Origin of the sequence: Corynebacterium sp. KPL2895, assembly GCF_040225815.1 — a bacterium.
Classification (GTDB): Bacteria; Actinomycetota; Actinomycetes; order Mycobacteriales; family Mycobacteriaceae; genus Corynebacterium; species Corynebacterium rhinophilum.
This window is the reverse complement of record NZ_JBEHFY010000022.1, coordinates 1-42,729: the sequence shown is the minus strand read 5'-3', so window position 1 is coordinate 42,729 and position 42,729 is coordinate 1. Positions and strand designations below refer to the sequence as shown.

Sequence of the window (42,729 nt, the reverse complement as noted above, 5' to 3'; positions counted from 1 at the left end):
TCATCATCAGCATCAAGTAAAAACACGCAACCAGGCGGACAAAACACCAGCTAAGCGGGGGTTCCCTGACCCCCACGCACCACCGTCAACCGAGGCGATCCCGCAGAAATCCCGCATCCCAACGCAGAATCAATCACGCCCGCAACACGCTCCTGAGACCCGTCCAAAACATGCGCGTATGTCTGCATCAACGTCGTCGGTGTATGCCCCAAAACCCGCGCCGCGTCCTGGACCGGCACACCACCAGTCAGCAATGACGACGCGAACCGATGCCGCAAAGCATGAAAATGCACCCGCTCCGCGCCTACAGCCTTCCCCGCACGGGACACCTTCTGCGCCGCCACATTCGCATGCACCGGCCCGCCGCCACCATTGACGAACAGAAACCCATCCTCACGCCCGCCAATAACTCGTTTAAGCACCGGGACGAGCTCGCTCGCAATTGGTACATCGCGCCGGGAATGCGACGATTTCAACTCCACCCGCCGCCGGGGGACCGACTTCGATAGTTGCTTCCTGACCCGAATGACACCCGCCTCCAGGTCCACCTCCTCGACCAATAGGCCACACAGCTCAGAGATACGCATACCGGTCAAAGCTGCCGTCCTCAGCATGTCCGCCATGGACCTATCTGGCCGGTAGGCCCACCGGCGTGGCGGCACACCCTTACGCGGTACCGACACATACTCGACGCCACCCTGCTCCACAGCATCAATAACGCGCTGAATCTCACCCAAAGTGGGAATCGCGTCGGGCTCCACCGCGGTTTCCTTTTTCGGCACCCGCACAGGATTTTTCCCCACCAGGTCATTATCCACCCCGTAGGTGAACGCGGACCGTAGCCAACTCAAGATGATTCGCACTGACTGCTCTGAAATTCCTTTATCGTCCGGGGCGAGCCAATGCCGGCACGTGCGAAGTTGATTGGCCCACTCATTGACATCGGCGGAAGTGACTTGGCGAGCTGGCCACTGGCCAAGCGGGCCTAAGAGGCGGTCGCGTACATTCCGATACTGGACAAGACTCGCTTCGCGCAGCGGGCGGTCATTCATCCACCGGTTGAACATTTCTTTGACGGTAATGTCCTGGTCTACCTCGGGGAGGTACTTGTGGAGGCGTTTGTCGCGCTCCATTTCCTGAACGTATGCTTTGGCTTCTTTTTGCCGGGTGAAGCTTTTGGAGTGCTCTTTTCCGGCTGGGTCGCGCCAGCGGGCGATGTAGACGGTTTTTCCTGCTTTGGTAAGTCTTTTCTGGATAGCCATTATGGTATACTTCTTGGTGTCCATGGACTGTGGAGTCCAGGGCATTGTCTTCATAACCCTTGTGCTGGGTTTGCAACGCCCCTGTCTTGTTCAAAATGGTGCACAGCCACTGAACAAGGCAGGGGCGACTTTTTGCGTTTTACAGGTCTTTCACATCAAACGTGTAATTCTCAATGCTGATTTTTTCGACACCTTGGGGGACCTCGAAAGCACCGTATACGCGTTTCTTTTCTCCACTGTGAATGGTCGTGCTCCACATTTCGTGGCCGTCGTCCGCATTCTGGCAGTCCATGGCAGGGCCGGTAGTCTGCGTGAAGCCATCTGCGTCGAGAATGTCCGAGTCGTTGAGCGTTATCCAGTCGCCGCCGGCGTCGGTCACGACATGCTTCGCGTCGACCTCCGCCGTTACCTGCAGGTACTGCTTGCCGTCGAGGTCGTAAGGCTCGTCGCCGTAATCATTGGTGCCGTATTTGCATTCTTCACCGAGGGTGATGTCAGTGACCTTGAGGGTCACGTCGTTGGTGGGGTTGGAGGCGAGCTGGAGCTCGTCGCCGATTTCACGGTCATAGTCCAGGCCGTCGGTGGGCGCCGCGGACGTAGCGTCTGCCGCCTCTGCTTCGGTCGCTGGTGTGGTGCCCGACTCCGGCTCGGTGTCGTTGCTGCACGCCGCCAGGGCGAGGGGGATGGTGAGGATGATGGGGAAGAGCTTCTTCATGCTGCTTGCCTTTCGTAGAGTGTTTGCCAGGTTTTTAGGACTTTGACCGTGACGCCTAGCTCGTTGGCGAGGGTGGCTGGGTGTGGTCCGTAGATTGATTCTGCGGCTGCGTATTCGGTGGGGGATATGAGTAGGCGTGCTGCGAAGCGGTCGGCGCGGTACTCGTGTGCCCCGTGGTGGCCGGGCGGGTCGTTGTAGTGGGCGTGGCCTAGCTCGTGGGCTAGGGCGCTAATTGTTGCGGCGTCGCTCATTCCGAGGCGGACAGTGACGATTTTTCGGTGTGGCTGCCAGGCGGCTTTAGGACCGGCCTTATGCCAGCGGATGCGGTAGCCGCGGGACTCGGCGACCTCGATGAGGGCGTCAAGGGGAGTAGTCAATCGGGTATTCACCTCGTTCTGCGTGGCTGGAATTAGGCCCTTGTGACCTGCTTCTTTTCGGAATTTCCGAAAAATATTTAGTCAATGGGGTCTTCTCCTCGTTCTTCTCGAAGTTTGTCTTCGTCTGGGCTGCTATCTGCGGCGTGAGGTTCATCCCAGTCAAAGTCACGGACGATGCCATCGTCGTCATCGTGCAGTGAACCAGACACGTCGGACACGGGGGCACCCGCACGACGAGCTGCGAGGTCGTCGATGGGTTGGTCGTCGAGTAGGCGTAGGCGTCGTAGGAGTTCGTCTGTGAGTTCCTCGTCGCTGGCGCGGGTTAGTGCGGTGGTGGTGCCTACTTCTTGTAGCCAGCGGGCGCTGACGAATCCGAGGTCTACGAGAGCTACGACGGGAGACTCGTTGTAGGCCTGGGCAATTTTGATGATGAGGTCCGCGCTTAGCTCGTTGGCTTTCAACTGTCTGCCGAGAGTGACAGGGGAGATGTTAGCGAGGTCCGCAGCGCGTCGGTTTGAGTCGTTTCGGGTTACGCGCTTGAACCACTCGGTGTGTGTTTCCTGCATGTCTTAAGCGTATCTAAAAGAACGTCGTATGTCAATATGAAATGGCCTATAGCCTGCATAAACATATAAAAAACGAATTTAGACTTGCGTAATCTGCCATAGTGTGTCAAAATGAAATTACCGAACCGAAACGGTACGGATAATCCAAAAGGAGTCACTATGCCCGCATAGTTAGACCCCACGGTTATCGACCAGCTCCGCAAGCAATACGGATTCACCAACTTCGAACAGGTAGGCAACAAACTGAACCGCACTTCGCACACTGTGCGCAATTGGTACCGAGGGCAGACCCTGCCCAGTGCTCAAGACCTGGTGAAACTGCAATTCCTTACTGGTCGACCGTACGGCACCATGCTCGTCATCAAAGACGAAACAGAACAGGCCGCATAAGAAAAAGCCCGGTGCAGGAACACCGGGCCAGGAAACCATAAAGGAGTATACCACAATGAGTGAATTAATCCCCATTCAAGATAAAGATGGCGCCCAGGCCGTCATGGGCCGCGACCTACACAATTTTCTAGGTATCGGCAAGGACTATACGACGTGGTTTAAAGATATGACCGCGTATGGCTTCGTTGCAGGTCAGGACTTTTCCCCAATTTCGGGGAAAACCTCTGACCAGGGAGGTCGCCCCAAACAAGACCACATCGTTTCGCTGGACATGGCTAAGGAAATCAGCATGATTCAGCGCACCGACAAGGGTAAGCAAGCTCGTCAGTATTTCATTGAGTGCGAACGACGAGCCAAGGAGCCCGCCGAGTTGTCGCCGGAAGAAATCATGGCCCGCGCCATCAAGGTCGCCGACCACACGATTAAGGAACTGGAAGCCAAGACCGCGGACCAGGCCCTCGCCCTGGAAGCGGCTAAGCCAAAAGTCGAGTACTACGACCACTGCGTTTCTATCGAATCGGACGTAATGACCGTAAAAGACTGGGGCGCACACTTCGGGCTGACAGAGCCACAGGCACGTCAGAAACTACTAGACGCGAAGATGATTTACCGCAAAACCCAAACGCGGGAATGGTCATCACGCAAAGGGGATGTGGTTGACCGCAATGAATACCGCGCCTATGCCGCCTACCGGAATCTTTTCGACATTAGGGCGCAGCACAATGCGCCCCGCTACCACAACGGGCAAGTCCGCCAAACGCTGTACGTGCGCGCCGGGTGGGCAATCACCGTAGCGAAGAACGCCGGCATTCAAGTTGACCAGTCCATCTACGACGCACTACCAGGGTCGGTGTAGCGCGATGGGTAAGACAATCCTGTGTGTGGTCGCTGTGGTTATTTTGGTTGGTTTGGCCATCCTGGTCGGTCGCCGGGCCGGTCGACGTCATGACGACGAGCCTTCCAGTAACCAAGGGGTGCCTTTGTCGGAGTTTCCTGAAGTTTCAGAAACGACCATCTTCTTAGACGAGTACGGAGGAACAACCGGAGTGGTGTCCACCAGTAGTACTTCCACTCTTCGACACGATTATCTTGCCCAGAATGGTAGCGGACGCGGAGAGCCCGAGACTGAAGACCTTTCCCAGAGTGGCGAGGCACAAACCACGTCACAAGAATCTCGTCAGGATAGTGCTCAAGGCGTGGTGTCTCTAGTAAATCTCCAGCTTCGAATTTTGGGCATTCATGCAGCAATTGATATTTCTCGCCGCTCTTCATCCAGACAGAAAAACGATGAAGCGTAGAAATCCCATTGTGCTCGACGTGTAAGTCCAGGTGCTCTGATTGTCGCAGATTGATGTGAATTGAGTACGAAGTGTCCTTAATTCTTTCGAGCTTAATCTGCTTTCTTGCTAGCCACACGGTGATTGGTGCGAAACCCAGGCTGGCAGTGGCGACGAAGAGATTCCAATCCATGACTGAATTTTAGCCCGACTAGCAGGCGAGGGGAGTGCGAGCCTCCCCACGGGCACTGGGGACAGTCATGTCCCGAAATATCGACACAGTGACGTATTCCCCAGGGGGTGCAAGTTGGGTCGAAACGCTGTACAGAGAACTGAATAGGGAGTCCATCCCGGCCGTAGAACGGTAGGCCGGGCCGTGTCCCTGTGGGACTATTTGGTGTAGCGAGCATGTGTCTTAGATTGTCGATGACCTGCACCGCCGACAGGCTGAAACCACCTGACCGCCGTAGCTGGCCAAGGGTGAGGCAAATTCCACGTAACAGGGCACGAAAAACACTGAGGCCGTGAAATAGCTACTCCCCGGGTGCGAGTCCCGGGCGCGGCACTCGGGGTGGGTGTCAACGGCGAGTGTGCATTTTCGCCTAAAGCCCGCAGCGAGGGGCAAGCCCCCGCGCCAGTCGCACCTTGCTGGTACGCGTCAGCTGCATTCACCCCGGTTCAAGCACCTCAATGACCCTGGTGTGGATTTGTGAGCGCTTTGCCGCGCTGGGGTTGTTGGGGTGCGAGTCTCTCGCCACACAAGGGTGGCCCCCAGTTTTTGCGTTCCCTTTTTTGGGGTGCGTGGTTCGAGTCCACGCGAGAGAACTTGGGGGCGGTGCAGGCAAGCCCCGCCTAGAGCCTGCGTAAGCAATCCATGATGCGCGCCTGGCCGTCGGCGCGTCGGAGCGCTCCGCCCCCTCCCATCACAAAAAGGGGCCCGTGCACTGCTACTGCACGGGGCCCAAAAATCCACCCACTCTCACATAGGAGGACATCTTGAAGGCTACCAAACAGTCATATTCAGTCCCTGAAGTCGCCAGGATGCTTGGTATTTCGCAATCCACGCTCTATGAGCACGTAAAGCAAGGCGCTGTATCGCACCTGCACCCCATCACCGTGGGTGCGCGCACCGTCTTCCCTAAGCGCGTCATTGATGCGCTTTTCGACCCGAAGAAAATCGCATGAACCGCTTAAAAGACTACGCCCTGGGGTTGGCTTTTGGCCTGCCCGTATTCGCCGGAATCCTGATTGGAGGCCTCGCCCTATGATTTCCGAAACCACACTGGAGGACCTACGCGCCGTAGCTCGTGGGAAACGCATCCATAGTCAATTCAAGCTCAAAAACCTCGAAAATCACGGTTTGGTGACGCTGATCAAGCGCAATTCCAAGCTCGAGGTCGAAGCACTCACCACCGCGGGATATGCCGCCCTCGACGACACGCTAGGAGAGCCACGACGATGACCACCTGGATTGTTGCCCTGAACTCGATTGTTTTCATCAACGTTCTGGGCACGCTTGCGTTGTCCATTGCGGTGAATCAGCGCTTAAAGCGCCTGGAGAAGGAAGCCGCCCGCGGCTACTACCGCGATAGGGACCTGCAGAAGTCCATCAACTCCATCAACAAAACGGTCAAGCTCGAGTCTGGTTGGGGCATCGATGCGACCAGCCTGCGGTCCCTCGAGGCTCACCTGCAGAGGAATGATGATGATTAAAACCGAAAGAGCCCTGATTCTGCAGGAAGAATATGACCATTTCATCCGGTGTGGGATTTCCCGACCATTGGCCCTCATACGCCTCGCCGAGGTGTACCAGGTCAGCCAGCACACCGTGGAACACTCCGTGTCCCCATCGGCGCGGGACAGAGTCCGCAGGCAGGTGCAAGCAGTATGAAACAGCGCATCATCACTAAACCCCCGGCGCCCGGCACTGACGAGTGGGCTCAGACCATTACCGCGTCAAAAGTCCCAGCACTTTTAGGTATTTCTCGCTTTCAATCCCAGTACGCGGCCTGGCACCAACTGGCCGGGAACCTGCCGGTGGACGGCATGGACGAAGACCGCGCCCTCTGGGGCCACCTGAGCGAAGAACCCCTAGCCAAGTACTGGCTGCATAAGCACCCTGGTTGGCAACTTAACAGGCCACACAACGGCACCACAGAGATTGCGTATTCTAATCCGACGCTGCCTTTTCCGAATATGGCCACGATTGACCGGCGTGGAATCAACCGAAAATACGGTTTGAAAGACCCCCGACGATTCCACATCATCGAGTGTAAAACCGCATTCAGCCTCGAGGATTGGGGCACCCCGGACCAGTATGATTCAATCCCCGCGGACTATTTCACCCAAGTCACATTCCAGATGGGTGTCAGCGGTATCCCGTCGGCTTCTGTGGTCGTCGTGTCTGGGGCGATGAAGCCTGAGATTCACGATGTGGAATTTGACGCCGGTATTTTCAACGCGCTGGTCGACCAGCTGCAGGATATTTACCGCAAAATCCGGGCTGGTGAATTCCCTGACCTGGACGCGGACAAAAAGACCTACGACGCGGTACGCGGCCTGCATCCTGACATTGACCGCGACGCCACTGTCCAGGTGCCACGTGACCAGGCTGTTGCGTGGTTGGACGCGTTTCATGCGGAAGACGAAGCGAAAAACCGCGCACAGCTCGCCAAAACCCAACTCGCCAACCTCATGGGTAATGCCCGCCTCGCCATGGTGGGAGACCAAAAACTGGCTGACCGTAGGGCACGGAAAAATTCCGCCCCGTCGGTGCAAATCAACAAGAAAATCGACCTTTCTAAGGAGAAGTAATGAATCAAGAACTCGACACCACCAACCAGCAGACACCGGACGCGGGTATGCCGATGGCACCGGTCAACTCCAACGTGCTGGAGCAACTACGCTCACAGGCTGAGTCCTGGAGCGCGGCAGCACAGATTGCTGAGCAGCTCGCCCGCACTGATTTTGCAGGACCATTCAAGAACAAGCCGGCGGATATGGCGGCCGCAATCCTCAAGGGCGCCACGCTGGGTATCCCGCCGGAGTCCATTGGTAAGTCCATCTACGTGGTACACGGAACCCCCGCCCTCTACGGCAAAACGGCTTTAGCTATTGCTCTGAGCCACGGATACGAAACCGAAACCATAGAGGACAGTGCTAAGGCTGTCACGGTGCGCATGACCAGCCCTAAGGGCCAGTCGATGGAGGTGCGCTACACCATCGAGCGCGCAACCCAAGAAGGCCTCGTCAAAGGCAACAAAGTGCAGTACGAAACCCGCCCGTCGAAGATGCTGTATTGGAAGTGTATCGGTGAGCTCACGGACCGTATGATTCCGCACCTGACCGGTGGCATGCCGGTGAAAGAGGATTGGGAGCAGTCGCCGACCCATAAGGTCACGGCAACGCACCTGGACCGCCCAAGCCGTGGCGCTAGTGGCCTGAAAGCTGCGCTTGGTATGGGCGAAACCGGCCGTCAGGAAGAACCACAGCAGACCGACGGGCCAGCGCCGGTTGATGATGAGTTCCTGGCCGATATTCAATCCACCGTCGAGAGTTTCACCACCACTGACGACATCACCGCTTTCGCCGACGGGCTCAAAGCCGAAGGTGATGTACCCGACGAAGTGAAAGACATCATCATGTCCCGCTACAACGAGCTAAAGGAACAGTAATGGAGCTTGAATTCATTGATGAACTGCCACCCGTCCAGAACCGCGCCACCCTTGATGAGCAGCGCGTAGACGAGCTCATTGACAGTCTTCTGGCTAATCCTGGTCAGTGGGCAAAAGTCTCATACGAGTGGCTGTACCCCGATGCCGTGAACCGCAAGAAAGAAACGCTGCAGAGTCGGAACAGGAACTTCGCGTCGAGGGTAAGCAAAGGGCAGATACTGCCTTTTAATGAGTACCCCATCGAAGCAGCAACTCGTCAGGGGCAGTTGTACATGCGCATGACCGTGACGAAGAAGTATTTGGAAGGAATGGACCTTTAATGATTGATGTCATCACCCTCACTGGAGGGCTACCTAGGGACGCGGAACTACGATTCACGCCACAGGGTACTGCGGTCGCGAATTTTACGTTGGCGAATTCGGATAATCGCTATGACGAGAATCAGAATCAGTGGGTTAAGGCTCGCAGCATGTACCTGGACGTGACGATGTGGAATGAGTCCGGCAATCGGCAGAATCCTACCCCGTGGGCGGAACTGGCCGCTGAGCTGAAAAAGGGAGACCAGGTTGCTGTGACTGGGAAGCTGGTAACGAGGTCGTGGGAGACTAAGGACGGCGAAAAGCGCAGCAAGATTGAGTTCCAGGCGCTGCGTTTCTACCGCATGCCCACCGCCCAGCAAGGCCAAGCACAGCAGTCCCAGCCCCAGCAGCAGAGTGGGCAGGGCGCCAACTCGGGTGCGTGGTCAACACAGCCGGCACAAGCAGGCCAGCAAGACCAAGCCCCGCCATTCTGATGGCCTATATCTCGATTAAAGCCGCTGACCTGCCCGACTATAAGGGCAGGAGAGTGGTGCTTTCCCCACGGCTTTCGACCCGGAAAAGATAGCTGACCGTATCACTTTCGCTGCTCGTGTCGGTGATGTGGTGCATGGCGCCACCAGAGACGGCCGCTTCGCTATGAATGCGTCGTCGACTGTGCTGGTCGACCCGACTGCCTAAGCCCCCGCATGGACCTCAATAGTCCACGTGGGGTCTTTTACATAAGGACCTTGTTTATGCTTGTTTATTTTATCGAAAAAATGTCCGAATTGGCCTACACGCCAGACGGTGGCCTTGCGGACCCTGAGCATCCGATTTACGCCCTGATTTGGGTGCTGAAGCAGGTGGCCATGTGACCACTCACCAACAGCGCCAAGACATGCGCGCCTACCTCGAATCCCAAGACATTTACTGCGCCCAACCAGATTTCCTAGACGCGCTTATACGCCTATTTGAATCCATAGAAAAGGAGGTGGAAAACGATGCCGAAAGATAGTCGCTTGTACGCGAATATTACGCATGATTTTTTCGAGTCGCCGAAAATTATGGTGCTGTCGCCGGAAGCGAAATTGGGGCTTTTGGAGATGATTTTGTGGTCGTGTCGGATGCAGACCGATGGGGTCATTGACCGCCGTGTAGCAAGTGCTAAGCATTTGCTAGACGTGTGCCAGGAGTTGCTAGACAACGACCCCGATGCGCCCTCGCTTGTGGAGCTCGAAAATGGTGATTTTTTCATACACGACTTCGCTAAACACCAGACAACGCGGGCTGAAATTGAAGAAATTAGGGAGAAAAGAAGGGCCGCTGGGCGTGCTGGCGGGCTGGCTAAAAGTAGGGCACACGCTGCGAAAAGTAGCAAACGTCTAGCAAGTGCTAAAGCAAGTGCTAAAGCAAGTGCTAAGCAAACGCCTAGCAAACCTCTAGCAAAACCCCTAGCAAAATTTAGCAAGAATAAGAATAAGAAGGGGGAGGGGGAACAGGCCGAAAATACCGCTAACGCGGCTGCCGAAAACGCCCCATCGACCCCCCAGAATTTGGACGAGTTGGCGGCGGCTCACGCCGCACGCACTCGATGCCCGAAGCATGCTCACATCCCGCCGGGGGAGTGGGTCGATGAAGATTGCCGCGAATGCCAGAAACTCCGCGAGGGCACCGAAGCCGAAGAGCACCAGGAGCGTAAGGACGCTTTGCAGGCGCGCCGGGAATGCGACCTCTGTGACGCCAACGGCATGCGCTACAAGGACGGGAAAGCCTGGCGCTGTGACCACAAGCCTGAAACAGGCCCAAAAACCGGCCCAGCAGCCATACAGAGCGGCAAACAAGCCACCCATGGGCAATCACCCCAAAACAGTACTCAAACCCGCCAGAAACGAAATGAGCCACCATTTTGAAAAAACGACTCAAACACATCGCTAGAGCCGCGATTTACGTCATCGGGGCTTCTCAATTTGGCTGGGTCCTGTACGTCGCTCACCACCCAGCCGTAATTGCCATAGCCCTGGGCTTTCTCGCTATCTACATTGGCCTGCTGGCCACGGACTTCGAAGCCCTCGAGGAGCACGAGAACAAGCAATGAACCCCATCACCATCACCTGGAAGGACTAACCCATGGCTCGACCATTCCCGTTCGATGACACGAACGACCCAGACGAAGAAGAATTAGAAAACAATTTCGACAGCCAAGAACGCTGGTACGAACAACTACACGACCTACGAAAGGACGACCAACTATGGGACAACTAAACCTCACCCGCCAAGAAATCATCGACGCGCAGCTCGCCCGCCAATGGGCGGAGTGGAACAAGTCCTGTGAAGTCAGCTCGCCCGAAATTCAGGCCGCAGCTAACTTCATCCTCGCCCACACCACCCCTCCGACCATGGCCGACGTCGAATGGGACGATGAGCTGCACTACCTCGCGGAAGCAGAGCACCCCAACTGGGGCAAGGTGGTCATGCTTTACGAATTTGACGAATTTATCAGCTTCATGCAGACATCGGACGGGCCAAAAGTCGCCCTAGGCGATGTTAAGGAACGCTTCACCCCGACTGGCCGTCGCTACGTACTCCAGGAGGGAGAATAATGACCCCGAAAGAAACCGCAACCCTCATTGCCTTCTTCAAGCTTCTAGGTCGCAAAGCGAAGATTTTAGAATCTAAGAAGAAATACAATCTCGTAACTGCCACCGCGTACGACTACCAAGGCCGATACACAATATCCGGCACAGTATTCAAAGAAAACCCCGCCTTCATCGACGTAGCTATCTACGATTTCAAGAACGATGCCAAGCGTGACTACATCCTAGATGTCAGCAGAATCACCCCGGAATTGGCCGCGAAATTCACCAGGGAAGCAATCGACGCCTACGAGCAAGAACTGGCGGAATGAGAAAACCGCGTCATCACAAGTGTGAGCGGACGCGGTGTGTACACCACAAGCCTACAACACCAGGAGAAAAGAATGCCCTACCCCACATTGCCACCGTATGACCAACACATCATCATCAGCGCGATGCGCCACTGCCGCGAAAGACCATCCTATTTCCTCCGCCACACCACCAAGTGGGTAATGGAGCACTGGGACGAACTCGATGGGCACACCCGAGACCAACTAATCCGGGGCGCCCGCCTAGACCTCCGCCTACGCGAGGAAGCAACACCGGAAGAAAAAGGCCAGCTCGCCCGCGAAGAACCAGAGTGGGAAGCATATCTGGACTTCATCGAAAGGAGAAAGTATGAGTAACCAAGACCAAGTAGCGCAGGCCATCGTTATGTGCGCATTCAGGGGATTCAGCGCCGGCGATATAGCCGAGCACCTAGAGGCTCACGGCCTACTCGCACCAGACCTACCCACGTTGCGCCACGATTACGACAGTATCGAAGCGCCAGTGCGCTACTCCCTCATAAACATAGGGTATGACTCCGAGCGGTATGACGACGATAGCGCTCTCGTCGGGGTCTGGGCCGGGGACGTCAAATTCTCACTCGGCGGATATAACGAGGCGTCGGCCTACATGAGCACTGAGCAGGCCCGCCAGTTCGCCCTCGCACTACTCGCAGCAGCCAAATACCAGGAGGAAAAATGATGACGCACGTTGAACGTGCCATCTGGGTGCTCGAAGAGGCCCGCCGCCACGGAGAAGTCCGCATCGCCCCACACGATGCAGTAGAGGCTATCGTCCAGGCTGGCTTGCTCGCCCCCGACCTGCCAGAACCCACTTTTTCTTTCAGCGACGGCACAAAAGCGTGGTTCATCGAAGACGGAGAAGAGGGCTACTGCATCGGTGCAACCTATATTTTCAATGACGAAATCCTGCTACGCACCGCCGCAGGCAGAGTCAAAGGAGCACCCGCCAAAATGCGGAAAATAGGCCTCGCCCTACTCGCCGCCACCAACCACGCAGAGGAGGAAGCATGCCCCCGATGACACCCGAAGAAGCGAAGCGCTGGATCGAAGAAGGCCTATACACGGGCCGCGTACCGCAGTTCCACGCCCGCCGCGCCCTACAAACCATTGCTGACATGGACACCGAAACAATCACCACACAGGCGCACCCGCGGGGAAGCTGGAACGGTGACGCGAAAGACCCACACTATTTCGACGTAGCCCCCGGCACCCTGATGCGCCGCCACGTCACAGAATGGAACAAAGCATGACCACTCTCGCAGACATGACCCCACAAGAACGAGCACAATGCCGAGGAATGTGGTGCGGCTACAATCGCCACGTCAAAGGCGGTAAACCATCAGACTTCGTCATCATGGTCGAAGACGTAAACGAAGTAGGCCTCGTATCGTGCATAAATCCAGGAGCGCCGAAACCCAAAGCCTGGGCACCCGAACCGTGGATGCTCACCCCACGCGATGACCTACCCCGCGCCTGGACAGCCGACGGCCAGCCGCCAGCAGGCGACTGGGAATACGCCGAATACCTCGACGAATACGACGGCATGACCGATGTTTTCTACTTCGGCGGAGACCCCACCCACCGCCGATGGGAAAGCGACTGGGAAGAAATATAACCCCCAACCACCATCATCATCACCACCGGGCCCCGCACACCACGGGGCCCTTACTTATACCCAAGGAGTCTCATGAAAAAGCCACGCCACAACCGCCACAACCTCCACACACCACGACCAGCCCGCGCACTAATCAAAAAATACCGCCACGAAAAACAACAACGCCCCACATTCCGATGGAGATAACATGCCCGAATTCCAATGCTTCGTCCCCGGCACACCCCGCCCACAAGGCTCCAAACGCCACGTCGGCGGTGGCCGCATGGTCGAATCCTCCAAATACGTCAAAGCCTGGCGCACAAAAGTCAGCCAAACCGCACAACACGCCCACCACGGCAAACCACCACTCACCGGCCCCCACCGCCTCGACCTCGTACTCATAATGCCCGCCCGCAAAAAAGAAAAAGACCCAGGCGGCTGGCACACCGTAAAACCTGACCTTGATAAGTTAATCCGCGCCATAGATGACGCAATCACCACAGCCGGTATAATCACCGACGACTCCACAATCTCAGCAATCACAGCCCTCAAACGACGCGCCAAAAAAGACGAGCCACCCGGCGCACACATCACCATCACACCTCTAGGCACCCCAACCCCCGTAGGGAAACAGTGACCGTAGACCAACAAGACCTCGCCAACGCCGCCAAAAAACTCCAAGTCCTCTACGGAGAACTCGACCACGCCAAGTACGAAAGACCACCCGCCCCTGAAGTTTCCACCCAGGGCGCGAACCAACAAAAAGGCCCAAGCGAACCTTTTCCCATCTGGACCATTTCTGATGACGCGCATTTCACCGCATTACTCAACGAATACTGTGACGACGCCGCCCGGTATGTCCCGCTCGCCGGCGACATCTACACCCACGGCTTCCGCCGCAACGGCCGGCGCATGTGCCAATGGATAGCCTGGAACGCTGGCCCCATCAGCCAACTCGACGTCGCACCCCTCATGCTCGACGAACTCCGCCACCAGGCCCGCGAACTCAACCACCGCCTACGCCGCACACGACCACTCGCACCCGTAACCCTGCAGTCCGAGCCCCGTCGCGGTGCTGAGCATATTGCCCGGCAACTCCGCGCCCGCGGCCAAAACGTCACCGCCGACACCATCAGAGGATGGGCACGGCGCGGCCACATCACCACCACCACAATGCCCAACGGGCGGAACGGCTACCTACTCACCGAAGCACTCACCCACACATGGAAGGAATAGACAATGAGCGCTAAAACCACATTGGATGACATTTACGAAATCCTGGACTTCATCCCACTTCCAGGAGTGTGTTGGCTGGAATACGAAGAAAAGGACGGGAGAATTGCTCGAAGCGAAATGCCGGGCCTTGTAAAAGTTAAGCATCAAGGAGTGGAAAAAGTTCACAGTGACGATGACGGAACGATATTGTCTATCGAGCAATTCCCAGGTGATGACGAAATAGAGTTTCACGCTGCTGACATGATGGACGGCGAAATAGTGAGAGCGGCAACGTTCAAAAACTTCCGAGGCGCTCAAGCCATGCGACACTCATTCCGGGACGCGTAGCCTGTACAGCGCCCACATATCGTGTATAATGACCCACAGCGATACTTGTAACCCTCAACACGCGTTGGGGGTTCTTGTCGTTTTATGAGTCTTGTAGCCACCTCAACACCAATCATGTACACCCGCGAGATAGTACGAGCGACATTGGGGCGCAGGCCGCTGGTTCACGACCAGGACAAGACACAACAAGCAGGGAGGTGCGCTGTGGGGATTATCGTCGTCACTGGCCCGCCTGCAGCGGGAAAAACCACATACATCCGCGAGCACAAGCAGAATGGTGACGTCATCATCGACTATGACGAAATCGCCAACACGCTTGCAGGATACGATGCGGATAATCATGAGCACGAGTCGCACATCAAAGCCATTACCAAGGCGGCGCGGCAGGCGGCAATAGATAAAGCCATCGACAAGCACGACGGCAGCTTTACGGTGTGGATTATCCATTCCACGCCAAGTGCGGCACAGATAAAGCGGTACAAGGCTGCCGGGGCGGACATTATGACCATCGACCCCGGCAAAGACACAGTCATGCGGCGCTGCAAGCAACAGCGCCCGGAATACATGCTGAAAATTGCGGCGGACTGGTACGCCAAGCAGTCAAAAGCGGCGAAAACCACCACACAGCGCGGCTACGGGCAAGCACATCAGAGGCAGCGGCGGATATTACTCGCGCAACTCGTCGACGGTACGCCGTGCCCAGAATGCGGGCGACCGATGTTTAAGACGGCGGCGAAGAACTTTGACGGTGCCGCGCTGGAAGCTGACCATGGTCCTGGTGCTGCACTCAAGTATGCGGAAAACAAGCAGGCCACCAAGGCGACGCGGTTGCTGCATCGTGCGTGTAATCGTTCTGGTGGGGCGTGGGATAAGCCCCGGCCGGTGAAGACGGAGGAGTCCGCGTCGGCTGGTGACGGGTTTGTTTGGGCTTGATAATGATTGGGGCCGCCCTAAAATCATAAGTGGGTAGTCCCATTGACTCTCCCTATTGTCCCTGCTCAGTCAAGCTTTCTCTCTCCGCACTTTATTTTCGTAATTTTTGGGGCCTGTGTGGCCGTCTGACGGGCTGTTATGGAGGTTTTAGGTAGTGAGTCTTGATGATGTAGAGAAGGCGTTAGCAGGCGATAGGGCGCTTAATGAGTTTGACGCTCGTGCTGTTCAGATTGTGTCGCAGTTGATTGTTCGTGTGCGTCAGGCTCGGTTGATTATTGCTGATGAGGGTCCTGTTGCGGCGAAGGAGTCGGGGGAGCCGATTGAGCATCCGGCTGTGAAGGTGGAGCGTATGGCGTCGGCTGAGATTCGTGGCTGGGTGAAAGACCGGCCGGACTTGTTCGGTGCGCGTTCGCACGGTGAGTCGCGTGAGCCGAAGCCTAAGGCGAACAAATTTGGCGGATTCAAGGTTGTAGGCCAGTAGGAAGGGGGTGTCTGGTGGGTAAACCGGAGTGGCTTATTGGTCGCCAGACGCCGACGCATCAGAATATTCCTGCTGGCGATAGTGAGTTTGCGGATAAGGCTTGTGAGTTCGTTCGCTGGGCGGGTCTGGATTTGTACCCGTGGCAGGAGGACTTGCTGCGCGATAGTCTTTTGCAGAATGGTGAGGGCATGTGGTCCTCGCGTGAGGTCGTCGTATCCTTGGCTCGTCAGAACGGCAAGGGCGAGGTGCTTGTCGCCTTGGAGCTCGTAGCCATCTACCTGTGTGATGCGCATTCCATCATGCATTCGGCGCACTTTTTGGATACGGCGATGGACGCCCGTGACCGTCTTTGGGATGTCATTGAGGACAATCCCGCCCTGATGGATTGGTGGGAAGACGAGTATCCGGGTGTGTCTCCGAAGCCGATTCTGGGCAATGGCAAAGACGCGATTAAATTCCCTAATAAGGCGAAGATTTATTACCGTACGCGCACGAAGAAGACTGGCCGTGGTTTGTCGTTTGATTGGCTGATTTTTGACGAGTGTTTTGACCTGCCTAATGAGGTCTACGCCGCGATGAATAATACGACTAAGGCGCGGCCTAATGCTCAGAAGGTTTTTATTTCGTCGCCGGTGAATATTCATGAGCATTTTCATGGTGCGATTTTTTCCGCGAAGCGCTGGTCCGCGCTCGATGGTGCTGACGGCATTCTTTTCAAGGAGTGGTGCCGCGAGGAAGATGACGATCCATTTGAGGAATCGACGTGGGCTAAGGCTAATCCGTCGCTGGTGAATGAGCCGCGGCCTGGTGTGCAGCTGGACGAGGTGCGCTCTGAGGCTAATTCGGCGCGTAGCTCGGAAGCCCTGTTGGAGCCGTTTCTTGTCGAGACTTTGGGCCAAGGCTATTGGGTGCCGCGTGATGGTGACCTCGTTGATGATTTTGTGCCGGTGATTGATTACGAGGCGTGGTCAGCGGCGTCTGCCATGATGCCGCCATCGTTGGGGGAGTCCTGCCTAGCGGTGGACGTGACGCCGGACGGTGAAGCCGTCGGTGTGGTGTCTGCCGCCCAGTGGGGAGACAAGGTTTTCTTGTCGCTTGCCCCTTATGAGGATTTCGACCGTGGCCTTGTCGTGGACAAGGTGGGTAGCACCGTGGAGTTGAATGACCCTGCTGCGGTGGTGCTGGACCCGTCGGGGCAGTGCTCCACGCTGGTCGACCCCTTGCGCGGTATTGGTGTCGCGCCGGAGACGTTAAGTGGCGCCCAGGTGTCGAAAGCCTACGAGCTTTTCCTACGCATGTGGGCTGAGAAACGTATTGCGCATGACGGGTCACAGCGGTGGTTGGACGCGCTTGGTGTGGCTCAAGAGCGGTCGAAGAATGGCCGTTTCCGTAGCTTGGACCGTTATTCCGGTGATGTGACCGTGCTTGTCGCCGCCACGTTGGCGGTGTGGGGGCTGCAGGAATACGGGGTTGGTGAGTTCGATGGCGAAGTGAAACGACGCACGCACTATGTCAGCTCGGCGCGGGGCGTGAAGCGTAGTCGTCGAGTTGCTGAAATGAGTTTCTAAGGAGGTGGCCGCTGTGGCTGATTTTAAGACGCGTGAGGTAGGCCATGCGCGGGCCGCTCGTAACCATGCCCTGGCGGAAGACAACTGGGAGTTACGCTTCCCGCATTCTGCTCGTGTGTTTGCGAAGATGGGGCGTGAGGACGCTCAGGTTACGTCGGTGTTGCGTGCGGTGACGTTGCCGATTCGGCGTGCCACGTGGTTTGTGGAGCCGAACGGTGCGCCCGATGACATCGTTGCCGCCGTCTGTGAGGACTTGCGGTTGCGGGCAAAGGGCGAGGACCCGAATAAGCCGTTTGCGCCGCGTACCGGCCGGGTATCGTGGGAAAAGCACCTGGAACAAGCGCTGAAAGCGATGCAATTCGGCCACATGTTCTTTGAGCAGGTCTACGAGCCCGGTGCGGACGGTCGCGAACACCTCGTGAAGCTCGCGCCGCGTTGGCCGGGGACGATTGATGCAATCAACGTCGATGACGACGGCGGGCTGATGTCCATTCGGCAGGCCGCTGCCGCCGGCGCCCGCCGTGGCGACGACGTGCGTGAAATTCCCGTAGACCGACTTGTGGCCTATGTCTTTGATGACGAGGGGTCGCAGTGGACTGGTAAGTCCGTGTTGCGTCCGGCGTATAAGCATTGGAAGTTGCGGGACTCGCTGCTTCGGCTGGAGCTTAACACTTTGGACCGTAACGGCATGGGTGTGCCGGTGTACACCGGGTCTGAAGTAGCGATGGACCCGGACAAGGACTTGGCTGATGGTCAGGGGATTGTTGAGGGTTTTCGTGCGGGTGAGCATGCTGGTGCGTCGATTCCTGCTGGTGCGAAGTTGCAATTGTTGGGCACGTCGGGTCAGTTGGTTTCGCCGCGTGAGGCGATTAATTACCACGACAGCATGATTGCTAAGAGCGTGCTTGCGCACTTCCTGAACTTGGAGGGCAAGGGCGGGTCTTATGCGCTTGCGGAAACACAATCGGATTTGTTTATTCAGTCTTTGCAGACTACCGCGGAGTGGCTGGCCGATATAGCCACACAGCACGTGGTGGAGGACCTCGTTCGCGTGGCGTTTCCGGACCACACTGGTTTGGTTCCGCGGGTGACGTTCGACCCGATTGCTTCGAAGAAGGAAATCAGTGCTGCGGACCTCGCCGGGTTGAAGAACGCTGGTTTGATTCTGGGCGATAAGGACCTGGAGGAAGATTTGCGGCGCCGGTATACGCTGCCGCCGAAGCAGAAATTATCGGACGCTTTGGAGTCGAAGAAGCAGCGGCAGGTCATGGAAGAGCAGATGGGCGTCGCCCTATCCGACGACCCACAATCCGATGACCTTGAGGGCATTGACCGGAAAGCGAAGCTGAACCACCGGTACGAGCAAGCCATGAATGGTATCGACGAGCTGCTTAACGAAATGAAGAATAGGCAGGGGGACTTAGTGTGAGTGAAATTTTGATGTATGGGCCGATTGGCCCGGATTTTTGGGAGCCGGAGAACGCAATTACCGCGAAGTCAGTAATGGCTCAGCTGGCTGACATTTCTGGTGATGTGACCGTGCGGATTAGCTCCGGCGGTGGAGATGTCTACGAAGGCATCGACATCATGACTGCCTTGAAGAATCATGATGGCAAGGTCACGGTGATTGTGGAGTCGCTGGCGGCGTCGGCGGCGTCGTTTATTGCTGTTGGGGGTGCTGACCGCGTGCTCATGCGCCCGTCCTCGGAATTGATGGTGCACCGTGCGTGGACCTTGACCGAGGGCAATGCGGACGACGCACGCAAGACACTGGCCGACCTCGAGCGCCAGGACAACAAGCTGGCCGCTATCTACGCCGCAAAGGCAGGCGGGGAAATCCACGACTGGCTCGACGCCATGAGTTCGGAAACGTGGTACACCGCTGAGGAAGCAGTGGCCGCTGGCCTGGCTGACGCGGTGATTCAGGAGAAGTCGGAAGCGCCGGCGCTTGCGGCGTCGTTGGCGAAGCGGCGGTTTAAGTTTGCGAACCGGGCTGCGGCTCCGCCGCCGCCTGTCACCCGGTCGGAATCGGGGGACGACAACACTACGCCCAGCGATGGGCAGAAAGGGGATACCGTGGGTATTCTGAATCAACTTGCCCAGGAGCTGGGTAAGACGCCGGAGGATGTGCAGGCTGCACTCTCCGGCTTTTTTAATGAGGAAGTCACCGTCACCGCTAAGGTAGACCTGACCTACCCGGAAGACACCACCGTGGTGCCCACCGGTGAAGTTGAGGTTGGGCCGAACGAGGACGTGCCTGCAGGCTTGGTTTTTGCGTTGGGTGATACGCCGGATGGTTGGTCTGGTGAGCTCAATGAAGAGTCCGGTGTGCTGAAGGTAATCGCACCGTCTGATGTGGAACCAGACGATGAGGTTGCGTTCACGGTCACCGCTGAGGGTGATGGTGAGCCGACTGAGTTCACTATTCCGGTGACGGTAAAGGCCGCGGCCGAGTCTGAGGATAACGACACCGCCCCGGAGGAAACGCCGGCGCCTACCGCGTCCGAGGACACGGTCACTCTGGATGCTGAGACCTACAACGAACTCAAGGCTGCTGCCCAGCATGGTTGGAAGGCTATGGAAGAGCAGAAGGAAGCAAGCCTTGTTGCGGAGGTGGACGGCTGGATTAAGGAAGGCCGTATTTCTGCTGCTCGTCGTGGTAAGGCGATTGCTGCGATGAAGCGTGACCCTGAGGCCGCTCGCGACATCTACGGCTCGAACCCTGCCGGAACTATCCCGCGGGCGGAGATTGGCTACGGCAAGGACGTTGAGCCTGATGCGTTCAAGGCTGTCCGTAGCAAGGCTGACCAGCTGGGTGTTTTGACCCGCACGAACTTTCATTAAGGAGTAAATAATTATGTCGAATCCGACTTTTCGTTCTGGCCCGATTAGCTTCAAGGCCGAAGAGGACGTCACTAAGTTCCGCCTGGTGCAGGTGGGTGAGAATGGTGTGAAGCACGCTGTGGCTGCTGGCCCGGTTTTTGGCGCGGTCACTGAAAACGCATCCGCCCCAGTAGAAGAGCAGCCCTCCAACACGTTGGCGTTGGGCGCGCCGGGCATTGTTGCGGTGCACATTGGCCCGGCAACGGTGCCGCTGGAGGTTGCTGGCACGGCTGAGGACATTAAGCAGGGCGCGCCGGTGTATGCCGCCGCCGATGGCAAGGTGTCCGCCACCGGTTCCCTGCTGGTGGGTGTTGCTGCGCGTCCTGGTGCGGGCAAGACCGTCAAGACGACCCTTGTTACCCCGTCGGTGGCTGCGCCTGCGGCCTCGGACGTGTCCGAGGGCTAAGAAAACTACCTGAACTTTTAAGGAGAAATAATAATGGGAGAGCTCATTACGAGTGCCTACGACGGGCCGAAGCTGACCGTGTCCGAAATGCTGGAGGACCCAACTTTTATCCCCCAGCGCGTTGTTGACGGCATGCAGGGGCAGTTCCTGGAGGATCTGTTCTTCCGCCAGGCTGAGAACAACAAGGGTGTGGTCGCATTCCGTGAGGCCGCTGGGCAGTACCTCGCGGATGACGCTGAGGAAATCGCCGAGTTTGGTGAAATCCCCGTGTCCGCCCCGGAGCTTGGGCCGTTGCGTGCCGCATACGGCATCAAGTCTGGTGAGGCAATCCGCATTTCCTACGAGATGCGCAACGAGAACAAGGTTGACCAGGTTAACCGTCACATTCAGGCGCTGGAAAAGACGATGATTCGTCACGGCATCCAGGCCACCCTGGGCGTGTTCAAGTCCGCAAAAGTGCAGGAGCTGCAGGTATCGTCCCAGTGGACCGGCGGCGACCCTGTCAAGGACGTGTTCGACGCGGTCGAGCTTGTGCAGTCCGCACACGAGGACGATGACGTGAACCGTCAGTTTGACTACGAGCCGAACACGATTCTGCTGCACCCGGCTTCCTACACGAAGCTGGTGCGCAACGAGCAGATGCAGAAGTACTACATCGGCAACGCTGCGCTGGACAATCCCATTTTCCTGGACCAGAATGGCGATTCCATTTTTGGTGGTCTGCGTAACACGGAGCTTTTCGGCACTTTGCGTGTGGCGACCTCGCGTCTGATTGAGCCGGGCACCGCCTATGTCTTTGAGGCGCAGGGTGTTGGCTTCAAGTCCGATACGATGCCGCTGACCGCGACGCCGATGTACTCCGAGGGTGGCGACTCCCAGCTGGGCGGTCCAACGATGTCGTGGCGCTCTGACCTTGTACGCAAGCGTGCCATCGCGGTGGATAACCCGAAGGCCATCGTCAAGCTGACCGGTATTGCCTAATGGTCAAGGTCACGCTCGCGAAATACTGGAGCCCGGAGGACGTACTGTTTCCTCCGGGCTCTGTCGTTGAGGTAGATGATGAGACTGCTGGGTGGCTGGATAGCTGCGGTGCTGTGCGTCACGAGGCTGACCACACTGCCAAGAAACCGCCGAAGAGTAAGCCCGCCCCGGTAGAGCAGGAGGATGAAAAGCCTACTGCTGCGCCAAAGGGTGATGATGTGCCGCGCCCGGCTAAGGCCGCGTCAATTGATGATTGGCGGAAGTACGCCGAGGCCCAGGGCATTGTTACTAAGGGCTTGTCGAAGAAAGAACTCATTGGGGCAACCCAATAAAGAAGTGGAGGTTAGCCGTGCTGAACATCGACACCACCTATGTGGCTGACCGCCTACCACGAGAGCTCACCGACGCTGAAACGAAGCGCCTGCACGTACTCATTGATGACGCCGTTGAGCTCATTGATGTGGCTTTCATGCAGGCGGGCCGCGACTTTGATACGGAGCTGGTGACAGTGCCGTGGCTGGAGTCGGCGGCACGTAGGGCGGTGCTTGAAATGGTGTCAGCCGCCACCCTCGTGGGTGGGAACGCTGGCATGCGGTCCATCTCGTCCACGACGGGGCCACAGTCGGATTCGGTCACGTTTGCTGACGTAGATTCCGTCTCGTGGGGTGGGGTGCGGCTAACCGATGACCTTTTGAAGCTGCTTGGCTTGTGGCGTGAGGGTGCACGTGGGCGCTTCCCGCGGCCGCGCCAGTGGCCGGAAAGGTGGTCATAATGATTCGTCCTGACCAAGCCGGTGAACCCATCACTGTAAAAGGTGAGGTGGTGGGCCGTGACCATCGCGGCAGGCCGCAGTACGCACCGGGGCGTGTAATTGAGCATTGCGTCGTGTCCCCCGCGGGGGACCAGGTCGTGCGCGGCGATGGGTTCGTGCATGGGGACATTACGAAATTGCAGGTAATCGCGCCTGCAGGCACGGTCGTGGCCGATGGGGATACGGTCACGATTCGCGGCGAAGATTACACAGTCCAGCAGCGTCAGTCTTTTGATTATTCGGTGGGTCGTCGCCCCGTGGTGGGGTGGCACAAGCCGAAAGTTGTTTTCGTCGTCGAGCGAGGGGAGGTGTCCGGGAATGTCGCTTGATTATCACAAGCTTTTCAAGGAATTGGCGGCTACCCCGCAGGTTCGGGATGCGTCGCGTAAGAAAGCAGAGCAGATAAAGCGGCTTATTGAGGCTCGCTGGCCCGAGGTCAATGAGCTGTCTGCCAACGATAAAGCATTCTTGCGTGGTGGCGGCGACACGGTCAAAGTCACCTTGGCCACCCGAAATACTTTGCGCCCGACGCATATCGTCATGGTGCGTCACCCGGGTGCGGTGGCGAAGCAAGCCAAGGATGGCTTTTTGACCAAGGCGGTGAAAGATGCGTCCTGATTTTGGGATAACCCCTGACCCGCCTGCACTGGTGTACAAGCATGTCGCGAAACTCTTTTCTGAAGAGGATGCGGACATGCTGCACCTGCATTTTCTGCCTGATGGCTATAACTGCCACACCGACGGCATGGCCGTCGTAGTTGGTGGGGACACGGCAGAAGTGGACGGGGTGGCGCACTCGCGTGACCTCGTCAAAATCAGCGTGTACGGGCCTGACCACAAGATGGTACGCCGTCTCGGTCGCAACCTGTACACCGCTTTGACCCAAGGGATGACGGGTATCGGGCTGGGCGTGTCCCGGTCCAGCTCGCGGTTCTTTGGGTCTGGCCCGTCGTATCAACCGACGGGATTTGTATCGACAATGTCTTTGTCGGTCGGTATCGCGAAGATGTTTTTTACCCCGTCGGCGCAGTAATCACACATTTTTTCATTGGCCGCCCTGCACGGGGTGGTCATAAATTCTATTTATGTCCTTTTGAAAGGGGATAGTAATGGCTAAGAATCGTAGCGTCGGACTTGACCTGCGCGTCCTGGAAGACCGCGAAGTGCTCGTCAACTTTTCCGACAACCCAATCATTGACAAGAAGACCGGTGCTTTCGTTGGTGAGTGGGAATCCCTCGGATTGGAGCCCACTGACTCCCAGCACTCCCACACCCGTGAGGTTTCGTCCAACACCACGAATTTGACCGGTGGTCAGCAGGCCACTTCCTACGCTGCTGGCGCTATTAACGCCGCGGTGGACGGTATCGCTGGCTCGCCGGTCATGCGCTACATCGAAAACCCGGGCGCGGTTGTGCAGGACGGCACCACCTACGGCAAGCACTCTGACCAGGTAGCAAAGGCATACGTCGCTTTCGTGCACAAGTTCACCTCTGGCCTGGTGCGCATTTGGGTGTCTCGTGAAAAGGCTGACCTGGTGGTCAACGAGCGTGCGACCGCTAAGGACCCGCAAGCTCGCCCGGTCCAGATTACGTTCAACAACGGTGACGATGAGCGCTACTACGAGGAGCGTTTCTACATCGTCGGAGAGGATGGCTCCGTGGTCCGCGTGGAGGAAAAGGTCTTTAAGGACGTCGCCGACGTCAAGGCTCAGATTGAGGCCGGTACGGCGTTCCACCCGCAGGCTTCTTCCAACGGCCTGACCGCAATGGTCGTGGCGGAAGACAAGTCCGACCACGTCAGCCTGTACGAGTACAAGAACCCGGAGACCGGTGAGGTCGCTGAGGGTTCTGCTGAGGGTGTTCGCCCGAGTGATGAGCCTCGCGGCCCGGGCGCTGGTCCTGGGGAAGAGGAGGCTGGCGGGTTGCCAGACGGTTCTGAGGAAGAGTCCGGCGACACCGACAGCGAACAGCTGTAGTGAGTTGATGGGCCTTGCGTCTTTGTTGTGGTGATTCCGCGCAAGGCCCTACCCAGACTTTCAAGGTCGAGGAATCACCACCCGCTTTTATGGCCCCGTAAAGTGCGGGGCTTTATTCAATTCCATAGGAGGAATCACCATGGCCACGGCAAAGAAAAACACCACCAAGAAGACCACCGATGAGGTTGAGGTCCTCGACCCGGCGCCCGAAGTTAAAGGGACCGTCGAAAATCGTATCTACACCGAAAAGGACGTAGAACTTACCAACGGTGTGCTAGTCGATGTCAGCGTCCTCTTAGACAATGACGACCTGCCCGCGTCTTTTGCTTCATTGGTTGCTGAAGGCAACGTTGGCGGAATGCTTATGGCGAAATTGCCCGAGAAGACTCGTAAGCTCCTGGACTGGGTTGGCGCGACGCAAAAGGACTTGCGTGAGGTAATCGCCCCAATTGTTCGGCGTGCGGATGAACTGCCCGAGTCTGAGAAGTATAAGAAGTAATGTCCGCCCGGCTGATTCTCAACGATGAGCCGGGCAGCTGGGTGGAGTTCACATGCGGTCGCCGGCGCTTTACGGCGCGGCGTGACCCCATGTGGCTCGGCCACGACGACCTACCAGAATTATTGGTCAACCCGCGCCTACTGTGGCGGCTCATGGACGACGACTCGCGGATAAAGTCTATGACCACGGCGATGATCAACGGTGGGCTTGATGACCAACTCGTCGCGTACCTGGAGGCGGTGGGGCTGAGTATTTTCAAGCTGGCACTGGCCACCCACGCCCTCGAAGATGCCGACTTGCTCGAAGTGGACCTTTTGCGTATCGGGGTGGATATTCGTGACTGGCTCGACCCCGAAGGCCCCCTGTCCACGCGCCGGGTCGTGGCTCTGTACCAAGACCTGCTCGACCGGCCGGAAACCCGCGTGGGGGCGAAGCGGTTCGATGTGAAGCCGATTGATAAAGCTGGCCTTGCGGCCGTGCTTTTCCACACCAGCTTCATGGACCAAGGTTTTGAGCATTCATTTATTAAGTCTCCTACTGATTTGGAGCAAGAGGCGGAGCAGGCGCGTATCGCTGCGCAGAAGCGTGAGCGCATGACCCAAGACCGCCGGCGTGTTTTGTCTGATGGTAGTGGCCGGTCGTTTGAGTCTTCGCAGTCGGAGTCGCTGCGGATGCTGGAGGAATTAGAGCCCACGTAGGTGGGGGAAATTGAGGTTTTGAAATGGCTGCTGGATTCGTATCCGTCCCCGTCGTGCCAACTTTTCGTGGGATGTCCAAGGAGTTTTCTGAGCGCCTGGAGAAGCCCGCGAAAAAGTCGGGTGAGGTCGCAGGTAAGGCAATCAGTGACGGGCTTGGCAGCAGCGTTGAAAACCTCGAACGTCAGGTGCGGGCATCGTCGTCGAAGCTGCAGGACCTGGACCGTGCCTACGAGAAGTCCGCGTCGAAGCAGGCTGCGCAGAAAGAAAAGGTGGAGGCCGCGACCCTTAAGCTGCAGGACGCGGAGGAAAAGTACCAGTCTGCGCTGGAAAGCGGCGATAAGGGTCTTTCTGAGCTTGCCAAGGTCAAGGAGGCGAAAGCACGTTTAATTGGTGAGACGGAAAAGCTGGAGCAGGCGGAGATTGATACTCGCGTCGCGGAAGAAAAGCACAAGAACCAGCTTGATGATTTGAATGCAACTTTGGGTAAACTGGGTGATGCTCAAAAAGAGAACGCTAATGGCGCGAAGGAATCGGCCGGCGCTATGCGTGAGGCTGGTGATGCGGCTGGTGATGCGGCGGCTCAGTCTGAGTTGCTGGAGAATTGGCAGCTTAAGGCGGCAGCTGGTTTCACCGCGTTAGCTGGCGGCGCTGTCGTCGCAGGTAAAGCCCTTTTCGATATGGGCTCTCAATTTGATGAAGCATACGACAGTATCCGCGTGGGTACGGGTGCGTCTGGTCAGGCGTTCGATGACCTTAAAGAATCCATGCGCAACGTCGCCACGGAATCTATTGGCGTTGGCTCTGATATGGGTGCTATTGGTGGCACGTTGGCTGACTTGAATACGCGCCTTGGGCTGACCGGGGAGCCGCTGGAAAAGATGACGTCCCAATTCCTGCAGCTACAGAATTTGGGTGTCGATGCGGACATTAATGAAGTGTCTAAGGCGATGAGTGGTTTTGGTGTTGAGGCTAAGGACATGCCGGACGCTCTGGATGAGCTGTTCCAGATTTCCCAGGCCACGGGTTTGACTATTACTGAGCTGTCGAATTCTGCGGTAAAGGCTGGCCCGTCGCTGCGTGGTTTCGGCTTTTCCATGGCTGATTCTGCGGCCTTGGTCGGCCAGATGGATAAGGCCGGTTTGGATGCGGATAAGACGTTACAGTCGATGCAGCGTGCTTTGGCGGGGTTTGCGGCTGAGGGCCGTGACGCGCCGGAAGCATTGAAAGAGACTATTGGGTCTATTGAAGATTTCATTAACGCTGGTGATGAAGCGGCGGCCATTGATATGGCTGCGGGTATTTTCGGCACTCGCGGCGCAGCTCAATTTGTGGATGCAGTGAAAACTGGAACTTTGTCCGTGGAAGATTTCATGGGTGCCACGGGTGCCACGTCGGACACTATCGGCGATTTGGCTGAAGAGACTGCTGATTTTGGCGAAAAGTGGGACCAGTTTAAGAACCAGATTCTGGTTGCTTTGGAACCAGTAGCAACAGAGCTATACAAGAGCCTTGGGCCTGCCTTAGATGTCGTCGCGGAGAAATTCGCATCCTTGGCTAAGTGGATTACCGATAGTCTCATCCCCGCATTTAAAAACTTTGGCGAGTGGGTACAGAAGAACAGCGACTGGCTAACACCTTTGGGCGTTGCTTTGGGCACTTTTGCAGGCTCTATGACTGCCGCAGTCGTTGCGGTGAAAGCCTGGAATGGGGCGATGGGCCTTTACAAAACGGTGACGAAATTAGCTACGGCTGAGACGAAGCTTTTTAACAAGGCTTTGAAGGCGAACGTTATTTTCTTAGTGATTTCTGCGATTGCCGCCCTGGTGGCAGGCCTGACGTGGTTTTTCACGAAGACCGAGACCGGTAAGGAACTCTGGTCCCGATTCATGGACGCACTCAAGTCCGGGTGGGACGCGGTCAAAGACAAAATGTCCGGCTTCTTCGACTGGGCTAAGGGCCTGTGGGATAGCGCAGTTCAGAAATTCGGTGAAGCACGGGAAGCTATGGCGCCCATCATCGAGACAATCCAGGAAATCGCCCAGGTCATCATCGAAAAAGTCATCTCGGCTTTCACCTGGTGGGCCGAGACGGTCTTTAGCGTATTTACTGCGGTGTGGGGCAAGATTTTCGAGTTCTTGGGCTACGTCAAGGATAATTTCTGGCCCGTCATCCAGTCAGTTTTCACCATGCTTGGTGAGCTGCTGTCGAGTGTCTGGAATGGTTTGTCGTGGGCGTGGGAGAATATTATCCAGCCGGTTTTCAACGGCATTTGGCAGCTCGCACAATCCACGATTGGATTCATCGCGGAGCATGTCCTGACGCCGCTGCAGCAGGCGTGGAAGCTGCTGTCTGATGCTATCCAGTGGGCGTGGGAGAACGTGCTGCAGCCTGTGTTCCAGGCTCTCGCGGATTTTGCCACCAACGTGCTGTGGCCTGCGCTTCAGCAGGTGTTTACGTGGATTGGTGACGCCTGGCAGGCCCTGTCGGATGCTTTTTCTGCTGTGTGGGGTTGGATTCGTGACAACGTTTTGCAGCCCATGGTGGGCTTTTTCCAGAACACCCTCTGGCCCGCAATCCAAGATGCGCTTGGTTGGATTGGTGACAAGTGGCAGTGGATGTCGGACACGCTGTCTACTATCGTAAATTGGATTTACGACAACGTAATTATGTTCTACGTCGACGCCCTCAAAACGCTGTGGGACAACGTTCAGCAGGTCATCAACTGGATTGGGGACAAGTGGCAGTGGATGTCCGACCGACTGTCTGACGTGTGGAACTGGATTTACCAGAACGTCATTTTGCGCGCCATCGACGGCTACAAGAACCTCTGGCAGAACTTCCTGGATGTCGTGACGTGGATTAGCGAAAAGTGGGACTGGATGGGAGACCAGCTCCACAAGGGCTGGCTGTGGATTGACCAGAATGTTTTCAGCCCGCTGAAATCCGGCCTGGATACCGTCAAAGATTGGTTTAGGCAGACCGTCGATAATATCGGCCGCATCTGGGACGATATTCGCGACAAAACCCGCAAGCCCGTCGAATTCGTCGTCAACACCGTCTACAACAACGGCATTCGCCGGGCGTGGAACGCTGTTGCCACGCACGTGGGCCTGGACGAGCTGAAAGAAATTAAGTTCGCCTCGGGCGGTATCCTGCCCGGATACACCCCGGGCCGGGACCCGTACAATTTCGTGGACCCGCGAACCGGGATGCGGATTGGACTATCCGGCGGCGAGGCCATCTTGCGGCCGGAAGCCACCCGCGCCCTCGGCAAAGACTGGGTCGACAACGTCAACCGCACCGCCCGCCAAGGTGGTGTGAACGGGGTGCGTAAGCGCCTGGAGCACTCGCACTTCGCGAACGGCGGAATCATCGACCTCGGTAACTTCGCCGGGGGAGGATTCACCAACATTGCGGGCGCCCTATCGCCTGTCCAGGCGGCGCAGGCAAAGTTCGTGTCGAAGTTTTTCCCGGGATTGTTCACATTGACGTCCGCGTCTCGTAGTGAGCCCGGCTCGTATCACGATTTCGGGTCGCAAAAGGCTACGGACTGGCAGGCTGGCGATGGTCAGTATGCGACGCAGATGCCGACGCCGGGGTCGAAAGCTTTGGCGCGGGCTATCTACAAGAACTTCCATAACTCGGCTGAACTTATTCACTACCCACTGGACGGGTGGCAGAACCTGAGCGACGGCGCGGAATACAACTTCGGTGCGGGCACTAACACGCAGCACGGTAACCACGTTCACTGGGCGACGCATTCGCCTATCCGCTTCGACGGTGACGACATCGTCCTCGACGACGTACCTGGTGCAGGCGGGGGCGGCTGGAGCCTAATCAGCGTGGTCAAGGGCCTGTGGGATAAATTCGTCGACAAGATTGGTGATTTCCCCGGGGCCGAGAAATTCGGCGAGTGGGGCAAGCTCCCAGGCGCAATGGCCAAAAAGCTGGTCAGCTCGGCGTGGGAGTTCATCACTGGCAAGGCCGGTGAAAAAGAGGTGGAGTACAACGGTAGCGCCGGTGTGGAGCAGTGGCGCCCAATGGTGGAATCCGTCCTCAAGGCCAAGGGCCAGCCGGTAAGCCTGGCAGATACGGTGCTTCGCCGCATGGACCAGGAGTCCAACGGTAATCCGCATGCGATTAACGATTGGGACTCTAACGCCATGCGAGGCACCCCGTCTAAGGGTTTGATGCAGGTCATTGACCCGACATTTCAGGCGCATAAGGACCCGGGCTATGACGATATTTATGACCCTGAGGCGAACCTTCGTGCGTCGATGAATTACACGATAGCTAGGTATGGCTCTTTGCCTGCTGGCTATAATCAGGCGGGTGGCTACGCCCTCGGTGGTATCGTTGACCTGCCGAAGCTCTATGACCAGGGTGGCTGGCTGCCGCATGGTGGTATGGCGATGAATCAGTCTGGCCGTCCTGAGCCGGTGTTTACGGCGGCTCAGTGGTCGAGTATTTCGGACATGATTCGCGGCGTGGGCGACTTGGTGCCTGCAATTAAGCAGCAAACTGAGGCAATTGCTCGCGCTGTCGATGATGCGCAAGCCTGGATGGCTAAGGCTGGTGACTACAACAGTATTGAGGGGATTAATGCCCGTCAGGGTGTGCGTCGCCTGCTCGACCTTGGCCTGGACCTGCCGGGGTCGGAGGTAATCACGCAGATTCTCGACGCGGAGGATACATTGTGGGATTCTCGTGCTCGTGCTGTTGGGCATGTGCAGAATTTGGCCGATAAGGAAAAGGCCCTGCAGGAGGCCCGTAAGGCCGCTGCAGACCTGGCCGACAAGCCCGCTGGCGTGTCTGAGGGCGACCAGAAGCGGATTGATGATGCGCAAAAGGCACTTGATGATGCTAAGGCTGAGAAGGCTAAGGCTGATTCTGATGATGCCCGCGCTAAGGCCGCTGACAAGGTCACTGAGGCCGAGGGGAAGCTGAAGGAAGTCCGCGAGGAGGTGGATAAGAGCACTGAGGAGAATGCGCAGAAGCACGCCGACGAGGTGACCAAGGCCAATGATGCTGTGGCTAAGGCTGAACAAGAGCTGGTCGCTGCCCGCAAGCAGCAGGCCATGGACTTGGACAACATTGTTTTGGTGTCGCAGTCCCAGGTAAAAGGATTGATTCCGATGGCGGAGCAGTTTGCAGACCAACTCGTGGCTATGGGCGTTCCAGCTGCCGCCGTCGGTGCTGGCCTGGCCCAGGTAACGGGTGGATTGTCTGCTATGGCTGCGTTCGTCGGCCCGGCTGGCATCACCCTCGGTATGGCACTCGACCTACTCAAGGTCGGCATTTCCATCATTAAGGAAATTGTCTCCTTTGTGAAGGAGATAGTCGAGAAGGTCCGGAAGGCTCGCCTCGACGCACTTAAGGCCTTCACCGATGGGTGGGGTGTTGTTGCAGATTATGCGAATCTTGTCCTCGACTTGCAGGGCAGGGTCACGAGCCTGCAGCAGGCGCTGGTGCGTGGCGCTAATGCGCAGCGTGAAGCCGAGTACAACCTTATGTTGGCTCAGCATGACCGCTACATTGCGGAAGCTGAGGGTGCATTAAAGGTGGCTGAGGCCCGCCTGGCTCTGGATGCGGAGATTAAGCGCGGCGCGACCATCGCGCAGCTGAAGCTGATGGGTCTGCATGAAGACTGGGACTCGTACATGGCATACCAGGCGATGAAATCGCAGGGTGCGCTGGAGGAATGGTCTGATGCGGCTATCAGCGCTCTGTACACCTACGAGAAGGCTCGTGCCGAAGCGCTAAAGGGTGAGGTCACCGCCCGCCTGGAGCACATCAAGGCCGAAGCCGCGCTGGCTGCAGCTGCACGCCAAAACCTGCGAAACCAGCAGGATTTGCTAGCGGCGCAGGAGCGACTGATTCGCATGTCCGCGAAAGTCGCCGGTGTAAACCTCGTGGAGGCCACTGGCACTACGCAGGTGGCGAAGCTCATGGCTGAAATGGCGGAGCTTACTCAAGCGATGGATAAAAACACGCTGGGTAGGTGGGGCGCTCGTATGGGCGCTAAAGGCTCACACGCTAACGAGTACCGCGGTCAGGAAGCTAAGCTGGCCGGTCTGCGTGAAGCTTTGGACGCAGTGGTGGAGGAAACCGGGGTCAGTATTGACCGTGGGGACCTTGACCGCACGCTGAAGTTGATGGGTAGGGCTGCCTACCGAGGTGGTAACCCGATGGATGTGCTGCGTGCACGTATGCCACAGCTGGCTAACGCTGAGACCTCCCTGCGTGTTAATGAGGCGTTGAAGCCGGTCTTTGATGCGCGTGACCAACGGCAGGATTTAGAACGACAGATTGAGGATTTAGCGTCTGAGATTGACGTTTATGAAAAATCTGAGCCGCTTGAGCGCACCATCCGGGGGCTTGAGTACACGATTAAGTCACTGGAGCAGTCGGCGAATGCTTTCGCTAAGGGCAATGAGGAATTGCGTGGAGAGTATTTGCGGGCGTCGCAGGCTAATAGTGATGCTGCGGCCGCGGCTGGTGTGGACTGGAAACTGGACAAGCGCTACGCCAATCAGGGTGTGCGTGACCAGATTCGCCGGGAGACGACGATTCACCTGGACGGGGCGAAGATGTACACCGCGGACCAGATTGACCAATTGCTGGCTGAGGTGACGGCTGGCACGAGCGCGGATTACCGTATCGTGCGCTCTGCTAGTGAGGTGGCTACGGCTCGTCGAAAGGAGCGTGTCTAAATGCTGGACGTAACACTGATTACGCCCTTTGGGGATAAATGGCGGCTTACCGGTACTGACCGGGAGTCTGAGGTGCTTGCCCCGTACGGCATGCTGGAGGAGCTGAAAGCCAACGCGTCCAGGTCAGATATTGCGGTGCCCGGTGGTGCCGGTGTGTTGCCGGGGGCGCGTCGTTTTGGGCCGATTCAAGCGGAGCTGGAGTTTTATTTGAAAGCTCGTGAGGGTCGTGACCTGGAGGACGTGTACCGGCGTTTGCGCCAAGGGTGGGCGGCGGCAGATTGGTTGAATCCGTGCGTGCTCAGTATTGAGTCGGATAACCCACTGTCGCCGCTGACGTTTGAGCTCGTCGTCGACGGGGCGTTGCCGGGAGTGCCGGTGGACATGCGGCGGCGTTCCGCTGAGGTTTTGTCGGTGCCGGTTGTGTGCGCGGCCGGGGTTGCGAAATCGTCACTGATGACCGGCACTAATACTGTCACAGTGACGAATCACGGTGATGTTCCAGTATGGCCAATAATCCGCTACGAGGGTGCCGGTGGGGTGGTCACAACCCCATCGTCGGCGACTTTTACGCTTCCGGCCGTGGAGTCGGAAGCGATAGTGGATTTGAACCCGATGAATCTCCGCCTGGACGGTGCTTTCCCCGAAAGTGTCCCGCCCGGCGGTGAGGGCGTGTGGAAGCTACCCGCGGGCGCTCAGCTTGAGTGGACCATTGGTGTCGCTGACCCGTGGAGCTAGGTAAAAGGGGCCTAAAGCATGTGGAGGTGTGGCCCCGCCTCCCCTTATTTTTTAACTGAATTTTTTGTGAGGTGTGAGCATGACCGATTGGGACTCGTGGCAAAAGACCGTCAACCACACAGTGAGGACACAAGGGCGCTGGTATGGCATCGGTGATGCTGATGGCGCGCCGCTTTTTACTTTGCCGATGCCGTCGGAGCATGACACCCCAGAGCAGTGGATGGACGCGGCTGATTTGCAGATGACATTCCCTGCGCGTGACCAGCATGGGCGCCCCAACCGCGTCACAGAACTGCTACTCACGTCGGCGATTGATGATTTCGACCCGTCCGGCCAGCTGCCTACCGCTGAGGGCGATTACATGCTGCTCGCGGCATTCCCCGGCAAGAACGGCACGGTAGTGCGCCGCGGTGGCGCAATTGTGCACGCCGTCGGCAACGACCCCACCAATGACGGCGTGCCAGCAGAAATCACGATTAATGCGCTGAACCTGATGGACGTGTGGCACACGGTACCGGCGGTGTCGTGGCCTGCGGCGTGGTGGAAAGCTGAGCCGTACGAGGCAGAGTCCGACGAGTCTGGCCTGGAGTACAAGAAGCCGCGGTATATGGCGCGGGTGGAGTTGGCGACGCGGCCGATGTTTGTGTGGAAAAACGGGCCTGCCGCTTTCGTCATCCGCCGCCTGGCCCAAGAATCCTTGGACGCGGCGATGCGTACCCAAGCGGACCCCGATGGCACAAAGTGGGTTGATGACCCGTACCACGTGGTTGAGGTGCCGGAGTTGGATACGTCGGCGGAAATCAGCCTGGAGGCCCGCGATGGTTTCTTGTGGGAGACGGTGAGTGGTCAGGCTGAGAACGCTGGCGTGATTTTGGGGGCGTATTTGTGGTGGCCGGGCGATGCGCCGGTGCGGTGCTGGAGCCAGGCCACGTCGGATATGAATCCGCGAGATGTGGACATTACCCCGTCGGAAGGCTCGTCGTCTCGTACTTTGTCGTATCGAAGTTTTGAGCATGCGATGACCGTCATGACGGTAAAGGAGGTGGCGTAAATGCCTATACCGTATTTTGTCGCCGATTCCGCCCAAGTGACTGTGCTGCGGTCGCTCGCGTCAACCGCGTTCGGGAAATACAACCTCACGCTGCCTGAGGGTGTGAACCTGGAGGACGTGTACGAGGTCGCCGCCCCGGGCAATGAGCTCGCCTACGTGTCCTCATTGGGGCCGCGTAAGCGCGTTGGCGGAATGTTCCGCCGGTTCGTGCGCGCTGACGTGGACATCACCGCCAAAGGTGAGGGTGCTACGCCGGCGTCGAACGTGGAGCGTGTCCTGGACGAAGCGGCTCAGCGTACCTCGGGTGATTTTTTCCTCGAGTCGGACATTAGCCTGGCCGGTCTTGGACCATGGCGCCCTTTTCAAGATTTCGTTGTGGGCGATGTCGCGAATGTGGAGATTTGGGGGCGTGTGGTGCAGCTGCGCGTGACCCGGATTGAGCCGAAGCGCACTGAGCATTCGGATACGGATTGGTCTGTGCACGTCGGTGGACAATTGGTGTCTGATGCTGATGCTCGCTTGGCTGAGAATGCGGATATTTATAAGGCCGTGGTGGACGACCGGCGTGACTTGGCGGGGTTGGATGCAAAGATTCAGGCTGAGACAAGTAATCGTAAAGAGGCGATTAGTGCTGAGTCATCAGCGCGTCAGGCTGATGTGGAGTCGGTGCGTGGTGTTTTGACGGGTGGGGGTGAGCAGCAGCGGGATTTGCTCGCGTCGTTGGAGGGGCTTAACAGACAGCTTCGGCGTAATGGTGAGGAACCCGCCCCTGGCCTTATCCCGGCTTATTTGCAGATGAATACGCAATTGTGGAGGGTGCAGCAGGAAACGAATGAGGCCCTGCGGCGCTCTGACGAGGCTCTGAAAAAGGGGCAGGAGGCGAATACGAATCTGATTGAGACGAATCGTCGCCGCCAGCAGGAAATCCAGGCCAACCAATCACGGTTGGAGGACCAGGCGCGACGATTGGATAACGTCGTCGCGGACGTGCAGCGCCGCCAGCCGCAGTTCATTGCTTTTGGTAGCGGCGGGGGCGTGAACATGCTGGGCACTATTGAAATTCGGCGCGGCAATATTTATTTCGAGAAGGTGGGGAATTGGTCTGGGAATGTGGCTATTTTTGCGTGGGTTGATGCGCTGATTCCGTATCCGGTTTCGTCGCAGATTTCTTTGGGGTTGCGGGAGCGTGAGAAAGAGTTTCGCGTGGGTACTTTTGAGTCGGTGAAGGCTGGTTTGGCGATTATTGTCCCTGATTAAGGAGAGTTTTGTATGGCTACTGTGAGTGGAAGTCTTGTTTTTGTGTCGTCTCGTGCGGCGCAGGTTAGTGAGGTGTGGCTGCACGCCCGTGAGGTGCGTACCCATGATTCTGGTGTGGTGACGACGGGGAATGACCGTTTCCCCGTGCAGGACGGGCAGGTGGAGTTTACGGCTCTGCCTGGCCCCGCCGTGCTGGCTTTGATTTCGCAGGGTAGGGCTGTGGATACGATTCCTATCGTGGTCGGGGAGTCTGAGGCTCAGTCTTTGCGGAATGTGGTGCGCGCCGCCCAGGTGGTGGACGAGGCTGCGTCGCGTGAGATTGAGCGTTTGTCGGCTGAGATGATGGAGGCGCTGGACTCTGCGCGGGAGGAGGCTAGTGCCGCCCAGGGTCATGCTGAGACGGCGGAGGGCCACGCGGCTGCGGCTGGGGAGCAGGTGTCGTTGGCTCGGGGGCAGGCTGAGGCTGCGTCCGCGTCGGCTGATACGGCCCGTGAGCAGGCCTCGCAAGCAGAGGGGCATGCGTCTCGGGCGCAGCAGTCTGCCGAGGAATCAGGGCGTTCTGCTGACCGTGCTGAGGGGGCGCGGGGTGAGGCCCGCACGGCGTGGGATGGTGCGAAGGAAGCCCGCGATGCCGCCGAGGGGCACGCCAGCACGGCTGAGGGGCATGCCACTAAGGCCGCATCCTCGGCTAATGACGCTCAGGGTGCCGCCGGGCGCGCCGACACCTCGGCCCAGCAGGTGCGTGAAATTGCAGAATCCACCCGGTGGGATGGCGACCAGGTCACCGTCAACGGCAAGCAGTCCCCGCATCTGACTGGCCCGCGGGGGCCACAGGGCCCACCAGGTAGGGCGGAAAATATTAACCTCGACCAATACGCCAGGCTGGACGATCTGGACGAGCGATTTGCATCCTACAAGCCGAAGACCACCAATATCATCGGGGATAAGGAAAAACCTGGGGTGCCTATCGCCGCCGGTAGCAATGGATTCCTCGCTATTGCAGGCAATATCAGTATGCTGAAAGACTCTAAAATTTTCCTGAATAATCCGAGTAATATTCGGGCGATGAACCCGCCTGAATCCTATAGTGACGTGGCCAACAAATCCTACGTAGACGAGCAGGTGGGTGCGGTGCGTGACCGTGTAGGGGCTTTGGAATCCGGCGGCGGTGGCAGCAGCATCTGGACGGGCACTAAGGCGGAGTATGACCGCATTGGCCGTAAAGACCCGAACACGCTTTATATCGTGAGGTAACCCCATGCCACTAGTGAATCAGTCTGACATTACGGACGTACGCCTAGGCACCGTAGAAGCGGGGGCGCTGCTTTCAGGCGACAAACTCATCTGGAACCGCAGGGCACAATACACCCACAATCGCCCCGGTAGATACACCATCGACGTGCCCACGTGGGCCACATTCATGACCTACATCCTCGTCGGCGCTGGCGCGGGTGGCAGCGTAGGGTCTGATACCAATTACGGTAGCGGCGGCGCGGCCGGTAAGGCCGAGATGGGCGGCGTAGAAATCATCCCCGGCTCCAGCATCACCATCAACGTCCCTGCAGGTGCCAGGGGAGGGACTGCATCCCAATCGCCCGGGAAGGGAAGCCTAGCATCCATTTCGTACAGGAAATCCGTTTCATCACGCACATCGCTCACTGCTCTAGGTGGTAGGGCTCAGGCTGAGGGATTAGCTGGAGAAGCCGCCTTGCATCTACAGCCGAATTCCTCCCCATATTTAGCTGCGCATCTCGACGACCCAAACGGTGAATTCACCCTATCTGTCGCAGGTAGATCGCCGGGCGAGTTGGGTCGTGTGGGTGGTGGAGGTGCCGGTGGTCAGCGAGGTAGCCGCTTCACCTCGGCTGGTGACGGCGGTGCCGGTGGTGACGGTTACGCCCAGGTTGTGTTTTTTGGGGTAGACCCACTCATAGAGAAGATTTAATTGGAGGAAATTATGGAAAAGATTAAACTGGAAATTCAGCAGCTAGACGAGCAGGGTTTTGCGGAGCTACGGCGCTGGATTTTCGACGACGAGGTGCAGCGCCGCCAGGCACTGCCCGCCGTGCAGGAAGCCGAAGTGGAGCTTATCAAGGACCTGGCGGCGCAGGGTGAAATCACCCGCCCGGAGGTGGCGACTGAGGAAGCCGCAATCAACGGTAATGGAGTTGTCTATGAGTGGCGTGACCCACAAGCCCGTAAGCACAAGGCCTACATGCGCGGTGATGCGGTACTGGACGATGGCCGTATCTACATCAACCGTGCTGGTGGTCTGAATTACGCCCGGCCGTCCGCCCCGGATTCCGGGTGGGAGGTGTACAACCCGCCCAAGGAGGATGCGGTTCCGGAGGCGGAAGCGCCAGAGGAGGCACCAGCACCGGCTGCACCGGCGTGGCGAGAACCCCAGTCCAAGACCGAGCTCTACCCCGCAGGGGCGAAAGTCACCCACCAGGGTAAAATCTGGCGCTCCACCACTGATGGCAACCGCGTCGAACCCGGAACCGGCGACAGCTGGGAAGAAACCAGCGAATAACCCCAACCAACCAGCCCTGACCGCTACCCGGTCGGGGCTAATTTTTATGCCAAAAGGCAGGTGAAAAATGAAGAATTTTTACAATCTCGAATCCGACGAAGTGCGGCTGATGAATAAACATTTCACCCCAGGCCGTAATGGCCAGCGGGTGCAGTGTGTGGTCATTCACCACAACGCGGGTGTTTTGTCCATTAAGCAGATTTGGGACGTGTGGCAGTCCCGCGCTGCGTCAGCTCATTTCCAGACTGAATCCGGCGGCCGTATCGGCCAGCTCGTGTGGGACCGCGATTGTGCTTGGCACGCGGCTAATTCGTGGATTAATCAAACCTCGATTGGTATTGAGGTCAGTAATTCCGCCGGGCCTAATCAGGACTGGCCTATCACTGATACGGCTGTAATCCAAGCGGCCCGCCTGGCCGCTGCGGTGTGCTGGCACTTCAAGCTCGGCCGCCCCGTCGCCGGTAAGAATGTGCGCTGGCACCACGAATTCACTGGCACATCATGCCCCTACCACCTGGCACCAGGCGGTAAATACCACCGGCGTTTCATGGACGAGGCGCACCGATTCTACGACCTCATGGCCGCCGGAGCAATCCACCCCAACGGCACACTCAAGCAACCTGGCGCGCCCGCGCCCCAACCTCGAAAGGAGCCAGCCGACGTGCTGACCATCAAATATTTCACTGATTTCATCACGGGCTTTATCGGCCCCATCATCTCGGACGTGAAAGACATCCGTGAGCAAATCACCGGAGCAGGCGGCCGCGACGGCGGGAAATACCCCGGCTGGTCCATCAGCGAGCTCGTACGCAATTACCAGCACAAGCCCGGTGACCATGGCACCATGCCTGAAATGCTGGCGGTGGCATTGACTGAGCTGGAGAAAATGCGCACCGACCTCGACGAAATCAAAAAGAACGGAGCCCAAAAATAATGGCCACTGAAATTCAAGATTCCGTAGCTAACGCGCTGCGCGCCCAATCCTGGTTTGTCCGTCGCAAGGACACCATCGCCGCCGTGGCGGGCACTATCTTGCAGCTGCTTAACCTGCTGCTTTTCGTCACCGCTGGTGCTCCCGAGTGGGTCAACGCGGTCATCGCCGTATCCATCGGCATCGCTCAAACCCTGGTACACGCTGCCACGCCGGGGGCGATTACCCCGTCCATGGCAACCCGTTTGGAAAAAGCCGCCCTCGAGCCCGCCCCCGTCACTGCGGAGACTACCGCCTACTCAGCAGGCGAGGAAGCAGCCCGCCTAGCTGGTGAAGCCGTCCCCAACCATCACGACCCAGAGCACGCCCAGGCTGCGTACCCGCCGGTGCATAGTCACGGACGCGGCGAATAGGGAGGTGGCCGCCATGGGTAAAACCACCCTTGACTGTATTTTCACCCCACTGCACCGCAACCTGCCGCGTATCATCGCTGGGGTCTGGTGCGCTTGGTCCTGGGGAATGGTACTCGCCTACATCGACGGCGCACCAAACCAACTCATCGCCCTGGAGCGGTCCGTGCCGTTTCAGCTGTGGATACTCTGGCTCATTGCCACCGCATTCCTCACTCTCGGCACTGCACTGCCCCTACGTGGTAGGTATCAGCGGGTCTCCAGGTGTGCGAGGATATACGGGCTGACCATGGTGACCGTGATGCTGATGCTGTGGAGCGTGGCGTTTTTCACCGCCGACATGTCACGCGGCTGGGTGAGCGCAAAAACTACCTCCTACTAGCGTTCTTTTCGGTCTTCACCTCGTATTTCATCGCCCGCGATAGGCCATCGCCGGTGCATAATCTCGTAGAGGGGAGGCCCATTGAATGACCTCAATCCCAACCGAAATATGGGTCGGTCTCATCACCCTCGGCGGCGTCATCATCACGGTCATCATCAACCGCCAATCCAGCCGCGATGAAACGAAGGTCAAAACCGTCACCACGCATATCCAATCCCTGGACAAGCAGGTCACAGACCTACGTGGTGTAGTCGACAAGCACGACCGCCAGATTGAGTACCTCAAGCACCATAATTGGGAGCTCAAGCGAGAATTGGGTCATGCTACTGACCATGCGATTGCCGTGGCGAGCTGGAACCGTCAGGGGCGTGTAGGTGAAGTGCCGGCCACCAGCAGGATTGATTATTGGAAGAAGATTCTAGATAAGCCGATGATGCCAGAGGACTAGTCAGGCCCCCGCCCCGTGTAAGGGTGGGGGCCTTTTTCGTCGTTTTACAGGGCGTGGGAGGCGACTACAGCCCAGAAGTCAGCGTCCGGGTCGACGTAGAACTCTGGGTCAGCAACGGTGCCGCTGGAGATAATCAGCTCGTCGATGATAGCGTCCACATCGTGCTGGGCGGCGTACTCACCAAGCGGGGTGATGATTTCGAACTGGACTGCATCGTTGAAGCGTGCGTAGGTTTTCATGTTCGGACTTCTTTCCGTGTTTGCGGCCTCTTCCAGGGGCTTTCCCCTTGCCGTCTGTCTCTATTATATGTCATAAATTACGACATGGCAAGTCGATTTTACATCTTTTTCCACCGCGCCACCGTCGATTGGGTACGGCCTACTGCCTGGGCGATGCGGTACTGGGTGATGCCGTCGGCGAGTGCGGCGCGGGTAGCGGCGGCACGCCGCGCTTTCAACTCCTCCAGCGAGGCTTCCACTTGGGTGATTTCCTCGTCCAGGCGCAGAATCTCACTTAAGCGGTCGCGCATTCTGCACCTCGCGCATTCTTGAGCTGGATAATTATTTTGCGGCACACGCGGTACAGCTCGAAATTGTCGAGCATGTCCGCGGGGAAAAGGGTGAGTGCTTGGTCTGCCGCAATTACTGCGTCGTCTTGTACGCGACGCTCGAAAGCGGTCGGGGCATTGGCATCGCGGTTGAAGAGCTCTTCGGCGCGCTCTTCGACTGCCTGCCACAAGTCCATGTCGATGGCCGCTTCGTAGCCTTTGCCGTCGAGTGCGTCGGTGTAGTCGGCGATGATGGCGCTGACCTGCGCGGCGCGGAAGCGGAGGTAGTAGGCGACGGCGCGGTGTGCAGCAGCATTGAGTGCGGCAGGCTCGAAGTTCTCTTCATTGTCCAGGCCTGCGGTGGTGTTGTCTTCGATGCGCTCGGCGACCTGGGCGCGGTTGTCCTCAATCCACGTATTCAGCTCGGCCATGACGCCGCGACCAACGAGGGTGAAAGTCTGGTCCAGGTTAGTAGCCAGGGCTGGGTGGCGACCGTTTTTCAGGGTGTCGATGAGGGCGCTTGCTTCGGCGGTGGTGAGCTCGTCCAGGTCGCAGGTTGCGGCGTGGTTGTGTTGCTCGACGAGGGTGTCAATCCATGCGGTGACCTGTTCGGTGGGGAGGATGTCGCCGTTGAATGCTGCTGCGTTGACGATGAAGGTGACGTTGTCGTTGAGTTGCTGGCGGGTGCGGCGGGTGATTGGGGTGAAGTCTTCGCGGAGGGTGGTGATGAATTTTGCTTGTGCTGGGGTGGTCATTGTTTTTCCTTTCTCTTTCTTACACTCTTAATACTACACAATACGTAGTACTATGTCAAGCGTAGTAATAGGGTAAAGAAAAACCCCGCTAACGCGGGGAAAGTGAGAACAGCATCAGCACCTAAGCACTGACGTCGGCTCAACCCTGCAAATGCAGGGAAATTAAGAGAAATATTAGCGCTTAAGCACTAACATCGGCTCAACCCCGCCAACGCGGGGACACCACAGACTCTATATCACTACGGCGCGGCAAGCAACTCGTAATCAAAATCGCACTGCTCCAACGCCATGCAAATATGCCCAAGCAGCGCCGTATGCTCACTAGCGCTCATGCCCTGCCGCTCGAAAGCGGTCGCATCATCGCGGTATGAGATAAGCCGGATAGGCTCACCGCTCTCGGCCAGGTCGATAACATCACCGACCCGGTCGGCCACCAGGGCCCATTTATCCAGTAGCCACGCCTGCACATCAGCCGGAGGCTCATGCGAGACCTCCCAACGCTGCGCGGTACGCAGGGCAACCTTATTGGCGCGGGCCACATCCTGCGCAGACAGGCCAAGCGAGTTGCGCAGGACACGAAATTCAGCGGGGGTCAATTAAGCCGCCTCCTTGATGGACTGGCCAACCCAATTCCACATGAAGTCACGCGAAAAAGTCTCACCTTTTTCGCCCGTGGTGCGTGCCACGACCGTGCGGTCGCCGTCGCGCAGGGTGAGCGTGTGCGGGCCGTCCTGGACGCGGGAGATGAGGCGGTAGGTGAATACGCCGTCGACAATGACATCAGCGGCCATTTGGGTGTGATTGGTGGAAGTTGCGTTAGCGATTACAAAAGACATGTTCGGACTTCTTTCCGTGTTTGCGGCCTCTTCCAGGGGCTTTCCCCTTGCCGTCTGTCTCTATTATATGTCATAAATTACGACATGGCAAGTTGGGGAGTGGCGTGAATCTGTCCCGCAAAATCCCGCAAAAATCCCGCAATTCGCCCGGGATCCACTGGAATTACCGGAATTATCGGACATATCGAAACGCTGTGAACAGCACAAACAAACAACCCACAGGCCACAAAACCGGTGCGACCTCATCATCAGCAT

The 42,729-nt window shown here is 57.6% G+C and carries 57 protein-coding genes; 48 read left to right on the top strand and 9 right to left on the bottom strand.

Annotated features, from left to right (window positions below; translation table 11 throughout):
- Positions 1–50: 50 nt before the first annotated feature.
- The 4 genes from ABRP95_RS09850 to ABRP95_RS09835 form a co-directional block, all read right to left on the bottom strand.
- On the bottom strand, positions 51–1,262 hold the full coding sequence (locus tag ABRP95_RS09850) for a tyrosine-type recombinase/integrase (protein WP_349839352.1): 1,212 nt from the start codon (positions 1,260–1,262) through the stop codon (positions 51–53).
- Positions 1,263–1,401: 139 nt separating this feature from the next.
- Positions 1,402–1,977: a hypothetical protein gene (locus ABRP95_RS09845; protein ID WP_349839351.1), complete on the bottom strand. Its 576-nt coding sequence runs from the start codon at positions 1,975–1,977 to the stop codon at positions 1,402–1,404.
- Positions 1,974–2,354 (bottom strand): ImmA/IrrE family metallo-endopeptidase, encoded by a 381-nt coding sequence (locus tag ABRP95_RS09840; RefSeq protein WP_349839350.1) that lies wholly within the window; start codon positions 2,352–2,354, stop codon positions 1,974–1,976. Before ABRP95_RS09840 ends, ABRP95_RS09845 begins: the two co-directional genes overlap by 4 nt.
- Before the next feature lie 77 nt (positions 2,355–2,431).
- Positions 2,432–2,920, bottom strand: a complete 489-nt coding sequence (locus ABRP95_RS09835; protein ID WP_349839349.1) for a hypothetical protein — start codon at positions 2,918–2,920, stop codon at positions 2,432–2,434.
- A 445-nt stretch (positions 2,921–3,365) separates the two neighbouring features.
- On the opposite strand from ABRP95_RS09835, the gene ABRP95_RS09830 reads away from it, so the two are divergent.
- From ABRP95_RS09830 to ABRP95_RS09595, 48 genes are all read left to right on the top strand, one after another.
- Positions 3,366–4,166, top strand: coding sequence for an antA/AntB antirepressor family protein (locus tag ABRP95_RS09830; protein WP_349839347.1), 801 nt, complete (start codon positions 3,366–3,368; stop codon positions 4,164–4,166).
- Between the two features lie 25 nt (positions 4,167–4,191).
- Positions 4,192–4,608, top strand: coding sequence for a hypothetical protein (locus ABRP95_RS09825; RefSeq protein ID WP_349839346.1), 417 nt, complete (start codon positions 4,192–4,194; stop codon positions 4,606–4,608).
- 975 nt (positions 4,609–5,583) lie between these two features.
- A complete protein-coding gene (locus ABRP95_RS09820; protein WP_349839345.1) occupies positions 5,584–5,772 on the top strand; it encodes a helix-turn-helix domain-containing protein in 189 nt (62 codons plus the stop codon).
- 79 nt (positions 5,773–5,851) lie between these two features.
- Positions 5,852–6,049, top strand: a complete 198-nt coding sequence (locus ABRP95_RS09815) for a hypothetical protein (protein WP_349839344.1) — start codon at positions 5,852–5,854, stop codon at positions 6,047–6,049.
- Positions 6,046–6,300, top strand: a complete 255-nt coding sequence (locus ABRP95_RS09810) for a hypothetical protein (protein WP_349839343.1) — start codon at positions 6,046–6,048, stop codon at positions 6,298–6,300. Before ABRP95_RS09815 ends, ABRP95_RS09810 begins: the two co-directional genes overlap by 4 nt.
- 174 nt (positions 6,301–6,474) lie before the next feature.
- Positions 6,475–7,401 carry a YqaJ viral recombinase family protein gene (locus ABRP95_RS09805; protein WP_349839342.1) on the top strand — a complete coding sequence of 309 codons (927 nt, stop codon included), beginning with the start codon at positions 6,475–6,477 and terminating at the stop codon, positions 7,399–7,401.
- Positions 7,401–8,261, top strand: coding sequence for a hypothetical protein (locus ABRP95_RS09800; RefSeq protein WP_349839341.1), 861 nt, complete (start codon positions 7,401–7,403; stop codon positions 8,259–8,261). Before ABRP95_RS09805 ends, ABRP95_RS09800 begins: the two co-directional genes overlap by 1 nt.
- Entirely contained in the window at positions 8,261–8,581 is a 321-nt protein-coding gene (locus ABRP95_RS09795) for a hypothetical protein (protein ID WP_349839340.1), read from the top strand. Before ABRP95_RS09800 ends, ABRP95_RS09795 begins: the two co-directional genes overlap by 1 nt.
- Positions 8,581–9,054: a single-stranded DNA-binding protein gene (locus tag ABRP95_RS09790; RefSeq protein WP_349839339.1), complete on the top strand. Its 474-nt coding sequence runs from the start codon at positions 8,581–8,583 to the stop codon at positions 9,052–9,054. The genes ABRP95_RS09795 and ABRP95_RS09790 overlap by 1 nt, the downstream gene beginning before the upstream one ends.
- A gap of 507 nt (positions 9,055–9,561) precedes the next feature.
- A complete protein-coding gene (locus tag ABRP95_RS09785) occupies positions 9,562–10,470 on the top strand; it encodes a hypothetical protein (RefSeq protein ID WP_349839338.1) in 909 nt (302 codons plus the stop codon).
- The gene (locus tag ABRP95_RS09780) at positions 10,467–10,655 is read left to right on the top strand and encodes a hypothetical protein (RefSeq protein WP_349839337.1); all 189 of its coding nucleotides are present in this window, start codon (positions 10,467–10,469) and stop codon (positions 10,653–10,655) included. The genes ABRP95_RS09785 and ABRP95_RS09780 overlap by 4 nt, the downstream gene beginning before the upstream one ends.
- A 32-nt stretch (positions 10,656–10,687) precedes the next feature.
- Positions 10,688–10,822: a hypothetical protein gene (locus ABRP95_RS09775; RefSeq protein WP_302524976.1), complete on the top strand. Its 135-nt coding sequence runs from the start codon at positions 10,688–10,690 to the stop codon at positions 10,820–10,822.
- The gene (locus ABRP95_RS09770) at positions 10,810–11,160 is read left to right on the top strand and encodes a hypothetical protein (protein ID WP_349839336.1); all 351 of its coding nucleotides are present in this window, start codon (positions 10,810–10,812) and stop codon (positions 11,158–11,160) included. Before ABRP95_RS09775 ends, ABRP95_RS09770 begins: the two co-directional genes overlap by 13 nt.
- The gene (locus tag ABRP95_RS09765) at positions 11,160–11,465 is read left to right on the top strand and encodes a hypothetical protein (RefSeq protein ID WP_349839334.1); all 306 of its coding nucleotides are present in this window, start codon (positions 11,160–11,162) and stop codon (positions 11,463–11,465) included. The genes ABRP95_RS09770 and ABRP95_RS09765 overlap by 1 nt, the downstream gene beginning before the upstream one ends.
- Positions 11,466–11,537: 72 nt before the next feature.
- Positions 11,538–11,819 (top strand): hypothetical protein, encoded by a 282-nt coding sequence (locus ABRP95_RS09760; RefSeq protein WP_349839333.1) that lies wholly within the window; start codon positions 11,538–11,540, stop codon positions 11,817–11,819.
- Positions 11,812–12,162 (top strand): hypothetical protein, encoded by a 351-nt coding sequence (locus ABRP95_RS09755; protein WP_349839332.1) that lies wholly within the window; start codon positions 11,812–11,814, stop codon positions 12,160–12,162. The genes ABRP95_RS09760 and ABRP95_RS09755 overlap by 8 nt, the downstream gene beginning before the upstream one ends.
- Positions 12,159–12,503, top strand: coding sequence for a hypothetical protein (locus tag ABRP95_RS09750; protein WP_349839330.1), 345 nt, complete (start codon positions 12,159–12,161; stop codon positions 12,501–12,503). The genes ABRP95_RS09755 and ABRP95_RS09750 overlap by 4 nt, the downstream gene beginning before the upstream one ends.
- Positions 12,500–12,733: a hypothetical protein gene (locus ABRP95_RS09745; protein ID WP_349839329.1), complete on the top strand. Its 234-nt coding sequence runs from the start codon at positions 12,500–12,502 to the stop codon at positions 12,731–12,733. The genes ABRP95_RS09750 and ABRP95_RS09745 overlap by 4 nt, the downstream gene beginning before the upstream one ends.
- 104 nt (positions 12,734–12,837) lie before the next feature.
- Positions 12,838–13,098, top strand: a complete 261-nt coding sequence (locus tag ABRP95_RS09740; RefSeq protein ID WP_349839328.1) for a hypothetical protein — start codon at positions 12,838–12,840, stop codon at positions 13,096–13,098.
- A gap of 187 nt (positions 13,099–13,285) precedes the next feature.
- Positions 13,286–13,714: a RusA family crossover junction endodeoxyribonuclease gene (locus tag ABRP95_RS09735; RefSeq protein ID WP_349839327.1), complete on the top strand. Its 429-nt coding sequence runs from the start codon at positions 13,286–13,288 to the stop codon at positions 13,712–13,714.
- Positions 13,711–14,313: a hypothetical protein gene (locus ABRP95_RS09730; protein WP_349839326.1), complete on the top strand. Its 603-nt coding sequence runs from the start codon at positions 13,711–13,713 to the stop codon at positions 14,311–14,313. Before ABRP95_RS09735 ends, ABRP95_RS09730 begins: the two co-directional genes overlap by 4 nt.
- A 3-nt stretch (positions 14,314–14,316) precedes the next feature.
- Positions 14,317–14,640 (top strand): hypothetical protein, encoded by a 324-nt coding sequence (locus tag ABRP95_RS09725; protein WP_349839325.1) that lies wholly within the window; start codon positions 14,317–14,319, stop codon positions 14,638–14,640.
- Between the two features lie 204 nt (positions 14,641–14,844).
- On the top strand, positions 14,845–15,573 hold the full coding sequence (locus tag ABRP95_RS09720) for an AAA family ATPase (RefSeq protein ID WP_349839323.1): 729 nt from the start codon (positions 14,845–14,847) through the stop codon (positions 15,571–15,573).
- A 154-nt stretch (positions 15,574–15,727) separates the two neighbouring features.
- On the top strand, positions 15,728–16,054 hold the full coding sequence (locus ABRP95_RS09715) for a terminase (protein WP_349839322.1): 327 nt from the start codon (positions 15,728–15,730) through the stop codon (positions 16,052–16,054).
- A 14-nt stretch (positions 16,055–16,068) separates the two neighbouring features.
- Positions 16,069–17,622: a terminase large subunit domain-containing protein gene (locus ABRP95_RS09710; protein WP_349839321.1), complete on the top strand. Its 1,554-nt coding sequence runs from the start codon at positions 16,069–16,071 to the stop codon at positions 17,620–17,622.
- 13 nt (positions 17,623–17,635) lie between these two features.
- Positions 17,636–19,051, top strand: a complete 1,416-nt coding sequence (locus ABRP95_RS09705; RefSeq protein WP_349839320.1) for a phage portal protein family protein — start codon at positions 17,636–17,638, stop codon at positions 19,049–19,051.
- Positions 19,048–20,466 carry a head maturation protease, ClpP-related gene (locus tag ABRP95_RS09700; protein ID WP_349839319.1) on the top strand — a complete coding sequence of 473 codons (1,419 nt, stop codon included), beginning with the start codon at positions 19,048–19,050 and terminating at the stop codon, positions 20,464–20,466. Before ABRP95_RS09705 ends, ABRP95_RS09700 begins: the two co-directional genes overlap by 4 nt.
- Positions 20,467–20,479: 13 nt before the next feature.
- Positions 20,480–20,911, top strand: a complete 432-nt coding sequence (locus ABRP95_RS09695) for a hypothetical protein (protein ID WP_349839318.1) — start codon at positions 20,480–20,482, stop codon at positions 20,909–20,911.
- Between the two features lie 33 nt (positions 20,912–20,944).
- A complete protein-coding gene (locus ABRP95_RS09690) occupies positions 20,945–21,892 on the top strand; it encodes a phage major capsid protein (RefSeq protein ID WP_349839317.1) in 948 nt (315 codons plus the stop codon).
- The gene (locus ABRP95_RS09685) at positions 21,892–22,224 is read left to right on the top strand and encodes a hypothetical protein (protein WP_349839316.1); all 333 of its coding nucleotides are present in this window, start codon (positions 21,892–21,894) and stop codon (positions 22,222–22,224) included. The genes ABRP95_RS09690 and ABRP95_RS09685 overlap by 1 nt, the downstream gene beginning before the upstream one ends.
- A gap of 17 nt (positions 22,225–22,241) precedes the next feature.
- On the top strand, positions 22,242–22,664 hold the full coding sequence (locus ABRP95_RS09680; protein ID WP_349839315.1) for a Gp19/Gp15/Gp42 family protein: 423 nt from the start codon (positions 22,242–22,244) through the stop codon (positions 22,662–22,664).
- Positions 22,664–23,032: a hypothetical protein gene (locus ABRP95_RS09675; protein ID WP_349839314.1), complete on the top strand. Its 369-nt coding sequence runs from the start codon at positions 22,664–22,666 to the stop codon at positions 23,030–23,032. Before ABRP95_RS09680 ends, ABRP95_RS09675 begins: the two co-directional genes overlap by 1 nt.
- Positions 23,022–23,321: a hypothetical protein gene (locus ABRP95_RS09670; protein ID WP_349839313.1), complete on the top strand. Its 300-nt coding sequence runs from the start codon at positions 23,022–23,024 to the stop codon at positions 23,319–23,321. The genes ABRP95_RS09675 and ABRP95_RS09670 overlap by 11 nt, the downstream gene beginning before the upstream one ends.
- The gene (locus tag ABRP95_RS09665) at positions 23,311–23,736 is read left to right on the top strand and encodes a hypothetical protein (protein WP_349839312.1); all 426 of its coding nucleotides are present in this window, start codon (positions 23,311–23,313) and stop codon (positions 23,734–23,736) included. Before ABRP95_RS09670 ends, ABRP95_RS09665 begins: the two co-directional genes overlap by 11 nt.
- Positions 23,737–23,812: 76 nt before the next feature.
- Positions 23,813–24,679 carry a hypothetical protein gene (locus ABRP95_RS09660; RefSeq protein ID WP_349839311.1) on the top strand — a complete coding sequence of 289 codons (867 nt, stop codon included), beginning with the start codon at positions 23,813–23,815 and terminating at the stop codon, positions 24,677–24,679.
- 139 nt (positions 24,680–24,818) lie between these two features.
- Positions 24,819–25,178: a hypothetical protein gene (locus ABRP95_RS09655; protein ID WP_349839310.1), complete on the top strand. Its 360-nt coding sequence runs from the start codon at positions 24,819–24,821 to the stop codon at positions 25,176–25,178.
- Positions 25,178–25,876, top strand: coding sequence for a hypothetical protein (locus tag ABRP95_RS09650; protein WP_349839309.1), 699 nt, complete (start codon positions 25,178–25,180; stop codon positions 25,874–25,876). Before ABRP95_RS09655 ends, ABRP95_RS09650 begins: the two co-directional genes overlap by 1 nt.
- A 23-nt stretch (positions 25,877–25,899) precedes the next feature.
- On the top strand, positions 25,900–32,589 hold the full coding sequence (locus ABRP95_RS09645) for a phage tail tape measure protein (RefSeq protein WP_349839308.1): 6,690 nt from the start codon (positions 25,900–25,902) through the stop codon (positions 32,587–32,589).
- Entirely contained in the window at positions 32,590–33,324 is a 735-nt protein-coding gene (locus ABRP95_RS09640) for a hypothetical protein (RefSeq protein ID WP_349839307.1), read from the top strand.
- A 79-nt stretch (positions 33,325–33,403) separates the two neighbouring features.
- Positions 33,404–34,375: a hypothetical protein gene (locus tag ABRP95_RS09635; RefSeq protein ID WP_349839306.1), complete on the top strand. Its 972-nt coding sequence runs from the start codon at positions 33,404–33,406 to the stop codon at positions 34,373–34,375.
- Positions 34,376–35,632, top strand: a complete 1,257-nt coding sequence (locus ABRP95_RS09630; protein ID WP_349839305.1) for a hypothetical protein — start codon at positions 34,376–34,378, stop codon at positions 35,630–35,632.
- A gap of 12 nt (positions 35,633–35,644) precedes the next feature.
- On the top strand, positions 35,645–36,886 hold the full coding sequence (locus ABRP95_RS09625; protein WP_349839304.1) for a phage upper tail fiber protein: 1,242 nt from the start codon (positions 35,645–35,647) through the stop codon (positions 36,884–36,886).
- Between the two features lie 4 nt (positions 36,887–36,890).
- Positions 36,891–37,577 (top strand): glycine-rich domain-containing protein, encoded by a 687-nt coding sequence (locus tag ABRP95_RS09620; protein WP_349839303.1) that lies wholly within the window; start codon positions 36,891–36,893, stop codon positions 37,575–37,577.
- Positions 37,578–37,589: 12 nt separating this feature from the next.
- Entirely contained in the window at positions 37,590–38,165 is a 576-nt protein-coding gene (locus ABRP95_RS09615) for a hypothetical protein (protein WP_349839302.1), read from the top strand.
- A gap of 67 nt (positions 38,166–38,232) precedes the next feature.
- Complete coding sequence (locus ABRP95_RS09610) at positions 38,233–39,099, top strand: peptidoglycan recognition protein family protein (RefSeq protein ID WP_349839301.1); 867 nt, start codon at positions 38,233–38,235, stop codon at positions 39,097–39,099.
- Positions 39,099–39,509, top strand: coding sequence for a hypothetical protein (locus tag ABRP95_RS09605; protein ID WP_349839300.1), 411 nt, complete (start codon positions 39,099–39,101; stop codon positions 39,507–39,509). The genes ABRP95_RS09610 and ABRP95_RS09605 overlap by 1 nt, the downstream gene beginning before the upstream one ends.
- 13 nt (positions 39,510–39,522) lie before the next feature.
- Positions 39,523–39,888, top strand: coding sequence for a hypothetical protein (locus ABRP95_RS09600; protein WP_349839299.1), 366 nt, complete (start codon positions 39,523–39,525; stop codon positions 39,886–39,888).
- Between the two features lie 85 nt (positions 39,889–39,973).
- Positions 39,974–40,336: an MlaD family protein gene (locus ABRP95_RS09595; RefSeq protein ID WP_349839298.1), complete on the top strand. Its 363-nt coding sequence runs from the start codon at positions 39,974–39,976 to the stop codon at positions 40,334–40,336.
- A 44-nt stretch (positions 40,337–40,380) separates the two neighbouring features.
- Here ABRP95_RS09595 and ABRP95_RS09590 read toward each other — a convergent pair whose 3' ends face one another.
- From ABRP95_RS09590 to ABRP95_RS09570, 5 genes are all read right to left on the bottom strand, one after another.
- Positions 40,381–40,575, bottom strand: a complete 195-nt coding sequence (locus tag ABRP95_RS09590) for a hypothetical protein (RefSeq protein ID WP_349839297.1) — start codon at positions 40,573–40,575, stop codon at positions 40,381–40,383.
- 98 nt (positions 40,576–40,673) lie between these two features.
- A complete protein-coding gene (locus ABRP95_RS09585) occupies positions 40,674–40,865 on the bottom strand; it encodes a helix-turn-helix domain-containing protein (RefSeq protein ID WP_349839296.1) in 192 nt (63 codons plus the stop codon).
- On the bottom strand, positions 40,850–41,638 hold the full coding sequence (locus ABRP95_RS09580; RefSeq protein ID WP_349839295.1) for a hypothetical protein: 789 nt from the start codon (positions 41,636–41,638) through the stop codon (positions 40,850–40,852). Before ABRP95_RS09580 ends, ABRP95_RS09585 begins: the two co-directional genes overlap by 16 nt.
- Before the next feature lie 239 nt (positions 41,639–41,877).
- Complete coding sequence (locus tag ABRP95_RS09575) at positions 41,878–42,234, bottom strand: helix-turn-helix domain-containing protein (protein WP_349839294.1); 357 nt, start codon at positions 42,232–42,234, stop codon at positions 41,878–41,880.
- Positions 42,235–42,474 (bottom strand): hypothetical protein, encoded by a 240-nt coding sequence (locus ABRP95_RS09570; protein ID WP_349839293.1) that lies wholly within the window; start codon positions 42,472–42,474, stop codon positions 42,235–42,237.
- Positions 42,475–42,729 lie beyond the last annotated feature (255 nt).

Bases quoted from the DNA above. Each gene is read 5' to 3' on its own strand.
- ABRP95_RS09850 (WP_349839352.1), bottom strand. From the start codon at position 1,262: ATGGCTATCCAGAAAAGACTTACCAAAGCAGGAAAAACCGTCTACATC.
- ABRP95_RS09845 (WP_349839351.1), bottom strand. From the start codon at position 1,977: ATGAAGAAGCTCTTCCCCATCATCCTCACCATCCCCCTCGCCCTGGCG.
- ABRP95_RS09835 (WP_349839349.1), bottom strand. From the start codon at position 2,920: ATGCAGGAAACACACACCGAGTGGTTCAAGCGCGTAACCCGAAACGAC.
- ABRP95_RS09830 (WP_349839347.1), top strand. From the start codon at position 3,366: ATGAGTGAATTAATCCCCATTCAAGATAAAGATGGCGCCCAGGCCGTC.
- ABRP95_RS09815 (WP_349839344.1), top strand. From the start codon at position 5,852: ATGATTTCCGAAACCACACTGGAGGACCTACGCGCCGTAGCTCGTGGG.
- ABRP95_RS09810 (WP_349839343.1), top strand. From the start codon at position 6,046: ATGACCACCTGGATTGTTGCCCTGAACTCGATTGTTTTCATCAACGTT.
- ABRP95_RS09805 (WP_349839342.1), top strand. From the start codon at position 6,475: ATGAAACAGCGCATCATCACTAAACCCCCGGCGCCCGGCACTGACGAG.
- ABRP95_RS09800 (WP_349839341.1), top strand. From the start codon at position 7,401: ATGAATCAAGAACTCGACACCACCAACCAGCAGACACCGGACGCGGGT.
- ABRP95_RS09795 (WP_349839340.1), top strand. From the start codon at position 8,261: ATGGAGCTTGAATTCATTGATGAACTGCCACCCGTCCAGAACCGCGCC.
- ABRP95_RS09790 (WP_349839339.1), top strand. From the start codon at position 8,581: ATGATTGATGTCATCACCCTCACTGGAGGGCTACCTAGGGACGCGGAA.
- ABRP95_RS09785 (WP_349839338.1), top strand. From the start codon at position 9,562: ATGCCGAAAGATAGTCGCTTGTACGCGAATATTACGCATGATTTTTTC.
- ABRP95_RS09775 (WP_302524976.1), top strand. From the start codon at position 10,688: ATGGCTCGACCATTCCCGTTCGATGACACGAACGACCCAGACGAAGAA.
- ABRP95_RS09770 (WP_349839336.1), top strand. From the start codon at position 10,810: ATGGGACAACTAAACCTCACCCGCCAAGAAATCATCGACGCGCAGCTC.
- ABRP95_RS09765 (WP_349839334.1), top strand. From the start codon at position 11,160: ATGACCCCGAAAGAAACCGCAACCCTCATTGCCTTCTTCAAGCTTCTA.
- ABRP95_RS09760 (WP_349839333.1), top strand. From the start codon at position 11,538: ATGCCCTACCCCACATTGCCACCGTATGACCAACACATCATCATCAGC.
- ABRP95_RS09755 (WP_349839332.1), top strand. From the start codon at position 11,812: ATGAGTAACCAAGACCAAGTAGCGCAGGCCATCGTTATGTGCGCATTC.
- ABRP95_RS09750 (WP_349839330.1), top strand. From the start codon at position 12,159: ATGATGACGCACGTTGAACGTGCCATCTGGGTGCTCGAAGAGGCCCGC.
- ABRP95_RS09745 (WP_349839329.1), top strand. From the start codon at position 12,500: ATGACACCCGAAGAAGCGAAGCGCTGGATCGAAGAAGGCCTATACACG.
- ABRP95_RS09740 (WP_349839328.1), top strand. From the start codon at position 12,838: ATGGTCGAAGACGTAAACGAAGTAGGCCTCGTATCGTGCATAAATCCA.
- ABRP95_RS09735 (WP_349839327.1), top strand. From the start codon at position 13,286: ATGCCCGAATTCCAATGCTTCGTCCCCGGCACACCCCGCCCACAAGGC.
- ABRP95_RS09725 (WP_349839325.1), top strand. From the start codon at position 14,317: ATGAGCGCTAAAACCACATTGGATGACATTTACGAAATCCTGGACTTC.
- ABRP95_RS09695 (WP_349839318.1), top strand. From the start codon at position 20,480: ATGTCGAATCCGACTTTTCGTTCTGGCCCGATTAGCTTCAAGGCCGAA.
- ABRP95_RS09690 (WP_349839317.1), top strand. From the start codon at position 20,945: ATGGGAGAGCTCATTACGAGTGCCTACGACGGGCCGAAGCTGACCGTG.
- ABRP95_RS09685 (WP_349839316.1), top strand. From the start codon at position 21,892: ATGGTCAAGGTCACGCTCGCGAAATACTGGAGCCCGGAGGACGTACTG.
- ABRP95_RS09675 (WP_349839314.1), top strand. From the start codon at position 22,664: ATGATTCGTCCTGACCAAGCCGGTGAACCCATCACTGTAAAAGGTGAG.
- ABRP95_RS09670 (WP_349839313.1), top strand. From the start codon at position 23,022: ATGTCGCTTGATTATCACAAGCTTTTCAAGGAATTGGCGGCTACCCCG.
- ABRP95_RS09665 (WP_349839312.1), top strand. From the start codon at position 23,311: ATGCGTCCTGATTTTGGGATAACCCCTGACCCGCCTGCACTGGTGTAC.
- ABRP95_RS09660 (WP_349839311.1), top strand. From the start codon at position 23,813: ATGGCTAAGAATCGTAGCGTCGGACTTGACCTGCGCGTCCTGGAAGAC.
- ABRP95_RS09655 (WP_349839310.1), top strand. From the start codon at position 24,819: ATGGCCACGGCAAAGAAAAACACCACCAAGAAGACCACCGATGAGGTT.
- ABRP95_RS09650 (WP_349839309.1), top strand. From the start codon at position 25,178: ATGTCCGCCCGGCTGATTCTCAACGATGAGCCGGGCAGCTGGGTGGAG.
- ABRP95_RS09645 (WP_349839308.1), top strand. From the start codon at position 25,900: ATGGCTGCTGGATTCGTATCCGTCCCCGTCGTGCCAACTTTTCGTGGG.
- ABRP95_RS09640 (WP_349839307.1), top strand. From the start codon at position 32,590: ATGCTGGACGTAACACTGATTACGCCCTTTGGGGATAAATGGCGGCTT.
- ABRP95_RS09635 (WP_349839306.1), top strand. From the start codon at position 33,404: ATGACCGATTGGGACTCGTGGCAAAAGACCGTCAACCACACAGTGAGG.
- ABRP95_RS09630 (WP_349839305.1), top strand. From the start codon at position 34,376: ATGCCTATACCGTATTTTGTCGCCGATTCCGCCCAAGTGACTGTGCTG.
- ABRP95_RS09625 (WP_349839304.1), top strand. From the start codon at position 35,645: ATGGCTACTGTGAGTGGAAGTCTTGTTTTTGTGTCGTCTCGTGCGGCG.
- ABRP95_RS09620 (WP_349839303.1), top strand. From the start codon at position 36,891: ATGCCACTAGTGAATCAGTCTGACATTACGGACGTACGCCTAGGCACC.
- ABRP95_RS09615 (WP_349839302.1), top strand. From the start codon at position 37,590: ATGGAAAAGATTAAACTGGAAATTCAGCAGCTAGACGAGCAGGGTTTT.
- ABRP95_RS09610 (WP_349839301.1), top strand. From the start codon at position 38,233: ATGAAGAATTTTTACAATCTCGAATCCGACGAAGTGCGGCTGATGAAT.
- ABRP95_RS09605 (WP_349839300.1), top strand. From the start codon at position 39,099: ATGGCCACTGAAATTCAAGATTCCGTAGCTAACGCGCTGCGCGCCCAA.
- ABRP95_RS09600 (WP_349839299.1), top strand. From the start codon at position 39,523: ATGGGTAAAACCACCCTTGACTGTATTTTCACCCCACTGCACCGCAAC.
- ABRP95_RS09595 (WP_349839298.1), top strand. From the start codon at position 39,974: ATGACCTCAATCCCAACCGAAATATGGGTCGGTCTCATCACCCTCGGC.
- ABRP95_RS09590 (WP_349839297.1), bottom strand. From the start codon at position 40,575: ATGAAAACCTACGCACGCTTCAACGATGCAGTCCAGTTCGAAATCATC.
- ABRP95_RS09585 (WP_349839296.1), bottom strand. From the start codon at position 40,865: ATGCGCGACCGCTTAAGTGAGATTCTGCGCCTGGACGAGGAAATCACC.
- ABRP95_RS09580 (WP_349839295.1), bottom strand. From the start codon at position 41,638: ATGACCACCCCAGCACAAGCAAAATTCATCACCACCCTCCGCGAAGAC.
- ABRP95_RS09570 (WP_349839293.1), bottom strand. From the start codon at position 42,474: ATGTCTTTTGTAATCGCTAACGCAACTTCCACCAATCACACCCAAATG.